This is a genomic window from Nostoc sp. DedQUE05 (assembly GCF_034530955.1).
Taxonomy (GTDB): domain Bacteria; phylum Cyanobacteriota; class Cyanobacteriia; order Cyanobacteriales; family Nostocaceae; genus Nostoc.
Genome location: NZ_JAVRCB010000023.1, coordinates 57,672 through 115,342, shown reverse-complemented (window position 1 = coordinate 115,342; position 57,671 = coordinate 57,672). Strand labels below are relative to the sequence as shown.

The 57,671-nt window shown below is 41.0% G+C and carries 44 protein-coding genes, 1 tRNA gene and 2 riboswitches (2 of these 47 cut by a window edge); of the genes, 24 read left to right on the top strand and 21 right to left on the bottom strand.

Features of this window, described 5'->3' with window-relative positions; translation table 11 throughout:
- The 7 genes from RMZ42_RS18515 to RMZ42_RS18485 form a co-directional block, all read right to left on the bottom strand.
- A protein-coding gene (locus RMZ42_RS18515) for a peptidoglycan-binding domain-containing protein (RefSeq protein WP_322672759.1) crosses the window boundary here: on the bottom strand, positions 1-400 show its 5' portion. The gene continues 344 nt to the left of window position 1, outside the view; only the first 400 of its 744 coding nucleotides appear in the window; it begins with the start codon at positions 398-400; its stop codon lies beyond the left edge, outside the window.
- A gap of 262 nt (positions 401-662) precedes the next feature.
- Positions 663-2,249 (bottom strand): hydantoinase B/oxoprolinase family protein, encoded by a 1,587-nt coding sequence (locus RMZ42_RS18510; protein ID WP_322672758.1) that lies wholly within the window; start codon positions 2,247-2,249, stop codon positions 663-665.
- Between the two features lie 117 nt (positions 2,250-2,366).
- Entirely contained in the window at positions 2,367-3,182 is an 816-nt protein-coding gene (locus RMZ42_RS18505) for an RNA methyltransferase (RefSeq protein ID WP_322672757.1), read from the bottom strand.
- Positions 3,183-3,440: 258 nt separating this feature from the next.
- Complete coding sequence (locus tag RMZ42_RS18500; protein WP_322672756.1) at positions 3,441-5,543, bottom strand: hydantoinase/oxoprolinase family protein; 2,103 nt, start codon at positions 5,541-5,543, stop codon at positions 3,441-3,443.
- A gap of 59 nt (positions 5,544-5,602) precedes the next feature.
- Positions 5,603-9,013, bottom strand: a complete 3,411-nt coding sequence (locus tag RMZ42_RS18495) for a COR domain-containing protein (RefSeq protein WP_322672755.1) — start codon at positions 9,011-9,013, stop codon at positions 5,603-5,605.
- Positions 9,014-9,165: 152 nt separating this feature from the next.
- A complete protein-coding gene (locus RMZ42_RS18490; RefSeq protein ID WP_322672754.1) occupies positions 9,166-11,976 on the bottom strand; it encodes an ATP-binding protein in 2,811 nt (936 codons plus the stop codon).
- 282 nt (positions 11,977-12,258) lie between these two features.
- The gene (locus RMZ42_RS18485; RefSeq protein ID WP_322672753.1) at positions 12,259-14,511 is read right to left on the bottom strand and encodes a glycoside hydrolase family 65 protein; all 2,253 of its coding nucleotides are present in this window, start codon (positions 14,509-14,511) and stop codon (positions 12,259-12,261) included.
- 479 nt (positions 14,512-14,990) lie between these two features.
- On the opposite strand from RMZ42_RS18485, the gene RMZ42_RS18480 reads away from it, so the two are divergent.
- Entirely contained in the window at positions 14,991-17,633 is a 2,643-nt protein-coding gene (locus tag RMZ42_RS18480) for an ATP-binding protein (RefSeq protein ID WP_322672752.1), read from the top strand.
- Between the two features lie 246 nt (positions 17,634-17,879).
- Here RMZ42_RS18480 and RMZ42_RS18475 read toward each other — a convergent pair whose 3' ends face one another.
- The 3 genes from RMZ42_RS18475 to RMZ42_RS18465 form a co-directional block, all read right to left on the bottom strand.
- Complete coding sequence (locus RMZ42_RS18475) at positions 17,880-18,584, bottom strand: helix-hairpin-helix domain-containing protein (protein WP_322672751.1); 705 nt, start codon at positions 18,582-18,584, stop codon at positions 17,880-17,882.
- Between the two features lie 21 nt (positions 18,585-18,605).
- Positions 18,606-19,004 carry an NINE protein gene (locus tag RMZ42_RS18470; RefSeq protein ID WP_322672750.1) on the bottom strand — a complete coding sequence of 133 codons (399 nt, stop codon included), beginning with the start codon at positions 19,002-19,004 and terminating at the stop codon, positions 18,606-18,608.
- Between the two features lie 578 nt (positions 19,005-19,582).
- Complete coding sequence (locus RMZ42_RS18465; RefSeq protein ID WP_322672749.1) at positions 19,583-19,978, bottom strand: hypothetical protein; 396 nt, start codon at positions 19,976-19,978, stop codon at positions 19,583-19,585.
- A 579-nt stretch (positions 19,979-20,557) separates the two neighbouring features.
- On the opposite strand from RMZ42_RS18465, the gene RMZ42_RS18460 reads away from it, so the two are divergent.
- The 9 genes from RMZ42_RS18460 to ftsH2 all read left to right on the top strand — a co-directional run bounded on the left by RMZ42_RS18460 (position 20,558) and on the right by ftsH2 (position 33,050).
- Positions 20,558-20,911 (top strand): hypothetical protein, encoded by a 354-nt coding sequence (locus tag RMZ42_RS18460; RefSeq protein ID WP_322672748.1) that lies wholly within the window; start codon positions 20,558-20,560, stop codon positions 20,909-20,911.
- An 801-nt stretch (positions 20,912-21,712) separates the two neighbouring features.
- Positions 21,713-23,173 (top strand): TM0106 family RecB-like putative nuclease, encoded by a 1,461-nt coding sequence (locus RMZ42_RS18455; protein WP_322672747.1) that lies wholly within the window; start codon positions 21,713-21,715, stop codon positions 23,171-23,173.
- Between the two features lie 299 nt (positions 23,174-23,472).
- Entirely contained in the window at positions 23,473-24,657 is a 1,185-nt protein-coding gene (locus tag RMZ42_RS18450; protein ID WP_322672772.1) for an esterase-like activity of phytase family protein, read from the top strand.
- Between the two features lie 325 nt (positions 24,658-24,982).
- Positions 24,983-26,605, top strand: coding sequence for a serine/threonine-protein kinase (locus RMZ42_RS18445; RefSeq protein ID WP_322672746.1), 1,623 nt, complete (start codon positions 24,983-24,985; stop codon positions 26,603-26,605).
- 101 nt (positions 26,606-26,706) lie between these two features.
- Entirely contained in the window at positions 26,707-28,221 is a 1,515-nt protein-coding gene (locus tag RMZ42_RS18440; RefSeq protein ID WP_322672745.1) for a serine/threonine-protein kinase, read from the top strand.
- Between the two features lie 110 nt (positions 28,222-28,331).
- Positions 28,332-28,405 (top strand) — tRNA-Asp (locus tag RMZ42_RS18435).
- 133 nt (positions 28,406-28,538) lie between these two features.
- Positions 28,539-29,984 carry a glutamate--tRNA ligase gene (gene gltX, locus RMZ42_RS18430; protein ID WP_322672744.1) on the top strand — a complete coding sequence of 482 codons (1,446 nt, stop codon included), beginning with the start codon at positions 28,539-28,541 and terminating at the stop codon, positions 29,982-29,984.
- A gap of 223 nt (positions 29,985-30,207) precedes the next feature.
- The gene (locus RMZ42_RS18425) at positions 30,208-30,702 is read left to right on the top strand and encodes a hypothetical protein (RefSeq protein WP_322672743.1); all 495 of its coding nucleotides are present in this window, start codon (positions 30,208-30,210) and stop codon (positions 30,700-30,702) included.
- A 461-nt stretch (positions 30,703-31,163) separates the two neighbouring features.
- The gene (gene ftsH2 / locus RMZ42_RS18420; protein ID WP_322672742.1) at positions 31,164-33,050 is read left to right on the top strand and encodes an ATP-dependent zinc metalloprotease FtsH2; all 1,887 of its coding nucleotides are present in this window, start codon (positions 31,164-31,166) and stop codon (positions 33,048-33,050) included.
- A gap of 150 nt (positions 33,051-33,200) precedes the next feature.
- Here ftsH2 and rnc read toward each other — a convergent pair whose 3' ends face one another.
- The 4 genes from rnc to RMZ42_RS18405 all read right to left on the bottom strand — a co-directional run bounded on the left by rnc (position 33,201) and on the right by RMZ42_RS18405 (position 36,025).
- Positions 33,201-33,887: a ribonuclease III gene (gene rnc, locus RMZ42_RS18415; RefSeq protein ID WP_322672741.1), complete on the bottom strand. Its 687-nt coding sequence runs from the start codon at positions 33,885-33,887 to the stop codon at positions 33,201-33,203.
- A gap of 96 nt (positions 33,888-33,983) precedes the next feature.
- Entirely contained in the window at positions 33,984-34,220 is a 237-nt protein-coding gene (locus tag RMZ42_RS34755; RefSeq protein WP_416211822.1) for an HNH endonuclease, read from the bottom strand.
- A 565-nt stretch (positions 34,221-34,785) separates the two neighbouring features.
- Positions 34,786-35,394 carry a hypothetical protein gene (locus tag RMZ42_RS18410; RefSeq protein WP_322672740.1) on the bottom strand — a complete coding sequence of 203 codons (609 nt, stop codon included), beginning with the start codon at positions 35,392-35,394 and terminating at the stop codon, positions 34,786-34,788.
- Between the two features lie 43 nt (positions 35,395-35,437).
- Positions 35,438-36,025 carry a Uma2 family endonuclease gene (locus RMZ42_RS18405; protein ID WP_322672739.1) on the bottom strand — a complete coding sequence of 196 codons (588 nt, stop codon included), beginning with the start codon at positions 36,023-36,025 and terminating at the stop codon, positions 35,438-35,440.
- A gap of 91 nt (positions 36,026-36,116) precedes the next feature.
- Between RMZ42_RS18405 and bchD the strand changes: the two genes are divergently transcribed.
- Positions 36,117-38,147 (top strand): magnesium chelatase ATPase subunit D, encoded by a 2,031-nt coding sequence (gene bchD, locus RMZ42_RS18400; RefSeq protein WP_322672738.1) that lies wholly within the window; start codon positions 36,117-36,119, stop codon positions 38,145-38,147.
- Between the two features lie 51 nt (positions 38,148-38,198).
- On the opposite strand, the gene RMZ42_RS18395 is transcribed toward bchD, so the two are convergent.
- Positions 38,199-38,984 (bottom strand): RNA polymerase sigma factor SigF, encoded by a 786-nt coding sequence (locus tag RMZ42_RS18395; RefSeq protein ID WP_229498888.1) that lies wholly within the window; start codon positions 38,982-38,984, stop codon positions 38,199-38,201.
- 657 nt (positions 38,985-39,641) lie between these two features.
- Between RMZ42_RS18395 and RMZ42_RS18390 the strand changes: the two genes are divergently transcribed.
- The 8 genes from RMZ42_RS18390 (at position 39,642) to RMZ42_RS18355 (ending at position 46,299) form a co-directional block, all read left to right on the top strand.
- Positions 39,642-40,370 (top strand): Bax inhibitor-1 family protein, encoded by a 729-nt coding sequence (locus RMZ42_RS18390; RefSeq protein WP_322672737.1) that lies wholly within the window; start codon positions 39,642-39,644, stop codon positions 40,368-40,370.
- 130 nt (positions 40,371-40,500) lie between these two features.
- Positions 40,501-41,653, top strand: a protein-coding gene (locus tag RMZ42_RS18385) for a PCRF domain-containing protein (RefSeq protein WP_322672736.1) whose coding sequence is annotated in 2 segments (ribosomal slippage) — positions 40,501-40,575 and positions 40,577-41,653 — 1,152 coding nt in all. Because the reading frame shifts where the segments join, the coding sequence is not laid out codon by codon here.
- Positions 41,654-41,780: 127 nt separating this feature from the next.
- Positions 41,781-42,903 (top strand): peptide chain release factor 2 gene (gene prfB, locus RMZ42_RS18380; protein WP_322672735.1). Its coding sequence is split into 2 segments (ribosomal slippage): positions 41,781-41,852 and positions 41,854-42,903, totalling 1,122 coding nucleotides; the frame shifts between segments, so codons are not numbered across the junction.
- 130 nt (positions 42,904-43,033) lie between these two features.
- Positions 43,034-43,189, top strand: coding sequence for a DUF3285 domain-containing protein (locus RMZ42_RS18375; protein WP_094350437.1), 156 nt, complete (start codon positions 43,034-43,036; stop codon positions 43,187-43,189).
- A 163-nt stretch (positions 43,190-43,352) separates the two neighbouring features.
- Positions 43,353-43,841, top strand: a complete 489-nt coding sequence (gene ybeY / locus RMZ42_RS18370; protein ID WP_416211823.1) for an rRNA maturation RNase YbeY — start codon at positions 43,353-43,355, stop codon at positions 43,839-43,841.
- Between the two features lie 153 nt (positions 43,842-43,994).
- Positions 43,995-44,450, top strand: coding sequence for a diacylglycerol kinase family protein (locus tag RMZ42_RS18365; RefSeq protein WP_322672734.1), 456 nt, complete (start codon positions 43,995-43,997; stop codon positions 44,448-44,450).
- A gap of 478 nt (positions 44,451-44,928) precedes the next feature.
- A complete protein-coding gene (locus RMZ42_RS18360; RefSeq protein WP_322672733.1) occupies positions 44,929-45,528 on the top strand; it encodes an aminodeoxychorismate/anthranilate synthase component II in 600 nt (199 codons plus the stop codon).
- A 3-nt stretch (positions 45,529-45,531) separates the two neighbouring features.
- Positions 45,532-46,299: an MBL fold metallo-hydrolase gene (locus RMZ42_RS18355; RefSeq protein WP_322672732.1), complete on the top strand. Its 768-nt coding sequence runs from the start codon at positions 45,532-45,534 to the stop codon at positions 46,297-46,299.
- 109 nt (positions 46,300-46,408) lie between these two features.
- Here RMZ42_RS18355 and RMZ42_RS18350 read toward each other — a convergent pair whose 3' ends face one another.
- Complete coding sequence (locus RMZ42_RS18350) at positions 46,409-47,650, bottom strand: VCBS repeat-containing protein (RefSeq protein WP_322672731.1); 1,242 nt, start codon at positions 47,648-47,650, stop codon at positions 46,409-46,411.
- A 563-nt stretch (positions 47,651-48,213) separates the two neighbouring features.
- Positions 48,214-48,681: an NUDIX hydrolase gene (locus RMZ42_RS18345; RefSeq protein WP_322672730.1), complete on the bottom strand. Its 468-nt coding sequence runs from the start codon at positions 48,679-48,681 to the stop codon at positions 48,214-48,216.
- A gap of 305 nt (positions 48,682-48,986) precedes the next feature.
- Between RMZ42_RS18345 and RMZ42_RS18340 the strand changes: the two genes are divergently transcribed.
- On the top strand, positions 48,987-50,297 hold the full coding sequence (locus RMZ42_RS18340) for an aminopeptidase P N-terminal domain-containing protein (RefSeq protein ID WP_322672729.1): 1,311 nt from the start codon (positions 48,987-48,989) through the stop codon (positions 50,295-50,297).
- A 123-nt stretch (positions 50,298-50,420) separates the two neighbouring features.
- Here the strand turns inward: RMZ42_RS18340 and RMZ42_RS18335 are convergent, their stop codons facing one another.
- Complete coding sequence (locus tag RMZ42_RS18335) at positions 50,421-51,611, bottom strand: HAMP domain-containing sensor histidine kinase (RefSeq protein ID WP_322672728.1); 1,191 nt, start codon at positions 51,609-51,611, stop codon at positions 50,421-50,423.
- Between the two features lie 416 nt (positions 51,612-52,027).
- Positions 52,028-52,249: riboswitch (cyclic di-AMP (ydaO/yuaA leader) on the top strand.
- A 97-nt stretch (positions 52,250-52,346) separates the two neighbouring features.
- Here RMZ42_RS18335 and ntrB point away from each other — a divergent pair.
- The 4 genes from ntrB (at position 52,347) to RMZ42_RS18315 (ending at position 56,665) form a co-directional block, all read left to right on the top strand.
- Positions 52,347-53,198, top strand: coding sequence for a nitrate ABC transporter permease (gene ntrB, locus RMZ42_RS18330; protein ID WP_322672727.1), 852 nt, complete (start codon positions 52,347-52,349; stop codon positions 53,196-53,198).
- Positions 53,199-53,285: 87 nt separating this feature from the next.
- Entirely contained in the window at positions 53,286-54,728 is a 1,443-nt protein-coding gene (locus tag RMZ42_RS18325) for an ABC transporter substrate-binding protein (RefSeq protein WP_322672726.1), read from the top strand.
- A 50-nt stretch (positions 54,729-54,778) separates the two neighbouring features.
- Positions 54,779-55,615, top strand: a complete 837-nt coding sequence (locus tag RMZ42_RS18320; RefSeq protein WP_322672770.1) for an ABC transporter ATP-binding protein — start codon at positions 54,779-54,781, stop codon at positions 55,613-55,615.
- Between the two features lie 37 nt (positions 55,616-55,652).
- Positions 55,653-55,841: riboswitch (cyclic di-AMP (ydaO/yuaA leader) on the top strand.
- Between the two features lie 203 nt (positions 55,842-56,044).
- The gene (locus tag RMZ42_RS18315) at positions 56,045-56,665 is read left to right on the top strand and encodes a universal stress protein (protein ID WP_322672769.1); all 621 of its coding nucleotides are present in this window, start codon (positions 56,045-56,047) and stop codon (positions 56,663-56,665) included.
- Positions 56,666-57,000: 335 nt separating this feature from the next.
- Here the strand turns inward: RMZ42_RS18315 and RMZ42_RS18310 are convergent, their stop codons facing one another.
- The 3 genes in view from RMZ42_RS18310 to RMZ42_RS18300 are tightly spaced (at most 41 nt apart) and all read right to left on the bottom strand, a layout consistent with a single transcriptional unit that may run on beyond the window.
- The gene (locus tag RMZ42_RS18310) at positions 57,001-57,213 is read right to left on the bottom strand and encodes a high light inducible protein (RefSeq protein ID WP_322672725.1); all 213 of its coding nucleotides are present in this window, start codon (positions 57,211-57,213) and stop codon (positions 57,001-57,003) included.
- A 41-nt stretch (positions 57,214-57,254) separates the two neighbouring features.
- A complete protein-coding gene (locus RMZ42_RS18305; RefSeq protein WP_322672724.1) occupies positions 57,255-57,467 on the bottom strand; it encodes a high light inducible protein in 213 nt (70 codons plus the stop codon).
- Between the two features lie 41 nt (positions 57,468-57,508).
- Positions 57,509-57,671 carry the 3' portion of a high light inducible protein gene (locus RMZ42_RS18300; protein WP_322672723.1) on the bottom strand. Its footprint extends 41 nt past the window's final position, so only the last 163 of its 204 coding nucleotides appear in the window; the start codon falls outside the window, past its right edge; its stop codon occupies positions 57,509-57,511.

Genomic DNA, 57,671 nt, shown 5'->3' with positions numbered 1-57,671 from the left:
GACGCTGTTCAATAGTAGCAATACCATTTTCAGTTAAACCCTGAGATTTCTGAAATTTTTTGACTGCTGTATAAGTAGCCGGCCCATAAAAAGGCTTGTTTGGAGGGATTTCAGCATTGGTTGCAAAACCATGAAACTTCAATCTGTTTTGAAGCCCGATGACTGTTTCTTCCATGACAGTTCGAGTCTCTGCATCAGCATTACCATTAACCACAAGTTTTTGTGAGTACTGTTTCTGAAACTTTTTAATAGCTTCTTCAGTAGGATCGTCAGTCAAGGAGTTGTTATTTCGCTTCCAGGGAGCAAATTTAGTGAGATCCGGCTTAGGATCAATCTCAGGAGCTAAATATCCCAATCCAATCAATATGTGACGGATGACTTCAGGGCTACTAACGGCCATGCTTTTTGGTTCCTTTGCGATTAAACTACCATTTAATGTATCTTGTTTTACAAAAATTAGGTAAGTAGAAATAAACAAATCTAACATTTCTTGTTTGCAAGGCGTTCCAAAGGATAAGCAAAGTGTGACGACAAGCTGCAACTCTTTGAGACGTTAGACGTGTGCGACTACAGATAGTGAAAAAGAAAGACGACTTGCTTGAGCGTAGCGTCTCGTAGAGAAGTCGAAAGGAGCCGAAGTGCTGCCTCCTCTCCTGCCTTCTTCACTGGCATTTACCAAAACCACCGCCACCAGGAGTTTCTATCACAAAAACATCCCCAGTTTTCATTTCTACCGTTGCTGTGCTGTCTAAATTCTCTTCAATTCCATTCTGACGCTGTATCCAGTTTCGTCCTACTTTTCCTGCCTCCCCATCATTTAATCCAAAGGGAGAAACAACCCGATGGCCAGAGAGAATATTAGCTGTCATCGGTTCAAGAAATCGAATGCGGCGGACAACTCCATTACCACCCGAATATTTTCCTTTGCCACCGCTATCGGGACGAAGACTAAAGCTTTCTAAAAGTACAGGATAACGAGTTTCTAAAACTTCTGGATCGGTCAAACGAGAGTTAGTCATGTGAGAATGAACACCATCAGTACCATTAAAATTAATCCCCGCGCCAGAGCCACCGCAGATAGTTTCATAATATTGATATTGCTCATTACCAAAAGTAAAATTATTCATCGTTCCTTGAGAAGCAGCCATAACACCCAAAGCACCATATAAAGCATCCACAATAGTTTGAGAAGTTTCGACATTACCCGCGACTACTGCGGCTGGATAGGTTGGGTTGAGCATACAGCCAACTGGGATAATAATTTCTAAAGGATTAAGACACCCAGCATTCAGAGGAATATTATCATCAACTAAAGTACGGAAAACATATAAAACTGCTGCTTGAGTTACAGCTTTAGGAGCATTAAAATTACTATTTAGCTGCCAAGAAGTTCCAGTAAAATCAATAGTAGCACTACGGTTTTCTGGGTAGATGGTTACTTTAACTTTAATTTGCACCCCATCATCCATTTTATAAGTAAATGAGCCATCCTTGAGAACTGCGATCGCACGCCTAACAGACTCCTCAGCATTAGCTTGCACAAATGTCATATAAGCTTGAACAGTGTCAATTCCGTATTGTAAAACCATTTTACAAAGTTCTTGAACTCCCCGTTCATTTGCAGCAATTTGGGCTTTAAAATCAGCGATATTTTGGTCAGGGTTACGAGCAGGATAAGTATGATTTGCAAGGTGCTGTCTGACTGTGGTTTCTTGAAAATTTCCCTCTTCGACCAAGAGGAAATTATCAAAGAGAATTCCTTCTTCTTCTACTGTGGTACTGTGGGGAGGCATAGAACCGGGAGTAATTCCACCAATATCTGCTTGATGTCCGCGAGAAGCAACAAAAAATAAAGGCATTGGGCATTGGTCATTGGGCATGGGGCATGGATTATTTTCACTATTTTCCAAAAAAACAGGGGTAATTGCAGTGACATCAGGAAGGTGGGTTCCGCCGTTATAGGGGTTATTAGATAGATAAACATTTCCCGGTTTTAGGGTGTCGCCTTTATCGTTAATTAAACTGCGGACACTTTCACTCATTGAGCCTAAATGTACAGGAATATGTGGGGCATTTGCTACTAATAATCCCGATGAGTCAAAAATTGCGCAGGAGAAATCCAGCCTTTCTTTGATATTCACTGATGTAGCAGTGTTTTGCAACACAATTCCCATTTGTTCGGCGATAAATTGATAGAGATTTTTAAAGATTTCTAAGCGAACAGGATCGGGTTGAGATGTTCTGTGCATTTTTAATTCGTGTTTGTTTAAATTCAATGAATTACTTAACATTTGCTGATGTAAGTTGAGTTAAGAAAAGTGCAACCCAACACAAAAATTGATTGATGTTGGGTGTCACTTCACACATTATGTTCTCGACCTATAAACCTCATACATTAAGAGGCTACCTGCTACAGCAAGATTGAGGGAGTCAACCGCACCTACCATCGGAATCCGAACAAGATGCTGGCATAAGTCTCGCTGTTCTGGGGTTAGACCTTGGCGCTCCTCGCCCAGGAAAAGAAGAGTAGAATTGGGATAATTAAACTGATGAAATTCAGACATCCCATCTGGTGAAGCACCAATAACAGGACAGTGGTGGTTCTGTACCCAGTGACGGAGCGCAGAAAAGCTTGTGCGTACAAACTTCTGGTTAAAGAGCGAACCCATAGATGCCCGAATAACATCGGGAGCAAAGGGATCTATGCTATCTTTGATAAAAATAAACCCAGCACCGCCAACAGCTTCTGATGTGCGAATCAAGGTTCCGAGGTTTCCTGGTGAGCGAACAGTTTCAAGAGCCACCCAGCACAAATCAGGTTGTGGCGAGATATCACGCAGCTTGAACCAGCGCTGACGAACAATTGCACCAACTCCAGAAGCACGTTCACTCTGGGAAATACGTCGAAACTGTTCGGGTGTAAGGCTGATGCAAGGAATACCAGAACGCCGAGATTGCCGAACTAGTTTCCGTGCTAAAGGTGCTGTGAGCAGTTTCTCACTAAACGCGATCGCTAAAATATCAAAACCGTTGTCAATTACCTTGACAAAGTTACGCACACCTTCGATATAGAATAATCCAGAGGCGTTACGATGTGCGCGGTCAAATTGGAGCCTTTTAACTTCGGTTAGCGTAGCCTCAACATCTAACCGTTCATGGCTGGAACTATTAACACCAGCCATCCTCCTTCAGCAGAGCTACTTGGCTCTCTAGATAAAAAACTTGAATTAGCATGAGACATTGCGGAAACTATACCGCAGACATCAACTTCACTGCGATCGATATTAGCACATATTTATTCTAAGTCAGGTGTATTTAACTTTCATCTAGACAAAGCTGGCGGATTTGCAAAGGAAGAGAAGAAAAATTTAACATTGAAAATCTCCGAATAATTTACTGAAACTTAGTATTTTCGGTTAATGAAATTAAATCATAAATCTTTATATAATCTCTATAAGACGTTGCAAAATTAAATGATTACGTTCAGTTAATCTTGCTTCCCAGTTTGGTTCAACTACAATCGTGCTAATTTTTTCGATAATAATTGCAGGGCCATTAATACTATCTTCTGGTTGTAAATCTTCCCGTCGATAAATAGGAGCATTATGCCATCTATCAGCAGTAAACATCCTGACTGTCTCAACAGAGACAGGGGCTTCATCTAGAGAACGGGTACGAATAATTAAAGGTTCTTCGGGAGTATCCATTTTTTGAATTACTTCCACTGAAGCAGATTCTACAATTAAGTTTTTATCTAATTGAATGAAACCATAGCGTGATTGATGCTCAACCTCAAAATTTTGCTGCATTACTACTACTTTATTGGCAAAATTAACGGTCAGGATAGAGTTAGTACTCTCATATTTTAAGTTAGCTTTTCGGATTACTTCTAATTGACTATCTGTTTCATTTATTTCACTTCTAGCTTGAGTTTCTAAATATCTCATTAACTGCTCTAATTTAGGGATTAATGCTTGAGTTAAAGGTTGTTCAACTCCTCCTTCTCTAATTGCCCGCACATCAGCTAATCCCATTCCGTAAGCTGAGAGAACTCCAGCATAAGGATGTAGAAATATTTTTTTCATTCCCAAGGTATTGGCAATTAAACAAGCAACTTGCCCACCTGCACCGCCAAAACAACAAAGTACATATTGGCTGACATCATAACCGCGTTGCAGACTGATTTTTTTTATTGCATTCGCCATATTTTCCACTGCGATCGCCATAAATCCTGCGGCTACTTGTTCGGGAGTACAATCATTTAATGTAGCGGCTTGAATGTCTTGGGTTAATTGGGTGAATTTTTGAATAACAATATCTTTATCTAAAGGTAAATTACCATCAATGCCAAAAACTGAGGGAAAATATTGTGGGTGAATTTTACCTAACATTACATTGGCATCAGTAACCGCTAATGGCCCGCCACGCCGATAACAAGCAGGGCCAGGATTTGAACCAGCAGATTTAGGGCCGACACGATAACTAGAACCATCAAAAAAGAGAATTGAACCACCACCAGCAGCAATGGTATTAATTGCTAATACAGGAACTCGCATCCGCGCCCCAGCAATTTCTGAATCTAGTTGTCGTTCATACTCTCCTTTAAAGTGGGCAACATCTGTACTTGTTCCTCCCATATCAAAGGTAATAACTAACTCAAAACCTGCTCTTTTACTAGTTTTAACTGCGCCAACAATACCGCCAGCGGGGCCACTTAAAATACTATCTTTGCCTTGAAATTGTTCAGCTGCGACTAAACCGCCATCAGATTTCATAAACATTAATTTGACGGTGGGTAACTGATTCGCTACTTGGTTGACATAGCGACGTAGAATCGGAGTTAAATAAGCATCGACTACTGTTGTATCTCCTCGGCTAACCAACTTCATTAAGGGACTAACTCGATGAGATACAGATATTTGAGTAAAGCCGATTTTTTGGGCAAGCTGGGCTATTTGTTGCTCGTGTTCGGGATAGCGATCGCTGTGCATAAAAACAATAGCACAACTCCGAATTCCTGTATGGTAAATTGCTTGTAGGTTTCTTTTGACTTGTTCAATATTTATAGATATTAATTCATTCCCTTTAGCATCATAACGTTCATCTATCTCAATCACCTGTTCGTAAAGCATCGTTGGTAAAATTATCTGGCGAGCAAAGATGTTAGGACGGTTTTGATAGCCAATTCGCAGCGCATCTTTAAACCCTTTGGTGATCAGAAGAACAACCCTGTCTCCCTTTCTTTCTAACAGAGCATTTGTTGCTACTGTTGTCCCCATTTTTACCACTTCTATGGCTTCAGCAGAAATGGGTTCGTTGCTAGCAATACCCATGATATCTCGAATACCTTGGATGGCTGCATCTTGATATTGTTCGGGATTTTCTGAAAGTATTTTGTAGACGATAATCCATTGCTGATTAGGCAGAGGGACAATTAAAAAACGTTCGGGATGTTTTGAAAGTCTATCGATAATTAGTTGATTATTAGTAACAGCAACAATATCTGTGAATGTACCACCTCGGTCAGCAAAAACCTTCAACATTACTCTGTTTCCTGTAGAATCATGAGAAATTACGAAATAGCTCTAATATCCGTTGTCAATTAATATTCATCTACAAATTGAGGATGAACCCAAAGAAATTCACGGCGTTTGTTTTGCACCCGCACTAGACCACCAAAACTAGGATCTTTCTCTTTTAATAAGGCGTGTAATTCTCGCAAAATCGAGCCTTGAGCGCGGATTGCATCGCCTTCCAAGAAGGAGGCATCGCTCTTGGACTTTCCAGCCAAAGCCATATCACTTCCCTTCAAAGTAGACTCGATGCTTTTCTGTCCCAAATCGAGTTGTTCTTCAATGGCTTTGTAGGTGGTATCATCCAGTATAAATTTAGTTGCCGAACCTGCCACAGGTAAGACTAGGCTTAGGGTTCCGGTCAAAATTCTGAGATAGGGAACTGCCTTGGTGAACCAGTCACGCGGCAAGTCTAATTCATAAACTCCCTTTTTCTTGTCGTTGGGATTTAAAACTGGAAGTGGCTGACGTGCGTGTTCGCACCACAGGGTAAGTTGAAACTTGGCACTAATCCATTTGGGGCGATCGAAAAATCCTGGTTCAATGGGCTTAAAGCTAAACAGGCGCGGGCCATCTTTCGCTTCATCGGTGAGCATCTGCATTAGTTCTGCAAACTGCTGATCGACCTGGCTTAAAATGGTGCGTTGCTCCTGAGATAATACCTGAAAGCGTGCTTGATCTAGGCGATCGTACATAACCAAATCTTTGCGGATGACGTTTAACTCGTCTTTCACAATGTATCGGAACTGCTCAATGCCAATTGCTTGAGATGGGGGTTGAGCAGTCGGCGCGTTATTCAGCAATTGATCGATGTTTTGCCATTCACCACACCCAGAAATGGGACACGGGAATTCATGACGATTTTTCTTTTTGCTTTCAATTAGTTTTTGTACCTCAAACAGTCCGTTTCCAGGGGCATTCATACCGCAAGCTTCAATGCAGGGAACCATCACATTACAACGCAATCCTTCCCAGAAATTCTCGACTAGCCATTTAATCTCTTCCGTGAGATATGACAGGAACCTTTCTGGATAAGCTGCCCGCACCGTAATTTTTACATCAGTGCCAACATATTCCAGCAATGCCCGACCGTTGTAGTCATTGTCAAGCATTAAGCCCCGTTGCCAGTGAATGCTGTCTTCGTAATTCGCCCGCCCTAGTGAGTATTTGTGCAACCGGACAATCAACTGGTAAAACAAACCTTCTGCAACTGCAAACTGTCCGCGACTGTCCACAACACGGCAGATTTGTATCTGTTGCCTGTCTCCGGCTTCCGGTTCCTCTCCCCAATTGGGTAATGTCTCTGGGCGTGTGTCGGGAACAAGTTGAGCAATCAGGCTGGTATTGCTAGTTTCTGATGGATCGAAAACTACTTTGTAGGATAGATCAAAGCGTTCCATCAGCCGCAGAAAAATTGGATGCAATTTTGAGGGATAGCCTTCTTCGCCTGCAAATGGCGGATGGCTCCACAACTGGCTGAGATGCTGAAATTCCACTAAACCGTTGCGTTTGCGTGTCTTTTCATCATCTAGCACGAAGCTGATCGCCTTTGCCAACCAGTCGGGTTTGAGGATGACGATATCGCGTAGTGTTGGGTCGTAATGGTAATGGATGAAATGCCCTAGTGTATGGGAGATGCGAAGGAACAGTTCTGCTTGCTCCTCATCGATTCCCTGTTCAGCGCAGATGGCAATAACATCATCGTAGGGGAGATAGGCTTTGTCACTTGTCTGTAAGGTTTCCCGCACCTGCTGCCACTTTGCAGGAACGGAACGCCCCATTTCGGGAAGAGATGCAGCGACACGAGCAATAGCATTTTTTAATTCTGCAAGTCCGGTGCAATGTGTCGTATCTTGGTTGGGTTTGCTGTCTACATGGAAGAAATCGATTACCGTATCTTTGCCGAATTGATCGATAATTTCTTGTCTGTCAATGTCTGGTTGTCGCTGTCCGGGGCCGCCGTGCGTTGCAACCACCAACACCTTTGCATCTGGTTCTCGATTTTTGATCAGCGTAATCCACTCTTTGACAAAGCCTTGCTGGGGGCCTTCCCGTGGTTTCCAGATCACCAGATACACTGCTGGCGCACTGAAAAACAACTGGTGCGTTGGTCGATAAACCCGTTGACCGCCAAAATCCCAACCATTCAACGTAATTTCTTTGGCAGTATCAACATCAGTGACGATTACAGGTTTAATCTCAATCCCGTGAGTTGTGGGGCGACCATCCACCCATTTATCTCCTCGCAATGCACCCAAAAGACAACTCTTGCCTACTTCACCCTCACCAATTAGGATTAGCTTGGCTTCATTCAGCGTCACTTGATTTTCTGCCTTTGCCCGTAGGTATTGCATGACTGCTTCAAAGCCTTGTTCGTACGCAGCAGCAAGATCAGGGTTAAGTGGATTTTCATCAAGGTTAAGCTTCTGCAAATTCTCAAGCTGAGATATTGAGGATGGAATATCTGAGACCTTTGACCTTGAAATATCTAGAGCACGAAGCTTTGTTAGATTTCTGATAGTAGAGGGAAGTTGGCAAAGATCAGCACTGTTACCCAATGCAAGCCACTCAAGAGAAGTAAGTTGACCAATTTCTGGTGGCAAGGCCACGATCTGGGAACTCGATTCAACATACCTACTACCCTCGCCACATTCTCCATCTCCCAAACCGAGGCAAGTTAAAGAGACTAATTGCCCAATTTCTGGAAGCAAAGTTTTTAGATTGGTACTGCGAAGAGATAGCTGCTTTAACTTTTTTAGTAAACCGATTTTTGAACTAAGCAACTCAATAGGATTTTCTCCAAGCTCCAATTCTTGTAATGCTTGAAGTTCGCATACCACATCTGGCAATTCCGTCAGTTGGTTGTTGTAGAGGTTAAGTGATTGCAACTGAGTCAGGGATGCGATCGCTTCTGGCAGTTCGGTCAGCTGGTTGTGAGAAAGGTTAAGCCGTTGCAACTGAGTCAGGGATGCGATCGCTTCTGGCAGTTCGGTCAGCTGGTTGTGAGAAAGGTTAAGCTGTTGCAACCCAGTCAGGGATGCGATCGCTTCTGGCAGTTGGGTCAGTTGGTTGTTGGAGAGGTAAAGCTCTTGCAACCCAGTCAGGGATGCGATCGCTTCTGGCAGTTGGGTCAGTTGGTTGTTGGAGAGGATAAGCTCTTGCAACCCAGTCAGGGATGCGATCGCTTCTGGCAGTTCGGTCAGTTGGTTATTGTCGAGGTAAAGCTCTTGCAACCCAGTCAGGGATGCGATCGCTTTTGGCAGTTGAGTCAGTTGGTTGTTGGAGAGGTTAAGCTCTTGCAACCGAGTCAGAGATGCGATCGCCTCTGGTATCTCAGTGAGTCTCATGTTACTAAGATCGAGTTTTATTGCTCCCTCTTGCCGTGCCTTTTTAATACGCTGCTCTGCTTGCCAATAATAAACTCCAATAAGTCTTGCCATGACCAAATCCTTTTTCTCACTACCCAAATCGGAGTAATAGCCAGACTTTTTCTAGGTAACAGCCTATACAGGTGGTTTAGCCAGAAAATCTCAGCCTAACATTCTAGCAACGCTAAGGGTGAAAATTTAACCACGCAAAATAATGTTGACAATTAGATAGCTTGCTGATTTAGCGGAATTACAATTACAAATTCTGTCCCCTGACCAGGAGTAGAAATACATTGTAATTTTCCCTGATGTTTTTGGGTGATAATCTGATGACTAATAGATAAACCTAACCCAGTACCTTTATTAACTGGTTTAGTCGTAAAAAATGGTTCAAATAATTGTTTTTGTACCTTTTCGGGAATGCCTATACCATTGTCGCCAATACGAATAACTACCTGATTTTCGCTAGTGAGTTTAGTCTGAATGCTTATCTGAGGAGTAGAGAGCGTTTCTTCCCTTACTTCCCATTCACCATTTTCCACTGCCTCTTCTAAAGCATCGATCGCATTTGCCAGAAGATTCATAAATACTTGATTTAGTTGTCCAGCATAACATTCTACTAACGGCAGATCGCCGTACTCTTTAATCACTTCAATTGCTAGATTATTAGATTTAGATTTGAGGCGATGTTCCAAAATCATTAACGTATTATCTAGACCTTCATGGATATTCACAGCTTTCATTTCTGCGTCATCTAACCGAGAAAAGTTTCGCAGAGATAAGACAATTTCTGTGATTCGTTCCGCACCAACTGTCATCGAAGTTAGCAAGTTGGGCAAGTCTGCAATCAGAAAATCTAAGTCGATCGCTTCTATTTCTTGTTGAATTTCCTTTGGTGGATTAGGATAGTTTTTCTGGTATAATTGCAGCAATCTTAATAAATCTTGGATATATTGATTGGCATAGCCGACATTGCCAGAAATAAAATTGATTGGGTTGTTGATTTCATGCGCTACACCTGCTACCAACTGTCCCAAACTCGACATTTTTTCACTATGTACCAGTTGAGATACTAGCTGCTTTGCTTCTTGGCGCAGTTGTGCTTCTGAGTATCGCAATATCTGTTCTGCTTGTTTGCGCTGGGTAATGTCGTGGAGAATAACAACATATTCCTGAAAATCCCGATGGGGTCGGTCTGAGATGGAAACTTCTAGAGTTCTGTTTTTCCCATTGCCGATGAGAATTTGTTCGCTACGCTTTGTCCACTGCTCTGGATAGTAGACTAATGCGGGTAGCCATTTGTTCAGGTGATTTCCCCGCAATTCTGATGGGTTGACACCAAAGAATGATTTGGTGGCTGGGTTTGCTTGGCGGATAATGCCTCGATCGTCTACGACTAAAATACCATCCTGGGCGACTGTAAAGAGGTGTTCGGCAGCAACTCTTGCTTCTGCGATCGCTACCACTTGCGGTAAACTTGTCCAACAAGCGATCGCTACTCCCACAAATGCCACGCTCATCAGTAGCACCACAAATATATTCTCACCGCCCGCAGTCGCCACTTTATTGAGTTTGACACCAAATAACCAGCCAACTGCCACGGCGCTGCACAGTAAAAAAATCAGGATACTCACCTGAAGAATTACTGAATCTTTGATAATTACTACAGGGCGCGTGCGATATCGCCGCATCCACCAATCAGGATGGAAAGCAGGGAAATCCACACGGCGAATTACCGCATCTATTCCTATAACACCAATGGGAAATAATAGCCCAGTCAGCAAGTTGAGCCAACCCCAGGCAAATCCGCCCACCAATAGCACCACAACTTCTAACAGCAGAATAGCCAGAGATATGCGAGGAAATAAAACTTCCGGGCGATCGCGCCGAAGCCAAAGCCCCAGATGCAGTAACATAAAGGAGACAAACCAACCGATGTTACCAACAGCGACGATTCGCGCTACATCTCCCCAAATCAAATAGATTAAGCACAATACCAGTGTCAATGTCAATGCAGGGACAAACACACCCCGACGTGAGACCACAGAAAATACTGGTGAAATGTGGTTATCTAAAGCCAGTTGATACAAAATTCGCGGGCAATTAGAAACCACTGTTGCCGAACCTAAAAGACTTGCAGCTACTAGTAAAAAAGAAACACTTACACCAGCGAATCTTCCCCAAAAGGGATGGGAAGCTGCCACCAGATTTAGGAAAGCATTATCTTTAAGGTTGGGATTTGTTGCTAACCGCATCACTACCCAAGACCCTCCCAAAAAGATGATTGGCATCATCCAGGCGGCAACGTTTAGAAACCGTAGCGTCTGGGTGGGGTGGCGGCTATCAGCGACAAAGGAAGAAGCCGTTTCACAGCTGTAGGTTGCATAAGTGACGAAAAAGAACCACTTTGCCCAATCCACGAAGCTCAAAGATGACCAACTGTTAGGAAAAAACCCAGGACTAACGGGAGAAAACGCTAACCAGCCAAGACCTTGGATACAGAAAGTTATTAGCAGTGCAAAGGCTGGAATTACAAAAAACAAATGTAAAATACTCAGGGCGCGAGTCCCACTAAATGCCACAATAAAAGGCAAGAGTGTAAAGCTAATATCCAGAAATATGTCTGGACAGGTAATACCCAGCGTCTCTAAATTTACTTTAATTAAATCTCTGAGTACGATTGTATTCACTGACAGGTAAGAAACCCAGTTGAGGAGGTATCCAATTGCTGCATAGCGAGCAAGTCTTGGGTAGTTATGCAGTAGCTTGGTAGCATAGTTAGGTGTTCCTCCAGCTACATTGATGAAATGCAAACCTAAGCGTTTTACCTGATAGTTAAGCAGCATTCCAAAAATCACCGCAGGTATCCAAACAAAAATAGCTTGGGAACCGAGAGCAGCATGAATCGCTGGAACCAATGCTGTCCAAGAAATATGAGCTGTCAAACCAAAGCCCCAACTTTCAACAGCACTCAAGCTTCTAGTCAAACGAAGGGAAGAAGATTGGCCCAATGTGGAATGAGCAAAATCGGACATGATTAGCAGTGTTCGGTGGGATACTTTAATTAAGCTTATTAGCTAGAGTTCCCATCTCTTAAATATTCAGAATAAAAACTTTCTGTATGGAATCATACTTAAATGTTACGACATCTATCATCAAAGAAAATTTACTTCACAACACCAGCGTTTATTGCCCTCATCCCCCAACCCCTTCTCCCAATTTGGGAGAAGGGGAGCCAAGCCAATTTCAAAGTCCCTCTCTTCCAAGTTGGGAGAGGGATTTAGGGTGAAAGCTCATTGATTTATCCAAAAAGTCTATTAGACAATTGTCGAGCGTGTATCTGCCAAAGTGGGAACTTTGACTTGTGTTTCGGCTTGTAAATCGAAGTCATACCACTCGTTACGCCATTGCAGGCGAAACTTCAAACGCGTCCAGTTGGGTGGTAGATTGGGACAGGCAATGGGGCCAAATTGAGTCATCCGAATACCGGCAAACCCGAAAACTACTGCTTGCCATACTCCTCCAGCACTGGCAGCGTGAATTCCTTCGGCGGCGTTCAGTCTGACATCATCTAAGTCTACCAAGGCCGATCGCATAAAATGTGTATAAGCTTCAGTTGGTTGATTGAGGTCGCAAGCTAAGATGGCATGAATGGCTGGGCCTAATGAAGAACCATAACTGTGGTCGGTGCGCTGGTTGTAATAGTCCCAGTTGGTGGCGAGGGTGTTATAGTCATAACGTTCGCGCAATAAATACAAGAGCATCAACACATCTGGCTGCTTGAGAATCTGCTTCTGGTTTGTAGCTTCAATTCCCAACAAACTTTGCAGAGATTTACTGCGCGGTTCGTAATCAGCGAGGTTAACGTCTTCTAGCTGGAAAAAGCCTTCAAATTGCTCAATTAAACCGGTTTGAGCATCTTCATTGACAAATAGACGCTCTTGGATTTCTGCCCAATGGTGCAGACGCTCTGTAGTTAAGTTGAGTTTTTGCACTAGTTCTGCTGAGGTTTCAGGATAAGCTTGTTTGAGCCAATCCCACAGCGCTAAAGCTGACTGCAAATGCCACTGTACCATAAGATTGGTGAAGGCATTATTATCGATGCGATCGTGATATTCATCGGGGCCAATTATATCTAGGATGTCATAACTGTGACGCTCTTGGTTCCACTGCACTCGACTTTCCCAGAAAACAGCCGTATCAAGGATAATTTCGGCGCCATAATCTCGCATCCAGTCATCATCGTTGGTAGACTGCCAGTAGTGCAAAATTGCATAAGCGATATCTGCGGTGATATGCACTTCAATATCACCGCACCAGATGCGGATTAATTCACCATTGGGAGCCGGAACCCAACGCGGAGTTACTTCATCGCCAGTAGTGGCACTTTCCCAAGCAAACATCGCTCCTTGATAACCCGCTTCTTGAGCTTTGCGTCTAGCTCCTGGTAGGGTGTGGTAACGGTAGGTAAGCAAGTTACGCGCTAGAGCTGGTTGAGTTAAGGTGAGGAAAGGTAGGATGAATATTTCTGTATCCCAAAAGATATGTCCGCTATAAGCAAAACCAGAGAGAGCTTTGGCAGGAATGCTTACCCGATTGTCGTGACGCGGTGTTACAGCTAGTAATTGGAAGAGATTGTAACGGACGCTCAATTGAGCCAAGCGATCGCCTTCTATTATAATGTCACTGTCTTGCCACACTTGCTCCCATGCAGTAATGTGAGCTGCCAATAAAGTAGTATATCTCGGTTCCTCAGCAAGTCTTTGTAAAGCGGTGGCAATGGGGATTTCTGTCTCTCGTGAAGTAAACAAGGTGACAATTTTTTCTACAGTTACCGTTTTTCCAGGATATAACTCTAAGGTAGTTGTCAAAGTGGGAGAAGTAGAAGTCTTTTCGACGCTCACAGGTGCAGTCTCATCACCATCTACCACTAACTTAGCTGCCATCCCAACTTGAATATTTGAGTGGAGAGTTGTACTGTTTAACCAGAGAATCTGATCTATGCCACCTTGGTTTAAGGTTCGCCAATGTTTGATGCCTTGGGTATGTGGTTCGCTGTCAAATCCGGCTTCAACGGTAATTTCACCTTCAAAGTCTACCGATGTAATTTGAGCGCGAATCGCCAAAACGTGTTGGTCTGCTAAACTGGTGAAACGCTCGAAGTGAAAATCTAGAGTATGACCATTAGGACTACGCCACCGCACATCACGGCTAACTAAACCTAAGCGTAAATCGAGCCGACGTTCGTAGTTGAGAATTTCACCACTGTCCATACTAAAGCGATCGCCTGCTACTTTCACTACCAATGGCAGCCAGTTGGGACAGTTTACCAATTCGGTATGAGTAATTGTCACATCATCATAAACACCGTGGATCAGTACGCCTGGAAAATCTTGGGGATATCCTTCTTCAAATGTACCCCGCACTCCTAACAACCCATTACCAAGAGTGAAAACAGTTTCTTTGTGATGCAACTGCGCCGGGTTAAACTCCGTTTCAATAACGTTCCAGTCAGTATTGTCAATTAATTGCTGATTTTGCTGAGAATTGGAAGTGGACACGTTGAGCATGAGTGATAAAACCTATGTCTTGGGCTGGGTAGAATGCGGTAAAATTAGGAGCAATCTTGAGCGCCGAGATTAAAGATAATCTGAACGCCAAAAAATACGCTTCTGATAACAGTAGCGTTTCACTTTTCATCTGTCTACAGTTAGATTTATTTAAAAATGCCAGTTATAACTCATAAATCTCAACTAGTTACGAATTGATTCAGTTTTTCATCAATTTCTTTGATATTTACGATTAAGGCCAGACGCGATGAATCGTTAAGGCAAGACGCGATGAATCGCCGTCTTTGTCTTTGTGATGGACGTTAGTCATATTTTGGCTGGTAAAATCTACAGGTGCAGTTATGTAACGTTTTGTTCTTTTAGCAGAAGTGGTATATTGGCACTTGACCTGACCGAGTACAAACTATGCATAAGCCCACAGGACAGCAAACTAGAGGTGTTGTACTCAGTACTACAGGACAGGAAGGGAGAGTGCGCAGATGAACAAAAATACTGGGCAAGGTAGTGTTTTTTCCCTGTTTAAAGGCGTACCTCTAAGTGGCATCTTGGTAGCGTTGTTTGTGCTGCAAATCTTGCTAGCTGTGGGATTGACTGCATACTTGTCAATCGGAAACGGGCAAAAGGCAATCAATGAGGTAGCTAGTGAATTACGTCATGAAGTTGCCAATCGAGTCGAGCAGAATTTACAAACTTACTTGGCAACTGGGCGTCAGGTACTAGGCAGTAATCAAAATATCATTAACATGGGGTTGCTGAAGATAGAAAATCTGGCAAACTGGGAGTCATATTTAATAGAGCAGTTAAAGATTTTTCCAGATGTGTTGGCAATAACTGCAAGCAATGAGCAAGAATATTTAGCGGTGGAAAAGTTCAACGATCGCCAATTTTTACTCAGAAAAGCCGATAAGTCAACTGGGTATGACCTCTACACCTACATAATTGATTCTCAAGGTCAACGTACTCAATTACCAGAGGTAATCAAAAACTATGATGCGCGATCGCGTCCTGATTATCAAACAGCAGTTACCGCCAAAAAATTCAGCTTTAGTCAGATTTTTACACCCCGCACTGAACCAACGCTCTTAATTAGTGCTTCTCTTCCCATTTATAATTCCCAAGGCGAACTACTCGGAGTCAACAGCACTCTCACTCACTTATCACAAATTGGGAATTTGCTGCAAAACATCAAAGTTGGCAAGTCTGGGCAAATTTTTATTATCGAGCGATCGGGGCTATTAGTTGCAAGTTCTACCAACGAAGAACCATTTCGCTTACAAAATGGTAAACCCATTAGATTAGCAGCTTCTCAAAGCGGCAATTCTTTGACTCAAGCAACCGCTAAATACTTAACAACTAAATTTAGTAACTTTGACCAAATTCAAGGTTTACAGCAACTAGATTTTTCCTTGGAAGGCAAACGGCAATTTTTAGAAGTTAGACCCTTCGAGGGCGAAAAAAATGTCAATTGGTTGATAATAGTGGCTGTCCCAGAAGCAGACTTTATGGGACAAATTAATCGCAACATTCAAACTACAATTTTTCTTTGTTTAGGAGCGTTGGGACTAGCTATTATATTGGGAATTGCCACCGCTCGGTGGATTACTCAACCAATTTTGTACTTTAGCAGGGCGACAAAAGATTTAACTGATTTTACCAACAGCGACTCAGTGGTGAAAGTACAAGGTATTCAAGAATTAGAGGTGCTGGGTGGATTTTTAAATGAGGTGGCGCAGGATTTACGCAAAACTTTTACTGCACTGATTAGTAAAAATGAGGATTTACAACTGCAAGTTCAACAACGAACTCAAGAATTACAGCACGAGGTTGAAGAACGCACTAACAGCGAACGAAAACAGGGACAGCATCATCAAGTACTTACAGAATTGGCAAATCACAAAGCGATTTTTGAAGGAAATTTAGAAACAGCATTCAAAGCGATCGCCCAAAAAGCAGCCAATGCCTTAGAAGTAGAACGAGTCAGTGTGTGGTTATTCAATAGCGAGCGCACCAAGCTCCAATGCATAAGTCTTTATGAACGTAGCAATCAAAAATATTCGGCAGGTTTAGAACGCAACCTTGCAGATTATTTCATCTACTTTAAAGCCCTATTAGCTTCTGGTACTATTGCCGTCTCTGACACTCGTACCGATCCGCGGGTACAAGAATTATCGGATAAATTGCTCGAACCAAATAATATTGTATCCCTAATTGATACCATTCTTTGGGTTGGGGGCAAAATGGTGGGAACAGTATTGTACGAGCAGGTCGATCTTCCCCGGAAATGGGAACTGAGCGAAGAAAACTTCGTTAGAGCAATCGTGGAAATTGTCGCTCTCACTTTAGAAATAGGCGATCGCAAACGCGCAGAATCCGCTTTACATGAGGCTAAAGAAATCGCCGAAGTCGCAAATCGTGCTAGAAGCACCTTTTTAAGAAACATTAACCACGATCTGAGGACTCCTTTAAACTCAATTATGGGAATCACAGAGGCACTCAAAGAGCAAGTGTACGGCCCTGTAAATGAAGAACAGCGTCAGTCTTTAAATATGCTCGAATCTAGCGGTAAAAACTTACTAGAATTAATTAACCAAATCCTTGACTTTACCGATACCGAATCCAGCAAGATCGAATTGCAACTAGCTGCTACTTCGATTCAGGAAATATGTGACTTCTGCTTGACTTTTGTCAAACATTTAGCCTTCCAGAAAAATATCCGGCTGACGGCACAAATCCCTGAAGAACTCGAACCCATCCAAGTCGATGAAGGCCGCATTCGCCAAGTATTTATCAACTTGTTAACTAACGCGATTAAGTTTACTAAAGAAGGAGGCGAAGTCTGGATTGAAGTCCAGCCAAGTTCTAGCAATGAATATATCTTTATCAGCGTGGTAGATACTGGTATTGGGATGCTTTCCGATGACTTATTTAAATTATTTCAACCATTTGTCCAAGTTGAAAATACTTCTAATCCTCGTTCTCCGGGTACTGGTTTAGGATTAGTAATGGTGCAAAAAATTGTCGAGTTACATGGTGGAACTGTCCACGCCGAAAGTCAGTTAGGCAAAGGTAGTCGATTTACTGTGAAACTTCCTTGGAAAAAAGCGAAAGAATCGAGAGTCTAAGAGGATGTTTGAAAAGCGATCTGTTGTGATTTTAATCGAATTATTACCCCCCTTAATCCCCCCGATATATTGGGGGGAAACAAAAAAATCCGGTTCCCTCCCCTTTACAAGGGGAGGGTTAGGGTGGGGTAAAACTCGGATTTGTCAATCATTTCTAACTTGTGTGTAAACGGTAGCTTTATAAGGGGAGAGTTAGGGTGGGGTAAAAAATATTTGATAGATCGATCATGACTTTTCAAACATCCTCTAAGCGATATGACGATAAGTATTAAACGGTAATCCAGTGCGCTGCTTCACATCAATCAAGGATTTATACTCACCTCGTTGCTGCCTTTCGACAACAATTTGCTCTGCGATCGCTCCATCTAATCCACAGCTAATTAATTCATCAGTTGAATATGTATTTAATCGTTTCCAAGAACAATCAGCTTCTTTTTTGTAGTTGTATCTAAAAGTAATCAGTGGTGTAATTCGATCTACTTGCTTTTCAGGAATTCCGGCTATTTCGATTAACTCTTCTACATGAGTGAAAACATATCCCTCATTCATCAACGATTCGATGTTATTTGCATAAACTATCGGTAGTCCTAAATAGTTAACTAATTCATGTTTTGAGCATTCATTAATATCTACTTTCTCACGAGTATTCGCAACTAATTTTGCTAACTCTTGTTCTTCGGGAATTGGTAAATTCTTTGGATAAGTTTTGATTAAATAAAATTTTTTGAGATAAAACGCAATACTAATTTGAGCTATCCAGGGCGCAAATGCTAAACTATTAGCCGATAAAGCTAAAGCTAATATAGAGATGCTAATCCCTAGAACAACCCAAGTTTTAGTCTTGGATTTATAACCTGCATAGACAATCGCAAATCCCCCCAATGTCGGAGTTAATGATAACCACACCCAAGCAGGAGTTTGTTGAAACCAAGATTTAGATTGTGACATCATAAATCGACTAATAGTTTTAATTTACAAAGATTTCAGAAGCTTTTGGCGCTTTTCTTCATATTCTTCTGCGGTAATTATCCCAGAATCAAAAAGATTTTTTAAATCAGCTAGCGCACTGGTTGCATCTTTTGCAGAGACTGCTCCACTTGTGCTTGCAATAACTTGATTATATTTTGTATTGAATTCGGTATCTGACATCAAAACTAAGACGAAGAATTCAACAAAGGCTATTAAAGATGGAATACAAGTCCAAAAAAACAATAAGTACAAAATACCTGCTACATTTTCTCCTAAATAAAATTTGTGGATTCCCAGCCACCCGCCAAAAAAGCAAAGTATAATTGCTGTAGATTTAGTCTTCATAACATTTACTTCCTTAGTTAACTCTAATAAATATCTATTGGCATATAATACAACCAAACTTTTTGACCTTCTTTAACTATTTATTTGGTTTGTTAGTGAATTTTGCCGTCAAAAAATAAATAACGATTATACCTAGCTGACATTCCATTAAGACTAAATATCCTTTAACTATGTAGTTTAAATCTAGATTGGAATTTACATAAAAAATCAAAGAACCAATTGCTAGATACGAAATTAAATGCAACTGATTAAATTTAAGTTTTAGTCTTTCGCTATTCAAGTTGCTCATCAGTAGATAAAATTATATTGAACAAGAGTTGCTTATCAACAATTAAGCAGTTATTTACAAATTTGTTTGGTTTAACAGATATTAACTGCTATTTAAAGCTAATCTTAGTTAATTTCTATCTGTTAAACCTCACGAATTTTACCGAGTTTGCTTATAGTTACATCAATAGACTTACGTAAAGTTTCTGATGACTAAAGTGAAAATGCACAGCATAAAAATCACTGAATTTTTGCTTTCTTTGCTTTTCTAGACAACAAAACAATGCAACATTCAAGCATGACAGATTGCAAGTTTACTAAAAACAAGCTTTGTTTCGGTAGCAGCAGACTTTAATTTCAGGGCGCTTTTATGCAGTTGTAGCATCCTTAACAACTGCTTCCTCTAAAGTCGATTTCAAGCGGGTTGCTCTGCTTTTACGGATGCGATCGCTTTTGCGAACACCACCCGCCATCTGATATTCATAGCTATCTTTACCGTACTTAAAAGCAACTCCCAGGAGCATTTTTTCACTTAGATCGCTCAAAGTTTTTTCCAACTCTTTCATCTCACTTTTATAAGAATCAATCACAGCCAGAGTGGTATTATAAGCATCTATTTTACTGCGGTACTGCTGGATTACTTGTGCGACATTTTGCAAGTTGCGAGCATCCCCAAAATCCATGCTGGGATCGATTGCTTTGAGTCCGGCGATTCTCAATTCAGCTTTTTCTAGAACGCGATATGTACGCTTTTGACGAGGCATAATTATGTTCTTTTTATGGTGTTCTAGAGCTAGCTTGCCTTACTAAAGCTTAATTTTGGTTGAGTATAATCCACAGTATTTGGTGTTTATTACAACAATCTACTCAGCAATGTTAACTAAAACTATGATGTTTGTAACGAAAATCGTAGTGATAGTAACTAAATTTGTAAATTTGTAACGAAAACTATGATATTTGTAACGAAAATCGTTGTGATGGTAACTAAACTCGTTATTTTAGTCACAAATTTGTCAGATTGTCACAAAAATCGTAGTGGTTGTTAATTAAACACAGCTTCAGCCAAGCGATCGCTCTTGTGTCACTGTTAAACATCCTTAATTTCATCCTGGGATATGTCAACGAACTTAATTGCGATCGCTCAGAAACTTAACCAGATAATCAAACTTCTCAAAAGATATCAAAGCTATAACTTGTTAATCCCTAAAATAGCAAAAATCATTGACACGCTAAGTATATACGCAATAAAATTATTATAGTTGAACCTAACAATAGAGTTAATCAAAATATTTTTCCCAGAGAATAATAGACGAGCAATATTAAAAATAATTTGGAGCGAGCAAATGAACGCCAAAATTATTGCTTTCTTGGGGATTACGGCAGCCTTTGTAAGCTTAGGAAGCCAAGCCTACGCTCAATCACCAGCATCAAACTCAAATCCCGGACAATATCGATTAAGTGGTGATTCTCTACTTGGAATCGATCAAAAAACAGCCCAAGATGACTTTAAAAGTTTTTTTGAGCAAACTAATCCAGCAAGCCTTTCCAACAATAATAGAAGAGAAAATAAAACTCCAGCCCAAATTCGCTTTAACGAATCATTATCACAGCCAGACACTTCAGTTTTCTTAACACCGGCTCAGTCAGGCAGTGACAATGATGGATTGCAAGTACAGTTAGATATAGGGAGAAAATAAGCAGGGATAAAAGCTGACGGTATAGTTTTAATTAATTATGCGTTGGCCAAAATCCTTGTTAATATAGCAATCCTAAATCATTCATAAGACAAAACCAAGGACAAATGACCAATGACAAAGGACAGTCAACACCAAGATTCTCACAAATCAAATAGGATTGCTATAGTCTGTTAAGTTTAAATTAGTAAGGTCAACAAGTTCGTAGTAAGCACTTTAGTGTTTACTACGAACTTTTCATTACTAGGTTAGACATTGTACTAAGCACAACTTAGAAATTATTTCCACATCATTTTCACTGTTACTATTTTTACTTAAATCAAAACAGTTTTATTAAAAAATATCGTTCAGACAATCTTTTAACCACTCGTACAGCCTCCTCTAGCAGAATAAAGTTTTACACCTGACTGAATCCGCCTGACTGAGTCGATAATTATGCAATCGTTTTGCAGTCAAATTAATCGTCAAGATAAGAGGAGAGTTTTGCGATCGTTCGTGCGATCGTTGTGTGACACGTTTACAGATGAGATACAGCTTATGTTGTTTTGTCATGTAACCTTGTAATAATGGACAAACTGTGATTTTTACTCTCTTTGAGTTGTAATTTGGCAGAAAAGCAAACGCTCTAGCTGTTGACAGTATAAAATAAACGGCAAATTCAGCGTGGACGCGTTGGCGTAGCGCACCGTACCCATAGGGGGAAGCAAGCTACGCGTAGCGTCTTCGAGAGAAGCTATCACCACTTCCAGATTTTAATTGTCACAGTTACTCCCAGATTCTGCTAATTCTTGTTAACTTAAAAGGATGCTAATCAATGCTGAACTCCTACTGCAATACCAACGCTGTAAACGCCGACCTTTTCTAGATATCCACGGTGACAAAAGTCAGCGCGATGCTCCCAATGAGTTGCTACGGAAACTGCAACAGGACAAAATCGCTCATCAGTTGAGTGCTTTGGCACAGATGACTTATTACCAACCAGATTATTCTTATGGAAACTGGGAAAAGGGAGAGAAAGCAACTTTAGAATTGATGCAGCGTGGGGTTGAGTACATCTATAAAGGAGTACTGTTAGCAACTTATTCGGAAGCAGACACCCTGCTAAGTCGTCCAGATTTACTTGTGAAACAGCCGGGACAATCAAATTTTGGAGATTGGATCTACGTCCCAGCTAGTATTGAACTGGGTAAGCGCCCTAAGCAAGAATATCAGGTTGTCGCTGCATTTCATGCCCAAGTGTTGGCAACAGTGCAGGGAGTTGCACCTGAAACAGCTTTGCTCATATTGCGAACCAAAAATACAAATTATGCAGTCGATCTATGCAAATGGACACCACGGATGCAGCAGATTTTGGAAGAGTTTATTCAAGTATTAGAGTTACCGAATCCGCCAGAGGTATTTATTTCTCGCCAAAAGTGCAATTTTTGCCATTGGTATACTGAATGTTATGCGATCGCTCAATCTGAAAAACATCTCTCACTACTACCAGGTGTAACACCCCTTCGCTACACTCAACTCCAAGCCTTAGACATTACCACACTGGAATCTCTTGCTAACACCAGTCCCAGCAGCTTAGAAAAGTTACTTGGTTTTGACACCGAAGTAGCGCCCAAATTGGTAGTACAAGCTCAATCTGCACTAGAAAAACGACCGTTGATTTTACCATATCCACTACCAACAGAAGATATTACATTTACAGCGCCTATAGAGCTTTATTTTGATATTGAAGCCCAGCCAGACTTAGATTTAGATTATCTTTTAGGGGTTTTGGTTGTTAATAGACAAACTAATACAGAACAATTTTATTCCTTTTTAGCAGATAAACCAGAAGACGAAGAATTAGTTTGGCAGCAATTTTTGGATTTGGTTTGGCAATATCCCGAAGCGCCAATTTATCATTTTTGTGTCTACGAGTTTGATACAGTCAAACGGTTGGCAAAACTTTACGGCACTCCACATTCCTTAGTGCGTCCTGTACTGAATCGATTTGTGGATGTGTATGAACAATTAACCCAAAGTGTAGCATTGCCCGTAGAAAGCTATGCCTTGAAAGCGATCGCTCGTTGGATAGGATTTGAGTGGCGTGATAAAGAAGCCAGTGGTGCCAAGTGTATTTACTGGTACGATCGATGGTTAGAAACAGGCGATCGCACCTTACTAGAAATTATCCAACGTTACAACGAAGATGACTGCCGCGCCACCCATAAAGTGAAAGATTGGCTTGTCAACTTTTTCCAAAGTGAGTATGATTTACGATTAGCTTAAGTAATTTATTATTTTTTAAAGGTTTTCAAATTCAAATACTTTTTGAGAAGTCTAAGTAAAAGAAACACCTACTCAGACTCGTCACCAAGTTAAAAAAACATGATTTGTCGGAATTTTCAGGCTTGTATCTGTTAAATTATAGCACAAGCCTTGTTAGTTAGGACATCAACAGACGATAAAACTTAGACACAAAAAGGCTTTTCACCCAGTCCCCAGTCCCTTGCTATATTTATTTAATTGATATTATTTGTAGGGATGTATAAGTGTTTGTTCCTAAAAATATTTATTTGATAAAAATTATGCAGATATTTAAAAAAATATTCGTATTTCCACAAATTATTTACTTGTTGATTCCAATTATAATTATTAGCCTTGTATTCACAAACTTTTCTTCAAATAGTGTTGAAATTAGTAGTATAGATTTTATTGGAGAAGCAACCTTACAGAAAGGTTTAATATTTAAAGAAACTGAAGTAGGAGGTTTATCTGGAATTACATATAATGCCAAAAACAACCTTTATTACGCTATTTCAGATGACCGGGGACAAAAAGCTGCCGCTCGTTTCTACACATTAAAAATTGATTTGAGCAAAGGTTTGCTAGAAAAAGATGGAATTATTCCAGTCAGTGTTACTACATTATTAAATGAAAATAGTCAAACATTTCACCCTGGTGAAACTGATACAGAAGGTATTGCATTAACTAATAAAGCAACCGTGTTTGTATCTTCTGAAGGTGATGCTGCAAAATTAATTAATCCTTTTATTAAAGAGTTCTCACTATCTTCTGGTAGAGAAATTGCGACACTTTCTATACCAAAGAAATTTTTACCAGATAAAAGTAATCAAAAAGGTATCCGCAACAATTTGGCTTTTGAAAGCCTCACCATCACACCCGATAATAAGCATCTATTCACAGCCACCGAAAATGCTCTAATTCAAGATGGTGTCGCAGCGAAACCTAATATTGGTAGTCCTTGCAGGATTTTGCAATACAACTTGCTTAACAACCAACCCGAAAAGGAATTTCTTTACCAAACTGAATCAGTTACACCATTTTTAAATCTAATTGGCAAATTTGCTAGTGGATTACCCGATTTACTCGCTCTTGATAATCAAGGACACTTTTTAAGTTTAGAAAGGTCTTTTACTGGTTTAGGATTTGCTATTTCTCTGTTTCAGGTTTCGTTAGAAAAAGCCGATGATATTCATAATATTGATAGCCTTTTAGCAATTGATTTCAAAAATATTAAACCAGTTAAGAAAAAACTGTTGTTAGATTTGAGAAAACTAGATGTACTGCTAGACAACATCGAAGGCTTAACTCTTGGTCCAAAACTACCGAATGGTCAACAATCATTAATTCTCATCAGTGATAATAATTTTAACTCCCTACAACGCACTCAGATACTAGCCTTTCAACTTAAAGTTGAAAATCCCCTCATTAGATTATTACGCCGGGTACTCCCAAATTTTAAGCTTTAATTGCACAGAAATAAAGGTGCTTAGGCGCAGCCCGTCATAAACATTGCAACTTGACTGCTATTTAGTTATTTCTGATTATTCCTGTGTATTCACTGAATATACTAGGTAACTTTATCTAGGTTATTTATAGTTTACGTGTAATTTCTCAACCGTACTCCTTAATAAATATGTTACACAATGTTTAGTAGCTTTTGCAGAGGGCTTAAGCATATTTACAGCATATAATTAATTTTCTCAAAATTCGGATATCTCTTAGATTTAAATTTAATAATTAGCTAGACTTATTAAAGTATTTTGCCAATAACATTTTTTATAAATGATTTTTATGCCAGAAAATAAAATTGAGAGTATGGTAGGGCAAAAGGCAGAAATAGACGATTACATCGGACATTTTTTAAACAATCGCTATTTAATCAGAGATTTGATTGGCAAAGGGGGGATGGGTAGAGTTTATCTAGCAGAAGATACTGCTAAAGGCGGTATGCCGATCGCAATCAAAATCTTATCACTTAGTTTGTCAAACCAACAAATGTCCCAACGTTTTGCCAGAGAGATTTTTATTGGCGCTCAATTGGGTCGCAAAAGTAAACATATTGTTCGCATTTTAAGTTATGGAGTTACTGAGGATAAAACTCCATTTTATGTAATGGAATACCTCCAAGGGAAAAATCTCAAACAAATTCTGAAAATTCAGCCTTTAACAATATCGAAGTTTTTAGAAATTTGTAATCAAATTTGTTTAGGCTTACAATGTGCCCACCAAGGTATCAGCCTTAAAGGAGAGATTTACCCTATTGTTCACAGAGATATTAAACCAGAAAATATATTTATTGCTGAAGATAGTAAAAAAGGTGAAATTGTTAAAATATTAGATTTTGGTATTGCTAAGTTTTTAACAGAGCGAAGTGGAATGACCCTAACAGATTCTTTTATTGGCAGTTTGCCTTACTGTTCTCCAGAACACATGGAAGGGCGGAAACTGCTAGATGTCCGCTCTGATATTTATAGTTTGGGAGTATTAATGTTTGAGATGCTGACAGGTAAACACCCATTTCAAACAAAAAGTAACTCCTTTGGTACTTGGTATCAAGCCCATCGCTTTCAAATGCCACCTACAGTTGAAGAAGTAAATCCACAAGTTAAAATACCAGAAATATTAGAAAAAATATTGATGACTTGTTTAGCTAAAGAAGTAAGCGATCGCCCTCAAAATATCAACCAAATATTAGAAGATTTAGAAAAAGTAAGTGTTCAAATTAATAATGTTATTTCTAGCAATAGCACAGACATTATTAAAGTTTCGCTTCCAGTTCAATTAGTACCCGCAACTTTACTATCAGAAAAAGAGTGCTTGCAGAAAAATTGGCCTAAAAATAAACCAATTGCACCAATTGGTTTTCCCCATTTACTACAGACTTCTCAAAGACCTATACCAACTTTTTGGGCAATGTTGCCCAAACAAGAGATTGCAAAATTTTTAGATAAAATACATAGTACTGAATTTATTAGTAAAATGAATGTATATCCGATGCTAATGTGGTTAACAGTGCTATATGACGCCCAACCTTCTACGACTAAGTGGCTACCTTATTTTCTGGATTTAAAAGATAATAAAAGTCAAAAGATAGCACGTAGTTTAGCAGAAGTAGGCTACTATCATTTACTATTTTTCCCCTTAGAAGAGCCAACTCATTGCTCTCATGTAACGACTTTAAATCTCACGGCTAAACAGCGTCAGCAACTTTTAGATTGGTTAGATATTAGTCAACAGTCAAATGAATTAATTTTGCCTGGTCAAGCCAAAAATATTCTAAAAGCAGAGTACGAAAAGCTGAAGTTAGACATATTACGAAACTTAGCCACACATCAAAAATCTGAGACAGAAGTTTTAAAAACTTGGATAAATAAATTTTTGGAAATGTTTTTGAAAATGCTATTACGTCGTTGAAGTTCTGCTAGTAAAATCAAAATGCTTGCCACCATTAACTAAGAATATTTTTATGTGTTTATTGCTAACTTTCAATGGACTCAGCATCAAAGGTGAACAAAGTGAATCAGAGCTTATCTACATCTCCCAGTAGTACGGGCTTGCTTGCCAATCGTTATCAACTCAAGCAATTAATTGGCAGCGGTGGCATGGGTGAAGTTTTTTTAGCAAATGATGTTTTGTTAGGAGGTATACCAGTTGCTATCAAATTTTTGACTCAAACTGTTGTTAATACCAAGATGCAACAAGACTTTGCTCGTGAAGCTTTAATGAGTGCAGCCTTGAGTCAAAAGAGCGTACATATAGTGCGGGCGTATGATTATGGTGTGAATGAGAAAGGAAAACCATATTACGTCATGGAATATTTATGTGGTAAGAGTTTAAAGGATTTAATTCCGCTATCTCTGTCCATGTTTTTGACTCTCTCTCGCCAAATTTGTTTGGGCTTACAGTGTGCTCATCAAGGAATTAACATTGATGGCAAAATTTGTCCGTTGGTTCATCGAGATATCAAGCCTGCCAATATATTAGTTATTCCCGATCCGATATTGGGCCAGTTAGTTAAAATTCTTGATTTTGGTATTGCTAGATTTTTGAATTATGCATCAACAGCTAGTACAAGTAGCGGATTTAATGGTACTTTACCCTACTGTTCTCCAGAACAGCTAGATGGGGAAAAATTAGATAGTCGCTCTGATATTTATAGTCTGGGTGTGATGATGTTTGAGATGCTCACAGGCAAAAAGCCTTGGCAAACAGAAACTGATTACTTTGGCGCTTGGTATAAAGCACATCATTTTGAAGCACCGAAAACGATCGCAGATGTTAAACCTACTATTAAAATACCTCAGAAGTTAAATAATTTAATTATGGCTTGTCTGGCTAAAAAAGCAAGCGATCGCCCTCAAAATATCGCTGAAATTTTACAAGTTTTAAACAGTATAGAACAGTCTAATTGTCCTACTTTACCTACAAACTTCACCTTTAAGTCTCCCTTAAATTCTGCATTACCAATTACTGTAGAACAAAGCTATCGGCAACTTTTGTGGCCTCAAAATAAACCAATTCAAGAAATTGTTTTTCCCCAGCTTCTAGACACTCCCCAAGGATCTATAACAGCGCTATGGTTGATGTTATCTAAACAAGAAATTAAAAACTATGCGGTTTCTACCCGTTATAACCAGTTTGTCTTTGTGACATCCCCTCACCCAATGTTGTTGTGGGTAAGTGTACTCTATAATCAGCAATTCGCTCCTAAGTGGCTACCGTGCTACTTAGATATGCAAAATCCCCAAAATCTGAGGATGGTAAGTTTCCTGGCTGAAAATGAACAGTATCCTTTGATTTTCTTTACTCTGGAAGCACCACATTCCTGCATCAAGGTTCTCAGCAGCCGCATTGAGCCAACTCAACGGCAAATGTTAAAAACTTGGGTGCAACAGAGTCATCGTCTACCACCCACTTCTCAACCCCAATTGAGCAAACAGCTATTGAAACAGCAGTATAAACAAATGCAATCCCGAATATTGCAGCATCTGGAATCAGAGCCACAGGTTGTATTATCACGGTCTGTTTAACGTATAATTCGCACCTAAAAAATACGTAATAAAAATCATTCCTAATTCCAGACTCCGAAACACTTGACAAGTAGAAAAAAAATAGTGATAATAGCAAAGTTGCCAAACAAGGGACTGTAGTTCAATTGGTTAGAGCACCGCCCTGTCACGGCGGAAGTTGCGGGTTCGAGCCCCGTCAGTCCCGTTCTAAATTTATGAGTAGCGAATCACTTAACTTAGGTGATATTAGATTCTGAATTACCCAAAGAGGTTGACTCAGGATTCAAGATTTAAATATAAGCTACATTTATCATGCTTTGCGAAAGAGAGAATTAACTGTGACTGTTAGAGTCCGTATTGCGCCGAGTCCAACCGGAAATTTACATATTGGTACAGCAAGAACGGCTGTATTCAACTGGTTATTTGCCCGCCACCACGGTGGGAAATTTATACTGCGAATAGAGGATACAGATTTAGAGCGATCGCGTCCCGAATACACCGACAATATTCTTGAAGGACTGCGTTGGCTAGGACTGAACTGGGATGAAGGGCCATTTTTCCAATCCCAACGCCTGGATCTTTATAAAGAAGCAGTAGAAAAACTGCTAGACCAAGGATTAGCCTATCGCTGCTACACTACTTCCGAAGAACTAGAGGCGCTCCGAGAAGCTCAAAAAGCTAGAGGCGAAGCACCTCGCTATGACAACCGTCACCGCAACCTCACCCCAGAACAACGCGCCGCCTTTGAAGCAGAAGGTCGTTCTTTTGTAATTCGCTTCAAAATCGAAGATGGGCGGGAAATTGTCTGGAACGACCTAGTAAGAGGAAAGATGTCTTGGCGAGGTAGTGATTTAGGTGGTGATATGGTCATCGCCCGCGCCTCAGAAGAGGGTAGCGGTCAACCTTTATACAACTTTGTTGTTGTAGTGGATGACATCGATATGCAAATTACCCACGTCATCCGGGGAGAAGACCACATCGCCAACACTGCCAAACAAATTCTGCTGTATGAAGCGATGGGTGCAAAAATTCCAGAGTTTTCCCATACGCCATTAATTTTGAATATGGAAGGGCGCAAGCTTTCTAAGCGGGATGGCGTCACTTCCATTTCTGAATTTCAGAAAATGGGCTTTACTGCTGAAGGCTTGGTAAATTACATGACATTGCTGGGTTGGTCGCCACCAGACTCGACACAAGAAATATTTACCTTAGAAACAGCAGCTAAAGAATTTGGCTTTGAGCGCGTCAATAAAGCAGGTGCAAAGTTTGACTGGGACAAGCTGGATTGGTTGAACAGTCAGTATATCCACAATACGCCAGTAGATAAACTCACAGATTTACTCATTCCCTTTTGGGAAGCGGCTGGCTATAAATTTGATGGTGGAAGAGATCGCCCCTGGTTAGAACAGCTAGTAACTTTGATTAGCCAGAGTTTGACTCGCCTGGTAGATGGAGTACCTCAAGGTCAACTGTTTTTTAACGACACAGTTGAATTTAGCGAAGAAGGCAGTACACAATTGAAGCAAGAAGGTTCTACTGCTGTTCTTGAAGCGATTGTCACAGCTTTAGAAAATCAGCCGCAACTGTCAGAAGCCGCTGCTCAGGACATTATAAAACAAGTTGTGAAAGAGCAGAAAGTCAAAAAAGGCTTAGTGATGCGATCGCTCCGAGCAGCTTTAACTGGAGATGTTCATGGCCCCGACTTGATCCAATCTTGGTTACTACTAAATCAGATTGGTTTGGATAAACCGCGCTTGAGTCGGGCTATAACGGAAGCTAAGTAGCGATTACTTCCAGATTTTAGAAATATTTCAGATTTTAGGGGCGTACAAATGTGTGCCCCTATCCATTAGGTAGAGCAACTATAAGAACAAGAAATCATTGACTAATTACTAATGAATTATCCCCAGTTTCAAATCTAAAATAGGTAGTCAATTCTCCTCATGTTGGGAACTTGGTGTGTAAAATTAATGTCTTCAAAAACACTTAGAAGCAAACGTAATTAAAATGCCTACAAAAGCGCTCAATAGAGGGATGAGATTATCGTTTATGATAGTTACGCTCTTCATCACATCGACAGTTAATGCTGCGGTTGATGCTCAGGAAGCGCCAACGATATTTGGAGATGTCACCCTTAGCCCTCAGTTTTCGCCAGACCCCCTGACAGTTCGCGGGATGAGTGGTGGCTCAATATCTGGGAGTCAAGTAGGTGGCAGAAGCGAAACAGCCACTGGCCCTTGTACCGGATTTGTGGATGAAACACCAGACCACACATTAGCGTTAACAAGTAAATTTGACTACCTAAAGCTGCAAGTGCAAAGTCCTGAAGACACCACCATGATTATCAAAGGGCCCGGTGGTACTTGGTGCAATGACGATTTTGATGGTAAAAATGCTGGCATTGTTGGTGAATGGCTACCTGGAAGTTACCAAATTTGGGTTGGTTCCTATGAAAAGGGCAAGTATCTTCCTTACACTCTAAAAATTACAGAAGTAAAGTAGGGCATTGGGCATTGGGCATTGGGAAAGAGGAGGCAGGAGGCAGGAGGCAGGAGGCAGAAGTTCTAAAATGTTTGAATGAGTGAATTTTGAATTGATTTCTCCCCTGCTCCCTCATTTCGCCCACTCTTGTACAGACGCGATTCATCGCCTCTCCCTAAATAGAATCATGATTCAGAGCGGCTGGAACGATACGAGGAGCATTCTGGAGAAATTCTCTCTGTCTTTGCATCCCGTTGCGCTCCCTTTTCTCGTGCGATATTGTATTAAAATTAAGTTAACTTTGATTAAGATTCTTGTTGGCATCGCCATAATGCTCTAATCGGCTTATGGCAGTGCATCTAAGAGATCGAATTAAACAAAATGGATTTATAAACATCCGTTTAACAGCTTAAAGTGACAGAGTGATGAACATTCGGTTACTAGAGCTAACGAGTTGTATAGGCATCTAGAGGCAAATTAAAATGAAATTCTCTTGGAAAGTCGTAGCACTCTGGACGTTGCCGGCTTTGGTAATTGGCTTTTTCTTCTGGCAAGGGGCGTTTGCAGGCGCTCCTGCTGACATGAGTAAGAATACAGCTAATACCCGCATGACTTACGGTCGCTTTCTAGAATACTTGGACAGCGATCGCGTCAGCAGTGTGGATCTTTACGAAGGCGGTAGGACAGCAATTATAGAAGCCCGCGATCCAGACCTGGAAAATCATGTCCAAAGGTGGCGTGTGGATTTGCCTGTTAACGCTCCTGAGTTAATTAGCAAGCTCAAAGAAAAAGCCATTAGTTTTGATGCTCACCCCATGCGCAATGATGGTGCAATTTGGGGATTGTTGGGCAATCTCATTTTTCCAGTTTTATTGATTACTGGGTTGTTCTTTTTGTTCCGGCGTTCTAGCAACCTCCCCGGCGGCCCAGGTCAAGCAATGAACTTTGGCAAATCTAAAGCGCGTTTCCAAATGGAGGCAAAAACCGGCGTCAAATTTGACGACGTAGCTGGAATCGAAGAAGCTAAAGAAGAATTGCAAGAAGTCGTCACCTTCCTGAAGCAGCCAGAAAGATTTACGGCTGTAGGCGCACGGATTCCCAAGGGAGTGCTGTTAGTTGGGCCTCCTGGAACTGGTAAAACTTTACTCGCAAAAGCGATCGCAGGTGAAGCAGGCGTACCTTTCTTCAGTATTTCCGGTTCGGAATTTGTGGAAATGTTCGTAGGTGTGGGTGCATCCCGCGTCCGCGACTTGTTCAAGAAGGCTAAAGACAATGCCCCTTGTATTATCTTCATCGATGAAATCGACGCCGTAGGACGGCAACGGGGCGCTGGTATCGGCGGCGGTAACGACGAGAGAGAGCAAACCCTCAACCAATTGCTCACCGAAATGGATGGGTTTGAAGGTAACACAGGCATCATTATTATTGCTGCTACCAACCGTCCCGATGTACTAGATTCAGCCTTGTTACGTCCCGGTCGTTTTGACCGCCAAGTAACAGTTGATGCACCCGATATCAAAGGGCGTTTGGAAATCTTGCAAGTCCATGCACGGAACAAGAAATTAGATGCAAGTGTATCCTTGGATGCGATCGCTCGCCGCACTCCTGGATTTACTGGTGCTGACTTAGCCAACTTACTCAACGAAGCAGCAATTCTCACTGCTAGAAGACGCAAAGAAGCGATCACCCTCCGCGAAATTGATGATGCAGTCGATCGGGTAGTCGCTGGGATGGAAGGTACTCCTTTGGTAGACAGCAAGAGCAAGCGCTTAATTGCTTACCACGAAATCGGACACGCCTTAGTTGGAACTTTGTTAAAAGACCATGACCCAGTACAGAAAGTTACTCTGATTCCACGGGGACAAGCACAGGGTTTAACTTGGTTTACACCCAACGAAGAACAGGGGTTAATTTCCCGTTCTCAACTGAAAGCGAGAATTACTGGTGCTTTGGGTGGTCGCGCCGCTGAAGAGGTGATTTTTGGCGCTGCGGAAGTCACAACTGGCGCTGGTGGAGACTTGCAGCAGTTATCGGGAATGGCGCGGCAAATGGTGACTCGGTTCGGGATGTCCGACTTAGGCCCACTGTCGTTAGAAAGCCAGCAAGGAGAAGTTTTCTTGGGTCGTGACTGGACAACCCGATCTGAATATTCCGAATCCATTGCTTCCCGCATTGATGGACAAGTCAGAGAAATTGTTGAGCAGTGCTATGACAATGCTAAGAAGATCATCCGTGACCATCGCACTGTCACCGATCGCTTAGTAGATTTGCTCATTGAAAAAGAAACCATTGACGGCGAAGAATTCCGCCAGATTGTGGCTGAGTACACTGAAGTACCAGAGAAACAGCAGTACGTACCGCAACTATAATATTTGACTCTTTTCTGGCTACATCTCGAAAGGAGTAAAGTGACAAAAAATAAAATGAGGGTGGAGTATACCATCCTCATTTTTTTACGTTTTTTCAGTGTTAGAAAGCTTCTAATTTTAAAATTCTCAAAATTTATGAACCCATAAACTCTATAACAAACCTTGTTTTTTCAACTTAGCTAGTGCATCTTCAGCAGCAGCTTTTTCTGCATCTTTTTTATTACGTCCCTTACCTTCTCCGTAAATTTTTTCATCTACTAATACTTTGGCGATGAATTCTGGTGCATGAGAAGGGCCTCCGATTTGGTCTGTAAAGTATTTTGGGGGATTTGGAGTAACGTTGCGTTGCACCCATTCTTGAAAGCGGTTTTTTGAGTCTACATTAGAACGAGGCACAATTATATGCTTAGGATCTACAGAATCAAATAGTGGTTCTATAATTGCGCGGACTGTTTCAATATTAGAATCATTATCCAAATAGTAAGCACCAAGAACTGCTTCAAAGGTACTACTGAGCAAATTAGGATTTTGGTAGCCTCCATCTCGAATTGCGCCTTTTCCTAACCGCATTCTAAAGTCTAAACCTACCTCTTCAGCGAATTTTGCTAATTGCTTTTCATCTACCAGCGCCGAACGTCGTCGGGTTAATTCATCTTCTCCCATTTCTACATGACGACCATAGAGATATTCGCCACTTAAAAAATTCAGCAAAGCATCACCGAGAAATTCTAGGCGTTCATTGTGTTCGCCTTCTCCTGGGTTTTCATGGACGTAAGAACGATGCGTAAGCGCACGACGCAGAAGTCTTTCATTATGGAATATTAGAAGTTTGTGCATTTTGATTTGTTCCTCTTCTTGGTAGTTAATTCAATGGAAAAGGCGGACAAGATGCCCACCTTATAAGATCAGAGCTTAATAAAATTAAGATGCTACTTAGAAACAGTTATTCTTGATCCGGAGAGGCGGATAGAGACTGTTTCCGCGAGAATTGTTACATGAAAAGCAAGAAAGTCGTAAGTTTTCAAAAGAATTAGAACCGCCACGACTCTTAGGCAAAAGGTGATCAAATGTCAGATTTGCTTGCGGGGTATTTTGACGACACCACCAACAGCAAGAACCATAAAAATCAATGAGTTGCTGCTTCTTATTGCGTTTTTGTTTGGGATTCATTTTGTCGATGTTCCATTTCGCTTATTGTTTGGAACAGCATTGGAATATTAGGCATCTACAGGTAACAAATTTCTGTAGAGAGAATTAATAAAAAATTAATTTTTCCATACAAAAAATTTGCTATGTACGCTTTCGTTTGGTTCAAGTCTCAGCCGTAGAACTCCTGGCTTCCTACCAAGTTTCGCGTCATCCTTTCCCCTGAACATTTATCCAAACATCTCATCTTCCCGTTAAAAGTCTACTCAATCAGTTGACTTGGCATTAGGCTAAATACTCAGCCGAAGGGATGACACGAAGCTCGGCAGGAAACAAGGAATTCTGCTGCTGAGACAACACCAAAAACTTGCGCTTTAGAGTGCGGTTACTTTGCTGTCTTAAATACACATTGGCATAGCTAATGCTGGATGTCAATATAGTTCTTTATGAAGATTTTGTAAAAGCTCAGATTCATAGCAGCTTGTTGTAAAACACCACCTGTTATTCATCAACTTTAAAAAGCATCTATGTATTCTATCAAAAACATCATTTATTTAAAAAATAAAAAATATTATAGTTAATCAATAATTTACGGTTTACTTTGCGCGATCGCACCATACAAAATACCTAAAATCCTCTTAATATCCTTAATATAATATTCACTCAAATCAATCGAAACTATATTGCCTTCAAGCTTGAGAAATTGCCAGATCGTACCGATAGTAACAGCACCATATATAGCTTTGATTTGATTTCCACTTCTCTCGTTAAATAACTGAGCCGCTACCATTTCGGCAATACATTGGGCTAAACCAGACCTCAAATTCTCATTTTTACTTTCTACTAAGACAACCACTGGGCTACGTACAAGCAACTGCTCCGAAGAAAGACTCAAAATAAAATCACAAAATCCGTTTAATCCTCGCTGGCTATCAACAGTAAAATCAACTCCTGAAAAAAAGCTTATTTCAAAATTAAACTTGCGTCTAATTTCTAATAAAATTGGACTAATTATCAATTCGCTTCGAGCTTTTTCTGAACTTATTGCTACTGCCAAATCAATATTTTCCCTAAGAATAGTAGATAATAAATCACTACATTCTTGCTCCTGTACATTTGCGAATAGTCCAGATGATTCGTGGATAACTAACCCAAAATAATCAATAACTTCAATAAGTTTAAAATCACTATAAGCCATAAAACTTACTCCTTTGTCTTATGACTGAATCCTACAACAAAGTTTAAAAATTACGTTTTGGCGGAAACACCTTAGCTAAATCAAGAGATAAATCAGGGAAGCAGGGAAAAGTTATTATCTCATCTGACAAGAAAATTCGCTTATTTGAATAACCATATCTGCCTTGATTATCCTGGTATGGTTCACTGTAAGCTTCCAAATAATTATCGAATAAATTTAATATCCAATAATCAGTAATACCCGTTTTAGCATAGAGAGGTATTTTAACATCTTGGTCATAAGCTAAAGAAGAATCTGCAACCTCCATTACCAATAACACATCAGTCGGTTTAGGGTGAGACGAGAGATAATTATCATCTCGGTTTTGAACAATCGCAAAATCTGGTTCGGGTTCGCTGTTAGGTGGCAAAGTAATCGGGGCTTGAGATTGCAAAGTTGCCCTATCTCCTACAATCTTTGGGAGTTGTTTCCATAAATTCCTTAGACAAGTTTCATGGGCTGTACCTTTGGATGCAATTTCAATAATTTCCCCGTTGATTAATTCAATATGGTCATCTTCATGGAAAAGGCCCAATTCTCCAAGCCTGTGGTATTCATCCAGTGTGAAGCGTTTAGCTTGAGCAATACTCATAACTTTACCTTTCTCTCATCGCCATAATACTTATTCTAAATGTGTCAGAAATTGGTATGCTAAAGGCCGAGACTCGCTATGAAAGCAAACAATGCCTGCGCCTACTATCAATCCCACCATCACTGCTTTTCCCTTGACAGCCGTAGTCGGTCAAGAAGCAATTAAATTAGCCTTACTGTTAGCCGCAGTTGATCCTGGTTTGGGAGGAGTAGCGATCGCAGGTCGTCGCGGTACGGCAAAATCTGTAATGGCTCGTGCTATCCACGCTCTACTACCGCCGATAGAAGTTGTCAAAGGTTCAATCAGCAATTGCGACCCCAATCACCTAGAAGAATGGGACGATCAATTATTAGCGGAGTACGCAGACAAAAACACTCAAGATGTTCCCGTCGAAATCATTCCCGCGCCTTTTTTGCAAATTCCTCTAGGTATTACAGAAGACCGACTCCTCGGTTCAGTAGATGTTGAAAAATCGGTAAAGCAAGGTGATACCATTTTTCAGCCTGGGTTACTCGCTACAGCAAACCGGGGTGTACTGTACGTAGACGAAATTAATTTATTAGATGACCAAATATCAAATCAACTTTTAACAGTATTATCTGAGGGACGCAACCAGATCGAACGGGAAGGGATTAGTTTTCAGCATCCGTGCAAATCCCTATTTATTGCCACCTACAATCCAGAAGAAGGCGGATTACGAGAGCATTTATTAGATAGAATTGCGATCGCACTATCTGCTGACGGTGTACTCGGCTTAGATCAAAGAGTAGAAGCAGTTGAAGTTGCGATCGCTTATTCTAAATCTCCCCAAGACTTTCTCGAACAGTATAACGAAGATTTAGACTCTCTCAAAACCCAAATCATCTTGGCGCGGGAATGGTTGAAAGAAGTAATCATCACCCACGAACAAATTGCCTACTTAGTAGATGAGGCAATTCGCGGCAAAGTTCAGGGACATCGGGCCGAGTTATTCGCCACGCGGGTTGCCAAAGCCGCCGCAGCTTTAGAGGGACGAACAACAGTTAATGCCGAAGATTTGCGCCGTGCGGTGGAACTGGTAATTGTACCACGCGCCACAGTTGTGCAGACACCACCACCAGATCAAGCACCACCTCCGCCTCCGCCGCCGCCACAAAATCAAGAAGAACCCCAAGACGAATCAGAAGAGGAACAAGAAGAACAGGAAGAACAGGAAGAAAATCAAGAGCAAGAACCGCCCAGTATCCCGGAAGAGTTTATCTTCGATCCAGAAGGGGTAATTCTTGATGACAGCGTGCTTTACTTTACTCAAACAGCAAAGCGGCAAGGTAAATCTGGTAGTCGCAGTGTCATCTTTTCGGATGACAGGGGACGCTACATTAAGCCAATGTTGCCCAAAGGGAAAGCGCGACGCATTGCAGTAGATGCCACGTTGAGAGCTGCGGCTCCTTATCAAAAAGCACGAAGAGAAAGACAACCAGATAGAAAAGTTATTGTCGAACAGCCTGATATTCGCTCGAAACGCCTGGTACGTAAAGCCGGGGCGTTGGTAGTATTTGTGGTAGATGCTTCTGGCTCAATGGCACTGAATCGAATGCAATCGGCTAAAGGTGCAGTAATGCAACTATTGACTGAAGCTTATCAAAACCGCGACCAAATAGCATTAATTCCCTTCCGAGGAGAACAGGCCGAGGTATTATTGCCTCCAACACGTTCTATTGCTTTGGCGCGTAACCGTTTAGAAAGGTTGCCCTGTGGTGGGGGTTCGCCCTTAGCACATGGTTTAACTCAAGCTGTGCGCGTCGGCTTAAATGCTCAGATGAGTGGAGATATTGGGCAAGTTGTCCTTGTAGCAATCACCGATGGGCGAGGTAATATTCCTTTAGCGCGTTCTTTGGGCGAACAGCTAGAACCAGGAGAAAAGCCAGATATCAAAGGAGAATTATTAGAAATTGCTGCGAGAATCCGGGCTTTAGGAATGCAACTATTAGTAATTGATACAGAAAGTAAATTTGTGTCTACTGGGTTTGCTAAAGAATTATCGCAAACAGCAGGCGGTAAATATTATCATTTGCCGAAAGCGACAGATCAAGCTATTGCTGCTATGACCAAAGGTGCGATCGCTGATTTAAAATCTAGATAATTTGTCATTTGTCATTTATCATTTGTCATTGGATTTTTGACTTAGCTATGACTACGAGCCAGTAGGCATTACCTGTGGTTGTAAATAGCAAATCAAATCTTGAATTCCCTTTTGCAGATAGCGGGTTACTGTCATTGGACTAGTACCAATGTTCTTAGCTGCATCCTTGCGAGAAAGTTCCTTCAAAAATACCATTTCAACTGCCATACGGGGCTTTTCTTCCAACATATTGATTGCGCCTTGGAGTTGTTGGCGTTCTTCTTCTTGTTGCAGAAGTACATGAGAACGAGGACAAGGAAGTGCCTCACCTAAGGTTATTTGGCAATCAACATAGTTAACTGCGGTTGCATCTAAACTCAAGGGCATACGGTTTTGAGCAGCTAACTTGGTTTCTTGCCACTCTTGTACAGATACCCGAAGTTGGCTGGCAATTTCAGCATCCTTGGGCGGGCGACCTAAAGAGATTGACAAGTCCTTGCGAATTTTTTGTCCTTCATTATATAATTCTTGCCAACGACGAGGAATTTTTAATAGAGTACTGCGATCGCGCAAAAAGTGCAGCATCTCACCGCGAATATATGGCACAGCAAACGAACTAAAAGCATATCCTTGGCTGGGATCGAAACGCTCAATAGCTCTAATCAAACCAAAATACCCAATTTGTTCTAAATCTTCATAAGGTTCATTGCATTGATGGCTGAATTTATGAGCCATCTTCCGTACTAAGCCAGTATGTAACTGTACAAGTTTATTACGAAGTTTAATAGATGGATTCTGGTGATACAAGTGCAATAATTCTATACCATCAGTTCGTAAAGAGGACTCACTTGTTGCCATATAAATTACCTTTGTTGTAACTCCTATTCCTGAGAAAATGGAGCTGCGTATATTTTCTTCTAAGCTGTTATTATTTTGCTGAGTCAGGGAAGAATAAGCCATCGTCGTTTCACTGAACTTGTTAGGGGTCTAACTCCACAATTCAGTATTTGTACGCATGATTTTGCGAACCCCTCTGTTACAGGTGATTTTTGCTTTTTATATAACTGTTGAATGGTAAATAATCTTTAGCTTTTGCAACAAAAACTAGCTATTTATGCTGAAAAATGCATCACTTACCTAATAGTCATCTGTCATACTGAGTGCAAGTGGATCGGTAGTCAATACTGCACGCTTTGTGGATTTTTAACTCGGAATTGGATTTGGGGAAAAGGTTACTGGGTAAAGGTTAAAGGTTTTTTCTTTCCCCTTTTCCCCAAAACCCGACAAGTATTGGATCGGTATTGAATTAATCGCAAAATAGGTTGCAATCAAGGGTAAAGAGTATGCTATCAGTACTAAAGATGCTGTGAAATCCTCAAAAACTGACGACTCTAATTTTCAACAACAAAGCCGCCCTTCAGATTTGGCAACGATATTAAATCCTTGTCCGTTAACGGCAAAGATTGGTAAGAATAGGAATAAGCAGAACGTTTTCCTCAAAAACAGTTTTTCAATATGAGCAATACCAGTAATTTTCGTGAAGCTATCCGTGAGGCTAAATCTCACGCCCTTGTTGGCCCAAACGTGATTGCCAACGCCCTCCCCTACGTCGGTGGTGGATTGGTGCTAACCGCATTAGGAACCTACGGCGGTTTAGGAATTATCCGTACTAACCCCGAAATATTCTTTCCCACCTTCATTGGTGCGGTGATTTTGGAGTTAATTTTGTTCTTTGTTGCCCAAAATGTTGCCCAAAAAGGTAATAAGGGTCTTGCACTACCTCTGTTGGCAACCTACAGCCTCTTGTCTGGATATACTCTCAGTGGCTTGGTGTATGTCGCTTTGAGATCCCAAGGCGTTGGCATTCAAGGCATTGGGTTAGCTGCCCTTGGTTGTGGTGTCACCTTTATTGCTGCCCGTCAAATTGGTTCAAATCTTTCTGAACAAGATGGCATGGCTTTGACGAAAACCATCAATCTTGGTGTCATTGCCTTGGTGGTTGTGTGTCTTGCCCAATTCGGATTTGCCATGTTTGGTGTTTACGCGCCAAATTGGTTAGAAATTGCCATCTCCGGTTTGGGAGTCTTCCTGTTTGTTGGGGTTTCTGTTGTCGATTTCTACATCTTGCCCCGCACTTACAGCGATGACCAATATTTGCCTGCTGCTTTGTCGATGTACTTAACTTACATAAACTTGTTTGTCTTTATCTTGCGGTTGCTAATTGCCATCAATGGCCGCGATTAATTGTCTGTAGGCACTAAGACAAGTAAAGTTTTATAAAATAAAACCCGTGGTTGAATTTTTAGCAACCACGGGTTTTCATCGTTTTAATAGTAGGATATATAGATAAGTTAAGCCTCAAGTGAGCAAAACTATGCTTGAACTCTTAAATATCAAAATTGAAGTAAAAAGGTTGTCTAATATCTTGACCAAGGCTGAAAGCTGTCTTTGACCTCCCAGAACTGAGTGCAAAAACTCAAGAGTTGAATCAATTAATTTCTCAACCTACTTTCTGGCATAATTCTGTCACTTACTATCAGAAACTTCAAGAAATTGAATACCTCAACGCTAAGAAGAAACAATATCAGCGATCGCACTTCATTCTAGAAGATATCAAAGCTGCACTAGAACTACTAGAATTATCTGCTGATGAAGAATTATTGCAAGAGGCGCAAACCAACCTAACTCAACTCCAAAAAGAACTTGAAACAGTAGAAATAGAACAATTCCTGTCCGGCCCCTGCGACCAAAAGGGGGCATTCTTGGCAATTACGGCTGAGGTTGGAAGTATAGATGCCCAAAAATGGGCAGCTATATTATTACAGCTATACCATCGTTGGGCAGTAAATCATAACCATAAAGTGTATCTAGTGCAAGAGTCAACAGGTGATTTAGGAGGGTTCAAACATGCCACCCTAGAAATTACAGGGCGTTATGCTTATGGCTGGCTAAAATCGGAACAAGGAACTCATGCAAGAATAGAGCGAATTTCTCCTGTTCATGGCAATGGCAGACGGCATACTTGCCTAGCCAGTGTAGAAGTCAGCCCGATTTTAGATGAGTCTATTGATTTTGAGATTCCAGATAAGGATTTGGAAATTACTTTTTATCGCCATCGGGGGAATGTCAACCGAACAGAAACGTGGGTAAAGATGGTTCATATTCCGACTGGGATTAGTGTATCTTGTAACCAAGAGCGTAGCCAGCTGCAAAACAAAGAGAAAGCCTTGGCTATTCTCAAGAGTAAACTGTTTGCGATGTCTACGACGGGCTACGCCTACGCACTAGCCCAAAATGTCCAGCTTGATGAAATTCAACCCGGACAGATAAAATCTCTATCCAGCAAGCTTATCCGTGAATATATCTTGCATCCTTACACCAAGGTGAAAGATTTACGTACCAATGTAGAAACACCTGCTGCGACAGAGGTTTTAGATGGTAAAATTGATTTGTTTATCAAAGCCTATCTGCAACAGCTAAATCACACTACTTCAGTAAGTAAAAAAGCGCTTGATAATTTAAAGTAACTTTTCTAACTTAGATTTAAGTAGTGCAGAAAAAATTTGCCCAATTACAGCTAAAATCAAAAAACATAAGTAGAATAAAGAGCAATTTTTTAATCCAAAGCGCTCTATCTATCATTCAGCAAGCATTATGGATGTCCTAGAACTCAAACGCGAAATCGAAACGTTGTCTGGCCGCCTGGGTAAAACCCAGGACTATCTTTGACGTACCTGCACTGACAGCCAAAATTCAAGACCTCGAAAAAATATCAGCTCAACCAGAATTTTGGGATAACCAAACCCAAGCCCAACAAACTCTGCAAGAACTCAACGACCTAAAAGCCCACCTCCAGCAATACGATCGCTGGCACGCCAATCTCGAAGATACTAAGGCAGTTGTGGAATTATTGGAGTTAGAAACTGATGAGGCACTACTCCAAGAAGCCGAATCTACCATCACTAAACTCAATCGTGACCTAGATCAGTGGGAGTTACAACAGTTACTTTCCGGCCCCTATGATGCCGAAGGTGCTGTACTGACAATTACTGCTGGTGCTGGTGGCACAGATGCTCAAGACTGGGCATTTATGCTGATGCGGATGTACACCCGTTGGGGCGAAGCTCACGGCTATAAGGTAACTTTAGCTGAAGAGTCGGAGGGTGATGAAGCCGGAATTAAATCGGCAACCCTAGAAATTACCGGTCGCTATGCTTATGGTTACTTGCGCTCGGAAATGGGTACACATCGTTTAGTGCGAATTTCACCTTTTAATGCCAACGGTAAGCGACAAACCAGTTTTGCTGGGGTGGAAGTGATGCCACAGATTGACAACTCTGTGCAATTGGATATTCCAGATAAAGATTTGGAAATCACCACAACTCGCTCTGGTGGGAAAGGCGGGCAAAATGTCAACAAAGTAGAAACAGCAGTGCGCATTGTTCACCTGCCCACGGGTCTTGCCGTGCGCTGTACAGAAGAGCGATCGCAGCTGCAAAATAAAGAAAAAGCCCTAAATCGCCTCAAAGCAAAGCTGTTGGTCATAGCCAAGGAGCAACGCGCCCAAGAAATTGCCGAAATTCGTGGCGATATGGTGGAAGCCTCTTGGGGAAACCAAATCCGTAACTATGTATTTCATCCTTACCAAATGGTGAAGGATTTACGTACAAACACGGAAACAACAGCGATTGGTGATATAATGAATGGCGAACTTGATACATTCATTCAAGCTTATCTGCGCCAAGAAAATAAACTAGTAGAAAACAGTCAGGCATAGAGGCATTCATTACATAACATCCCGATTACTAAGGCGTTTCACACAGAAACGCCTTAGCAATATATGGGCGATCGCCATTCTATCCCAGACCAACTGTTACAGTTATAAAAGAGTCTGTAGACAAATAACTATGAGCAACTCACCTTCAACAGAACCTCAACCTAGCTACGTTAAACTCGCCATGCGAAACATGGTGCGGAAGGGTGGAACTTCCCTAAAGCATTTTGGATTGACTGCTGTAGGGCTTTTAGCTCTGCTTGTTGGTCTTGCTTACCTCACTCACTAAACTAGTCATTAGTCATTAGTCATTAGTCATTAATTATATTTAAAAGGACAGATGACCGATGACAAACGACAAAAGACAGTCTTAACGACAAATCGTAAACCTCAGACAAGGAGACTGTGTGCCCCTGAGAGTTGAACTATATGTGGAGGAGTATTTTTATGAGTTGTCCCCGACAACATCTGTAAAAATTGACGAGACTAATGCCCGAATTACACCTGAAACTTGGGAAAACTGGTTTAATCACTGGTTGGAAATACTTCACCCTCAGATTCCACCAGCGCCAAGTTATGAAATCGGGCTGCGTTTGACAGATGACTTGCAAATTCAAGAACTGAATGCTCAATATCGTCAGCAAAATAAGCCGACAGATGTTTTAGCCTTTGCTGCTTTGGAAGTGGATTTTCCTCAAAGCAAAGAAATGCTTGCCTCTGTCCCATTATACTTAGGTGATATTATTGTGTCTGTAGATACAGCACAACGCCAAGCTCAACAACAGGAACATAGCTTATCAACTGAGCTAGCCTGGTTAGCTGCTCACGGTTTATTGCATCTGTTGGGCTGGGATCATCCTGATGAAAAAAGTTTGGAGCGAATGTTAAAACAGCAAGTGGGATTGCTGAATGCAATAGGTATTGCTATTGACATGGAATAGCAGTAATTGAAGTATCTCTTAATGTTAATTTTGGGTAATACTTTTATAATACTTCTGTGGAAAATTGCTTAAAGATTGCCTCAAAGTTAATTCTGCCATTAAGATCGGCGAATATTCCCACTGTAGCAACTCTGTTCTTGTGTTTTTAAGTCTATGTCGCAAAAAATTTCTCCATCACCAACGCCTACCTCGTTACAAACACTGGTGTCTGACGAACGGGAATTCTCCTGGAAAGTAGCCTCTAATTTATTTATTAGTTTTAAATATGCTTGGGCTGGAATCAGCTATAGTTTTCAAACTCAACGTAATTTTCGCATCCACGTAAGTGTTTGTGCTTTAGCTATTGCTTTAAGCGTTTTTTTGCATCTACAAGCGGTAGAAATAGCGGTAATTGGTATAACTAGTGGTTTAGTTTTAGCATTAGAGTTACTAAATACAGCGATCGAGTCTGTTGTGGACTTAACCGTTAAGCAGACATACCATGATTTGGCAAAAATTGCTAAAGATTGTGCGGCTGGTGCAGTGCTTGTCTCTGCTTTCGTAGCGATGCTAGTAGCAGGTACGCTATTGCTTCCTCCTCTGGTAAAGTTAATTATATCGACTTTGTAGAGGTGATTTGCTCCAACGTAGCCCGCACTTCTCTATGAGACGCTGCGCGTAGCGTGCTTTCACGAACGCGAACAGCGTGCCGTAGGCAAGTGGTACGACAAAGTTCAGTGACCACCGCAGGCATCACCAAGTGAGCCAATAAGAGGATCGCATGTCCGATCCCCTAGAGAACACATTATAAGCAATTTAAAATTGAACAAGTGGCTTATCAGAGAGTAGCTGCTTCATATTCACGTGTCCACTTTAGGGTTATTTTTACATCTAGCGAACAAATAAATAAGTAGGCAAGAATAAATCAAACTATGTTATGCAATGTGAAATTAATTAAATTGGTTCATAGCAACCGACTTTAACTCTATTTTAAGGGCTAAAGTTACTTACTACAAACCTTTAATTTATTCACGCCCACTCACTTAGTATGAGATATTTGTCTATGCTGTTGCAACTGATGAGTGATAGAAGCCAGGAGTTATAAACTTTGATTATAGTTATCGACAATTACGATAGTTTTACATATAACTTAGTGCAGTACCTGGGAGAATTGGCATCAGAGTTCCCAGTGGCAGATGATATTAAAGTTTTTCGTAACGACAAGATATCCATAGATGAAATTCAGGCATTAAAGCCGGAAGCTGTAGTTATTTCTCCTGGGCCTGGTCGCCCGGAAGATGCCGGCATTTCTTTAGAATTGATTGAACAGCTAGGACAAGAGTTACCAATTTTGGGTGTCTGTTTGGGACATCAAAGCATTGGTCAAGTGTTCGGTGGTAAAATAATTTCTGCTCCAGAGTTGATGCATGGCAAAACTTCTCAGGTGTCTCACACTGGAGTGGGGGTTTTCCGGGGATTAGAAAATCCTCTGACCGCCACCAGGTATCATAGTTTGGTAATCGAACGTGAGACTTGCCCAGATGTGTTAGAAATCACCGCTTGGGTTGAAGATAACACCATTATGGGAGTGCGACACCGGAACTATCCTCACATTCAGGGCGTCCAGTTTCATCCAGAGAGTGTCCTGACAGCTTCAGGAAAACAGTTATTGCGAAATTTTCTCCAACAGTTACAGTCAAGAGCATAATTAATGAAACGACGACAGTTGATGGGCTATGCTGGGGCGGGGTTGGCCACAGCTTTAGTTACTACCTTGGGTTCTGAATCTCAAGCTGACGCACAATCTAGTGGTTTATCAGTTCAGTGGTTGGGTCATACTTGCTTTCTTTTTACTGGTGGCGGTGCGAAAGTTCTCGTCAATCCATTTCGGTCAATCGGTTGTACTGCTAAGTATCGTCCCCCAAAAGTTGCAGCAGATTTGGTACTGATTAGCAGCCAACTGCTAGATGAAGGTGCTGTGGATGTACTACCGGGAAATGCAAAACTGATCTATGAACCAGGAGTTTATGAGTTTAAAGGCATTAAATTCCAAGGAGTTGCTATAGACCACGATCGCAAAGGTGGTAAGCAGTTTGGCTCAAATACTGCTTGGAGTTGGAAGCAAGGCGGAATTAATATCCTACACTTAGGCGGGGCTGCTGCACCTATTTCTATTGAGCAAAAAATCCTGATGGGGCGTCCCGATGTAGCATTTATTCCAGTGGGAGGCAGTGCAAAAGCCTACAATGCTGAGGAAGCAAAGCAGGCTGTTCAAGTATTAAATCCCAAGTTAGTGATTCCGACTCATTACCGGACACAGGCTGCTGATGCTGCTAAATGCGATCTTTCACCACTAGATAATTTTCTAACCTTAATGCAAGGTATGAAAGTGCGGCGTAGCAGTGCAGATAGTATTTCTATTAGCCCTAAAGATTTGCCGGAGAATGGCGAGATTCAAGTTTTGAGCTACAAGTTTTGAGCAGTAAGGAAATGAAGGAATCAGGGAGCAGAGGGCAGGGGGAAGAATAAAAATTACCTCTTTCTCCTCTGCCCAATGCCCAATTCCCAATGCCCCATGCCCCTAACTTTTAGAACGTATACCACTCTCCGGTCAGCTTATCTGCATCGCTGATGGGAGTCTCAACTGCTGTCGTTTCATTTATAGTCCAAATGTTGTCTGTACCTGCTGTCTGATCGCGCCAGTAGATATCAGTCTTGCCATCGCCGTTGAAATCGCCAAGAGATGGTGTCAAGGCCGCGTTATTAGCTGGTAAGAAAGCTTCAGTTGCAACTGTTGTGCCATCCATCAACCAAGCAGTGTTCTCACCAGTTGTGCCATTGTGCCAGAAGATATCGGTCTTGCCATCACCGTTGAAGTCACCAATTTTGGAAGTCCAGGATGAGTCAAGTGTGCCCAAAGCACCCTCTGTGACTAAAATACCATTTATCGTCCAAACCTTGTTCTCACCGGTTTGAGCGTTTCTCCAGAGAATATCAGTCTTATAGTCGCCGTTGAAATCACCAAGGGTAGGAGTCCAGGCGGGATCTTGTGATTGCAGCGCCAATTCAGTCTTTTGCGTACCATCCATAAACCAAGCTGTGTTATCGCCGGTGGTCTGATCGCGCCAGAAGATGTCACTCTTACCATTGCCGTCGAAATCAACAATTGTAGGAGTTAGTGCTGTGTTTGTAGTGTCTAGAACAGTTGCATTCAGAACAGTAGTGCCATCCATTTCCCAGATAGCATTCTCGCCAGTTGTGCCATTATGCCAGAAGATATCGGTTTTGCGATCGCCATTGAAATCTCCAATCTGAGGACTCCAGGCTGGATCGACGCTACTTAGAGCAGCCGCACTACCAACTTTGGTGCCATCCATTAAGACAATACTATTCTCACCGGTTGTCTTATTGCGTAATAAGAAGTCGGTTTTGCCATCAGCATTGAAGTCAGCAATTTTGTAATCATAGGCGGATAGGTCAAATTGACCTAAAGAACCCTGTTCGATAACTTTTGTGCCATCCATCAACCGAATGATAATCTCACCTGTTGCAGAATTGACCCAAACTTTGTCTGTTTTACCATCCCCGTTAAAGTCAGGAGTAATCGCCGCACTAGTTAAGTAAGGATTAGGATTGGGATTTGCTGACGTTTTAACAGGCGCAGTTACCGGTTGACTTTCTAGTGCTAGTGAAGAACTCTTATTTCCAAACCCCAAATCATAATTTAAACTCTTAAGAGAAGTTGTCAAGATTTCTGATTTTGCAAAAGAATCTGATAACAATCGAGATGTATTCAAAGCTAAGGGTGAGGAATTTGAATTTGCCGGCATGGTGTATTTTTATTATTGGTTGTTATATTCTTTTAACTTTTTTTTGTAATCTCTTTCTGTAACGAAATAACATTTGCTAGGGTTTCAATTTTTCTTTATAACTATTTTTTATTTATTAATGTCATTTCTGGAAGATAAATATTTGTTTGTTTTAAACTATTATTCTAAAATTTTCAAGTTCTATATAAGCATTTGCAAAATATATTTTGTAATTGCTTATATGATTATTTATAGATAAAAATGATTATTTTATCTATTTTCTTTGACATTAGGACTTACGCAAGTGTCACCAAAAAATCGGATTTGTAGTTTGTAGTAAGCGGCTTTAACCCTTATTTTGAGGACTAAAATCCTCTCTGCGAGACGCTACGCGAACACTACGAACTGAAAATAATATGCCAGTTGCGTAAGTCTTGGACATTTGAAGGTTGTATCAAAAATATATCTACAAACTAGAAATTTATTTTATGTTTAATTAAACCGACTTAATTAAGATAGAAGCGAGCGCTACATTATTCCTAATATATTTTGTATAATTTTACCTTTGTTTTCTTGGCAATTTCTTAAGTAATAACTGAATCCTGACTATTTTTTATTTTGTGAACAAGCTTAGATAAAAAATAACCTTGACCACCGGCTAGTCCTAAATTTGAGCTATCTAATTTAACCCAATAAAAATCAAAGGCTATAGGGTTTTTGCTTGTACTTGGATGTATTTCCCAATGCCGCCAAGTAGATGGTGTAGACTGAGTTAATTCGAGATGATAAACATAACGTTCTTGAATTTCATCCCGATAGTGAGTCATGTTGTATTGATAAATACCCAATAACTCAATAATGCGAACTCCCTTAACCCCAGATTCTTCATAAATTTCCCGCAGTACAGCTTCAGATGGCTCCTCGCCTTCTTCAACTGTACCAGCAGGTACTTGCACGCCAGCTTCAGGAAAATCAGTATGTGTAAACACCATTAATTCATCTTTGTTAGTTACGTAAGCGATCGCTTTTTTTATTATGGGTTGAGTAGACATATTTTTTACTGTGTGTTGTTAGCTTGATGAAATACCAAAATTTGTATAAAATAAACGTTTAAAACTTATTTAACTTCATGAATATCCTAAATCACTCGATAAGAACAAGATTTTTGAATTGTTTAAAAATTAGTAAATCTGAGTCTTTAGAGATAATTGATTTTTTTATAATAATTTATAACTTGAGTAGAAACAAATATTGGTTAGAATAACTTAGATTAGCAGCTATTAAGAGGCATCATCTGTGCATTTGTTAGTTGTTAAAAGTGTCAAATAATACAATACTTATTAAAAGTACATCAACTATGCAAGCAGAATATCGGCAGCGTCGCGAGCAATTAATGGCAAAAATTGGTGATGGTACAGCCATTTTTCGCAGTGCGCCAATGGCAGTGATGCACAACGATGTCGAGTATGTTTATCGTCAAGAAAGTGATTTTTTTTACTTGACTGGTTTTAATGAACCACAAGCAGTAGCAGTGTTAGCGCCGCATCACGCAGAACATCGGTTTGTGCTGTTTGTCCAACCGAAGGATCGCGAAAAGGAAGTATGGACTGGTTATCTTTGTGGGGTAGATGCAGCCAAGGAAATTTATGGTGCTGATGAAGCATACCCCATTAGCGAGTTAGATGAAAAGTTGCCGCAGTATTTAGAAAAAGCCAGCCGGATTTACTATCACTTAGGACGCGATCGCAATTTTAACGATCAAATCTTGAAACATTACCAAAGTTTACTGCGGACTTATCCGAAGCGTGGTACTGGGCCGATCGCTATTGAAGATACTGGCCCTGTCCTCAACAGCATGAGATTGATCAAAAGCGAAGCTGAGTTGGAATTGATGCGTGAAGCAGCTGCGATCGCCACCGAAGCACACAATTACGCCCAAGAAATCGCCGCGCCAGGACGTTATGAGTACGAAATTCAGGCGGAGATGGAACGCATCTTTCGAGTCCGGGGTGGAATGGGGCCTGCTTATCCTTCGATTGTGGCATCTGGTGTCAATGCTTGCGTACTCCATTACATTGAAAATAATCGTCAAATGCAGGATGGAGAATTACTGCTAATTGATGCCGGTTGTGCCTATGGTTATTACAACTCCGATATTACCCGGACATTTCCTGTTGGAGGTAAGTTTACGCCAGAACAAAAGACATTGTATGAGATTGTTTTGGAGGCGCAAAAACAAGCGATCGCTCAAGTCCAACCAGGTAATCCCTTCAAGTTAGTTCACGATACAGCAGTGCGCGTTCTCACGGAAGGTTTAATCGAACTTGGCATCCTCAAAGGTGAAATTGATAAGTTAATTGAAGAGGAAAAATACAAACCATATTATATGCATCGTACCAGCCATTGGTTAGGTTTAGATGTCCATGATGTCGGTGTTTATCAGCATGGTGAAGACAAACCACAAATTTTACAACCAGGTCAAATTTTGACAGTGGAACCAGGACTATATATTGTGCCAGATACCAAACTAGCAGAAGACCAACCACAAACCGATCCTCGATGGGTTGGCATTGGCATTCGGATTGAGGATGATGTATTAGTTACGCCTGGGGGACATGAGGTGTTAACTGCGGGGGTTCCCAAAGAAATAGATGAAATCGAAAGATAAAAAATGGGGATGGTAGACATCATCGCTAAGAAAAGCCCTGGCGTTGAAATCGTGGCTATACAGACAAAACCCTTGATTTTGTATAGTCCACGGAGGTTGACTTTGCTTGTGTAACCGTGACTTTTAAAACTCCACTTCTAAAGGAAAAATTGCGGTGAAAGTAGAACCAACGCCTACCTGTGAGGCTAGGTTAATTTGACCTTGCAATAGTTTTACTAAACGCGAGACGATCGCTAATCCCAATCCTGTACTATCAGGAAGATATGGGCGATCGCTAGAACTGACGCGAAAGTAGGGTTCAAATATCTGGGCTTGGTTTTCGAGTGCAATGCCAATCCCAGTGTCAGAAACTGCGATCGCCCATCTCTGCTTCTCCAACACCTGACACATGATAATAATAGTCCCCGACTCTGTATAACGAATCGCATTACTAATAAGATTTGTAATAATTTGTTGCAACTGAAACGAATCTGTGATTAATTTTTCAGGGATGCGATCGCAATCGACTACAATTTGTAAATTTTTTCCCGCAGCTAAAGGTTCCAACATTTGACAGATATTATCGATTAATTCCCGCACATCGGTAAGCGCTAATTGGATTTTTGTCTGTCCTGCCTCATAGCGGGAAAGTTCTAGTACATCATTGATTAAATGGAGTAACTGTCTACCATTGCGTAGTACCCGCTCAATATGTTCTAAATTCGTATAGTTGTCTTTTATATCAGCCTTTCGTCGTTGTTGGCGTAAAAACAGATCCGAATAACCAATAATAGAAGTTAGAGGATGTTTTAATTCGTGGGCTAGTTGAGAAAGATACTCTTGATTGGCGCTAATTAACCGCGTGAGTTCCTCGTTATGGAGCCTTAGTGATACTTGCAACTGCTGTAATTCCCGCAAGCGTTCCTCAACATAACTCTTGAAACATCGAGCGATCGCTTCGTCTAGGATAGCGTCAATCAAACGCATAGAACGAATTATCTCTACAGGTGTTCCTTCCAATAAATCTGCTTGTAGAGCATCAAGTATTATTGTTCGCAGCAGATGATATTCTCTAGCGATTTCTGCTGCATCAAAGCCTTGTTCGGCACGAATAGCTCCATGCTGAAAACTGGCAGTAACTATTGACTGAATATCATTATCTTGAGATTTTGAAAGCACTGTCACCATAGCTTTCAAAACATCAGGGACGTGATCCTTTACGGCTGTATAAGATAGGTCATCAGCACTTTCAATCCGTCTATCCTTGCGAACCGCTAAAATCCATTTATCGACGATGGTATCCGTTTTTTCAGCCAGTACTTGACTAAAATCCATTATGTTAAATTCAGCTAGGAGATAGATGAGTAAACTTCCATATCCAATTAGTTTAGCGAGTGCAGTGGGTTTTTACCAAATTTAACAATTTAGTTCACCTACCAAAAGGAATAGATTATATATGTTATTTTGTTTGCTAATTAAGTAGCCGTATATAAAATTTTATCAGTATATTCCGTTTTATATTAAAAAATATTAATCAATCACGTAATATTTTTGATACTTTGCTTAACTATATTGTTTAGCTGTCTGTGCAAGGAGTTAACTCACAACATAACTAGATACACAAGTCTTATTTGTTGCCATTGACTAGTTATTAACATTTAATTTAAGTATTAAAATAAACAATAGTTATCATAAGATAGATGGCTTTTACTGAGGATCGATGTTATATTGTGCATAATTTAGTATCCATTAGAGTAAGTCAGCCTAATTCAGCGTGTCACAGTGCATAACGCTGGAGCGGAGGAACCAAATTGTGGGGCGTATCTCATAGAAAGTGAGGAGTTGAGAGTGAGGAGTTGGAACTTACTAATACTAATATTTAATTCATAACTCATAACTCATAACTTTCTTGTGAAGGGCATCTCTCAGCCCTAGCCCGTCAGCTAACTTCGTAGGCATTGAGAGGAGACTGAAGAGACGGCATTTTTATAATGTTCCGATCTCATCGGTGTCCAAGGCTGGTACTGCTCGGATTTTTTGTACCTGCACTTAAATCTGTTGAGGTCGTAAATGATATTTCAACTAAATTTGGCTGCGATCGCTGCGATCGCTGGACAAGCTGCTTGGAAAAAAACAAAACCTGTTATTGTCAGGGATGTCTTCTTTCTACCTGTATTAGGCTTCTTGGGAATAATTGTGTTGTGGTGGATTGTTGCACTTGCCAACCATGAATTGATGCCCACCCCACCAGAAGCGCTAATCGCTAATTTAGACTACATCTTAAATCCTTTCTATCAGCGAGGCCCAGGGAATTTAGGAATTGGTTGGCTATTGATCGCAAGTCTGCGCCGGGTATTAATAGGCTTTTTGTTGGGTGCGGTAGTAGCGATTCCTCTGGGGTTTCTAATTGGCATGTCCAGACCGGCAATGATAGCGCTTAATCCGATTATTCAAATTTTTAAACCCGTATCGCCCCTAGCTTGGCTACCCATCGCCTTAGCAATTTTCAATTTAGCAGATCCTTCAGCCATTTTTGTCATCTTTATTACTTCCTTATGGCCGACAATTATTAATACCGCTTTAGGAGTTTCTAGCGTTCCCAAAGATTATTTAGATGTGGCACGAGTGCTAGAAATGCCCCGTTGGCGACGGATTACAAAAATCATTTGGCCTGCAAGTTTGCCGTATATTTTTACAGGTTTACGAATTAGTTTAGGCATAGCTTGGCTGGTAATCGTCGCCGTGGAAATGCTCACAGGTGGTATTGGTATCGGCTTCTTTGTCTGGGATGAATGGAGTCGCTTAAACCTGAGTTCAGTCTTTTTAGCTGTGTTGGTAATTGGTGTAACTGGGTTAATTCTGGATTATGCCGTGGGCAAAATCGAAGAACTAGTAACCCATCGCCCTAAAACTTCTAACTAAGAAAATTCGGCTGCTATCAAAACAGCAAGATTTAACGAGACTCTGCGCCTGGAACGCGAGCAATCAATCACCAATGGAGCTACAAGAATGGGTGATATTAACTGGACTCGACGAGATATTATTAAAGGAATAGGAGCAACAACGGCGGGAATGGCGCTGTCTTCCTGTGGGATTTCAGGAGATAGATCGGCCAAAGGATTGACAGAAGAAGCCTTAGCTGTGCAACCAGTAGTTAAAAGCGGCGACCTAGAAAAAGCCGATCTTACAGTTGGTTACGTTCCTGTTAATGATTGTGCGCCATTTGCGATCGCCTGGAAAAAAGGTTTCTTCCGCAAGTATGGTTTAAACGTTACACTCAACCGCGAAGCCAGTTGGGCCACCTCCCGCGACGGTGTAATTTTTGGTCGCCTGGATGCTTCACCCGTAGTATCTGGTGCAGTTACCAACGCCAGAATTGGTGCCGAAGGCGCACGCCACGCCCCATTGTGTGCAGCGATGACCATACATCGCCACGGTAACGCCATGACCATGAATAAAGCCATGTGGGATTTTGGGCTGCGTCCGTGGTACGAGTATCAAGAAAAATATGGCGATGGCGCTTTAGAAGCCTTTGGGCGCGATTTCCGAGGTTACTTTGACAACCAACCGCCAGAAAACAGAGTTTGGGCAGTAGTATTAAGTTCCTCCATTTACGAATACTTTATCCGTTACTTATCCGCCGCCGCAGGTGTCGATCCGCTTAAAGAGTTTCGCATCATTATCGTTCCGCCTCCCCAAATGGTAACAAACGTACGGATTGGGGCAATGCAAGCTTACATGGTTGCAGAACCTTGGAATACACGAGCAATAACTGGTAATGAAAACATTGGCTTTACCTTTGCACAAGGTAAAGAAGTCTGGTTGGGACACCCAGATCGACTTTTGGGCGTGATGGAATCTTTCATCGAGAAATATCCCAAAACCTATCGTTCTCTAGTCAAGGCGATGATTGAAGCCTGCCAGTATTGCAGCAAAGCAGAAAACCGCCAAGAAGTAGCCGAACTGCTTACAGACCGTTCCTTTACGGGTGCTAGACCCAAAAAGAAAGGTGCGCCAATTGCGAAGTTTACAAGTCCGGCAATTCTCGGCAATTACAACTATGGCGGCTTTGATGGCAAAGACCGCACCATTAAAGCTGCTGACACCACGATTTTCTTCGATATTCCTGACAACCTTCCCAAACAGCCAGGAGAACACTCCACATTCTTATGGCGATCGAGAAGTCTCTGGTTGATGACACAAGCAGCACGGTGGGGACAAATCAAGGAATTCCCCAAAAATGCCGAGAAACTAGCTGGACAAGGCTGGAGAACGGATTTATACCGCGAGATAGCATCGGAAATGGGCATCCAATGTCCCAAGGATGATTACAAGGTCGAACCACCAGAGGTATTTATAGATAAGAAAGGCTTCGACCCCAGCGATCCGGTGGGTTATTTGAATAGTTTTGCCATCAGGGCTAACGCTCCCACTCGTTTTTTCATGTCTTAAATCCCAAGTTCAAATATTGATTGACTAAATTGTTTCCGGAGCCTTTGATGATGGAATATACCTCATTACCTATTAATACCCAGACCGAAGTTCTGCCCCGCGCTGGATTTTTAGAAATTGAAAATTTAGTCAAGTCTTATCCGACACCTGATAAAGATAACTTTGTCGTTTTAGATAAAGTTAATTTAACAATTGATGAAGATGAATATATTTCTGTAATTGGTCACTCAGGTTGTGGGAAATCAACTCTAATCAAAATAGTAGCTGGTTTAGAAAAAGCCACTTCCGGTTCAGTCAGACTAGATGGGAAAGAAATTCGTCAGCCAGGAGCCGAAAGGATGATGGTATTTCAGAACTATTCTCTGTTACCTTGGTTAACAGTGCGAGAAAATATCCGTTTAGCCGTAGATGAAGTGCTAAAAAATGCTAATCGCTCTGAAAAAATTAGCATTGTAAATGAACACTTGGCAATGGTAAACTTGACGGCGGCGGCTGACAAATATCCTGATGAAATTTCTGGAGGTATGAAACAACGAGTAGGTATTGCCAGAGCCTTAGCAATTCGTCCCAAAATGTTGCTGATGGATGAACCTTTTGGGGCATTAGATGCACTAACTCGTGGCAAATTGCAACGGCAGGTATTGGATATTTGGGAAAATAATCGTCAAGCAGTGATGATGATTACCCACGATGTAGACGAAGCAATTTATATGTCCGATCGCATCGTTTTGATGACCAATGGCCCAGCTGCTAATATCGGGGAGATTTTAGAAGTTCCTTTTGAGCATCCGCGCGATCGCGCCGCCATGCGAAACTCAAAAGAGTATTTTGAACTCCGCAACCACGCCCTAAATTTCCTCGATCGATATTTTGCCCAAGACGAGTAAATTAGATTATCATTTTTTTAGTGGGTAGCCTAATTCAAATCCATGAAAGCTGAATTTGGAACGGAGGAACCATATTGTGGGGCGTATCTCATAGAAAATGAGGAGTTAAGAGTCAGAAGTTAAGAATTATTAATATTAACTCAGCACTTAGCACTCAGCACTTCTAAGAGAGAGACACCTTCCAGTCTTAGCCCGTCAGCTAACTCCGTAGGCAATGGAAGGAACCCCCAAGACCTTGGCTGTAATACAGTTATTATTGGGGTTTCCTTGACTAATTTTAAGATTTGAAATTTTGGTTATCATCACTCAATCTAAGATCCAAAATCCTTCGACTGAACCTAGCCGAAGTCCAAAATCTAAAATTGGTCGCCCTGCTTCTCATTGCTAATTCATTTCATTAGGAGAAGTAAAGCTGTGCAAATAAAGCCAATGTTAGCACGTCTGCAAAGTGCCACAGGCCGAGATGATTTAATCGAACAAATGGTACTACTGCCAGAACCAAAAAAACCTTTTTCTAAAAAACTTCAAAAGGCGAAAGCAGTTAATTTAATTGTTGCTTATGATGCATCTCCCAACAGTCATACGGCATTAGATATTGCCTTTTGGGTTGCCCATCAAACGCGTTTGGCCACCAATACAGAAGTTACAGTTCAAGCCGTTTATGTAGTAGAAGATAATCAAAGCAATCAGTATTCAAATATCTTGAGTTTTCCCCAACAACAATCTTCATTAGAATGTGAAGTTAGTGAAGTATCAAAGTCTGTCACACAGGTATTAACTCAACCTAAATTACAGACAGCGATCGCTCCTCTACAACAAGCAGATATAATTCTCTGGCAAGCCCGAAGTTTGGCTGAAGAATGGCAGGGTTCTTTCAAATCTCATTTGCGATTTGGCTGCATTTCTACAGAACTTCGCAAAGTTGTTGAATCAGAAGCGGCTGATATTCTGTTTCTAGGTTGCAACTCTGTCAATCATCCAATGATTGAAGCACTAGGTTCTAAATTTCCCTGTGCTGTTTTGGGTATTCCCAGTAGTATTGATGAATAATCACTCTTTAAAATTTCAGTAATTTTTGTCAAATTTTGATCGGAGAAAAGTCACCTACTTGTAAGTGACTTTTTTGCTACACAATAAATAAACTTTCAAAGGTCGTATGTGGAAAACTGGCAAGCATTTGTAGAAGCCAATGCAATACTGCTAAGGCTAAAAAATAAAAATGTATAGGTTGGGTTTTGTTACTCAACCCAACCTACGAATTAACAATCTTGGTAAATTTGCCAAATTGGTGCAATATTGTACCGTCTCTGAATGGGAAGCGCTATAAGCACTTAAGTGCTTACTACAAACATATCTTAACCTATCATAATGCTTGTAGCAGACGACTAGTAGCCAATCAGATGTAAAACGTCGCGCAGGACACTATAACCAGCTAAATCCCAAAGCAAATAAGCAAGGAAACCAATAGCTGCCAAGCGACCATTCCAAATTTCGGCTTGAGGAGTCCAACCAAACAAAAATGCATTCCGGTCTATACCGTTGTATTCCGGTGCAACAGCTGGTAAATCAGTAGAGGGACGAGTTTCTTGAGTTGCCATTTTTTTCTCCAAAATCTAATAGTTTTTTAGGTGTTTAGTTTCTAGTAGCTAATCAAATGTAAAACGTCACGCAAGACGCTATAACCAGCTAAATCCCAAAGCAAATAAGCAAGGAAACCAATAGCCGCCAAGCGACCATTCCAAATTTCGGCTTGAGGAGTCCAACCAAACAAAAATGCATTCCGGTCTATACCGTTGTATTCCGGTGCAACAGCTGGTAAATCAGTAGAGGGACGAGTTTCTTGAGTTGCCATTTTTTTCTCCAAAATCTAATAGTTTTTTAGGTGTTTAGTTTCTAGTAGCTAATCAAATGTAAAACGTCACGCAAGACGCTATAACCAGCTAAATCCCAAAGCAAATAAGCAAGGAAACCAATAGCCGCCAAGCGACCATTCCAAATTTCGGCTTGAGGAGTCCAACCAAACAAAAATGCATTCCGGTCTATACCGTTGTATTCC

Bases quoted from the DNA above. Each gene is read 5' to 3' on its own strand.
- bchD (WP_322672738.1), top strand. From the start codon at position 36,117: ATGCCTGCGCCTACTATCAATCCCACCATCACTGCTTTTCCCTTGACA.
- RMZ42_RS18350 (WP_322672731.1), bottom strand. From the start codon at position 47,650: ATGCCGGCAAATTCAAATTCCTCACCCTTAGCTTTGAATACATCTCGA.
- RMZ42_RS18465 (WP_322672749.1), bottom strand. From the start codon at position 19,978: ATGCCTCGTCAAAAGCGTACATATCGCGTTCTAGAAAAAGCTGAATTG.
- RMZ42_RS34755 (WP_416211822.1), bottom strand. From the start codon at position 34,220: ATGAATCCCAAACAAAAACGCAATAAGAAGCAGCAACTCATTGATTTT.
- RMZ42_RS18340 (WP_322672729.1), top strand. From the start codon at position 48,987: ATGCAAGCAGAATATCGGCAGCGTCGCGAGCAATTAATGGCAAAAATT.
- ntrB (WP_322672727.1), top strand. From the start codon at position 52,347: ATGATATTTCAACTAAATTTGGCTGCGATCGCTGCGATCGCTGGACAA.
- RMZ42_RS18475 (WP_322672751.1), bottom strand. From the start codon at position 18,584: ATGATGTCACAATCTAAATCTTGGTTTCAACAAACTCCTGCTTGGGTG.
- RMZ42_RS18305 (WP_322672724.1), bottom strand. From the start codon at position 57,467: ATGGCAACTCAAGAAACTCGTCCCTCTACTGATTTACCAGCTGTTGCA.
- RMZ42_RS18480 (WP_322672752.1), top strand. From the start codon at position 14,991: ATGAACAAAAATACTGGGCAAGGTAGTGTTTTTTCCCTGTTTAAAGGC.
- RMZ42_RS18490 (WP_322672754.1), bottom strand. From the start codon at position 11,976: ATGTCCGATTTTGCTCATTCCACATTGGGCCAATCTTCTTCCCTTCGT.
- RMZ42_RS18325 (WP_322672726.1), top strand. From the start codon at position 53,286: ATGGGTGATATTAACTGGACTCGACGAGATATTATTAAAGGAATAGGA.
- RMZ42_RS18455 (WP_322672747.1), top strand. From the start codon at position 21,713: ATGCTAATCAATGCTGAACTCCTACTGCAATACCAACGCTGTAAACGC.
- RMZ42_RS18505 (WP_322672757.1), bottom strand. From the start codon at position 3,182: ATGGCTGGTGTTAATAGTTCCAGCCATGAACGGTTAGATGTTGAGGCT.
- RMZ42_RS18365 (WP_322672734.1), top strand. From the start codon at position 43,995: ATGTCGCAAAAAATTTCTCCATCACCAACGCCTACCTCGTTACAAACA.
- RMZ42_RS18485 (WP_322672753.1), bottom strand. From the start codon at position 14,511: ATGCTCAACGTGTCCACTTCCAATTCTCAGCAAAATCAGCAATTAATT.
- RMZ42_RS18445 (WP_322672746.1), top strand. From the start codon at position 24,983: ATGCCAGAAAATAAAATTGAGAGTATGGTAGGGCAAAAGGCAGAAATA.
- RMZ42_RS18375 (WP_094350437.1), top strand. From the start codon at position 43,034: ATGAGCAACTCACCTTCAACAGAACCTCAACCTAGCTACGTTAAACTC.
- RMZ42_RS18390 (WP_322672737.1), top strand. From the start codon at position 39,642: ATGAGCAATACCAGTAATTTTCGTGAAGCTATCCGTGAGGCTAAATCT.
- RMZ42_RS18410 (WP_322672740.1), bottom strand. From the start codon at position 35,394: ATGGCTTATAGTGATTTTAAACTTATTGAAGTTATTGATTATTTTGGG.
- RMZ42_RS18355 (WP_322672732.1), top strand. From the start codon at position 45,532: ATGAAACGACGACAGTTGATGGGCTATGCTGGGGCGGGGTTGGCCACA.
- ftsH2 (WP_322672742.1), top strand. From the start codon at position 31,164: ATGAAATTCTCTTGGAAAGTCGTAGCACTCTGGACGTTGCCGGCTTTG.
- RMZ42_RS18405 (WP_322672739.1), bottom strand. From the start codon at position 36,025: ATGAGTATTGCTCAAGCTAAACGCTTCACACTGGATGAATACCACAGG.
- RMZ42_RS18460 (WP_322672748.1), top strand. From the start codon at position 20,558: ATGAACGCCAAAATTATTGCTTTCTTGGGGATTACGGCAGCCTTTGTA.
- RMZ42_RS18510 (WP_322672758.1), bottom strand. From the start codon at position 2,249: ATGCACAGAACATCTCAACCCGATCCTGTTCGCTTAGAAATCTTTAAA.
- RMZ42_RS18315 (WP_322672769.1), top strand. From the start codon at position 56,045: ATGTTAGCACGTCTGCAAAGTGCCACAGGCCGAGATGATTTAATCGAA.
- RMZ42_RS18425 (WP_322672743.1), top strand. From the start codon at position 30,208: ATGCCTACAAAAGCGCTCAATAGAGGGATGAGATTATCGTTTATGATA.
- RMZ42_RS18310 (WP_322672725.1), bottom strand. From the start codon at position 57,213: ATGGCAACTCAAGAAACTCGTCCCTCTACTGATTTACCAGCTGTTGCA.
- RMZ42_RS18345 (WP_322672730.1), bottom strand. From the start codon at position 48,681: ATGTCTACTCAACCCATAATAAAAAAAGCGATCGCTTACGTAACTAAC.
- RMZ42_RS18500 (WP_322672756.1), bottom strand. From the start codon at position 5,543: ATGTTGAAGGTTTTTGCTGACCGAGGTGGTACATTCACAGATATTGTT.
- RMZ42_RS18335 (WP_322672728.1), bottom strand. From the start codon at position 51,611: ATGGATTTTAGTCAAGTACTGGCTGAAAAAACGGATACCATCGTCGAT.
- RMZ42_RS18395 (WP_229498888.1), bottom strand. From the start codon at position 38,984: ATGGCAACAAGTGAGTCCTCTTTACGAACTGATGGTATAGAATTATTG.
- RMZ42_RS18495 (WP_322672755.1), bottom strand. From the start codon at position 9,013: ATGGCAAGACTTATTGGAGTTTATTATTGGCAAGCAGAGCAGCGTATT.
- rnc (WP_322672741.1), bottom strand. From the start codon at position 33,887: ATGCACAAACTTCTAATATTCCATAATGAAAGACTTCTGCGTCGTGCG.
- RMZ42_RS18450 (WP_322672772.1), top strand. From the start codon at position 23,473: ATGCAGATATTTAAAAAAATATTCGTATTTCCACAAATTATTTACTTG.
- RMZ42_RS18320 (WP_322672770.1), top strand. From the start codon at position 54,779: ATGGAATATACCTCATTACCTATTAATACCCAGACCGAAGTTCTGCCC.